This is a genomic window from Chitinophaga sp. (assembly GCF_039596135.1).
Classification (GTDB): Bacteria; Bacteroidota; Bacteroidia; order Chitinophagales; family Chitinophagaceae; genus Chitinophaga.
On sequence record NZ_JBCNKH010000009.1, the window covers coordinates 115,344 to 165,851 of the forward strand.

Genomic DNA, 50,508 nt, shown 5'->3' on the forward strand with positions numbered 1-50,508 from the left:
TTATGCATATGCCAACTGGGCGTTTGCACCGAGAGTAAATGGGACTGTTTCCCGTGTGTGGAATACAACCCGGACCAAACAGGAGTTTGCAAATGGGTCTAAGCGGGATACCAGTGGCATTCATAGTAATAACTTCACGGGCAATGTGACCCTGTCATGGACACTCTTTGACGGGTTGAAAATGTTTGCCACCCGGCAAAAGCTGGAAGCCATGCGGGATCTGGGAGATGCAGCCATGAAAGATCAGCTGATAACGACTGTAGCCAATGTAATAGCGAGTTATTATGCGGTGGTGCAGGGAAAACAGCAATTGCACAACCTGTCAGAACAATTGTCTATTGCAGATGAAAGAGTGAAATTGTCTGATGCAAAATTCCAGACGGGGTTAGGGCCTAAGACAGACTGGTTACAATCAAAGGTTGATTATAATGCGCTGAAGGCCTCTTACCTGCGGCAGCAAACGGTGATCGATCAGGGGAAAGTAATTTTGAACCAGTACATGGCCATAGAAGGTGGGAATACGCAGTACGATGTGCAGGACAGCATACCATTAAACACTGATCTTGCTTATGGCAAGCTGAGAGATGAAATGTTGCAGCGCAATACCAGTCTGATGGTGGCTAAACAAAACCTGAGTGTATCGGAGCTGGCATTGAAAGAAAGTAGAGGCGATTATTTTCCTGTCATTAATTTCAATTCAGCTTACAATTTTACAAGGGTAAATTCGAATGCGGCTACGAACTCGTTCAGTCCTATCTTCAACCAGAATGGGGTGTTTAATTATGGTTTCTCTGCCACGATTCCCATCTTCAATGGGTTGAGTGTACGCAGGCAGGTAAAGAATGCTCAGCTGAATGTAAGCTATCAGCAGCTTTCGCTGGAAAATACCCGTACGAAGGTAGATATGGCTTTAAGCAATGCATTTAAAGATTATGAATATTATAAAACAGCGGTGGAGCTGGAAGAGGAGAATTTAGGGTTGGCGCGGGAGAATGCGATGGTAGCGTTGGAAAGGTTCAAGCAAGGGGTGTCTACAACCATTGAAGTGAAAGAGGCGCAGCAAAGCCTGGAAGATGCGTATAACAGGTTAATTAGTGCAAGGTATAATATCAAGCTGGCAGAAACAGAATTACTCCGGCTTAATGGTGATCTGATAAAGTAATGCTGGCCGCAGGCCCCGACCCAAACAAAAAGAGCTTTCGCCGAAGGTGAAAGCTCTTTTTGTTTGTATTAATTATTTATTCCTGTTCGTCTTCTTTCTTCGCCGGTGGCAACGTCCCCGCTGCCTTATCCTTCTGATACTGTGCAAAACTACTCTTAATATACACCATCAGATCATACTCCGTCGCATCCTGCATAAACTGGTACCCCGGCCTATACCTCATCATAAAACTATCCAACTCCGCCCCATTCAAATGCGTCATCTTCTCCACCAGTTCCGGACTATACCTGTTATCTATATACTTTTCCTTCTCCCAATACACCAACTGCTCCTTAAAGTGTTCATTCCGCTTTCGCTGCTTACTGGGCACCAGGTACGTCAGCGCTGTAATCGGGTGCGAGGGTAATGTCTTCAACACATCCATCGCTCCCGGCTTTTTATATCCAAAATACTTCGCATATTCCTGCCTGGTGGCCGCCGAATCCTTCACATAGTTTCGTCCGCGTACATCCACCCTATCTATCATAATCACCCTCTTAGTCATATAAACATTAATGAACATAGAAGAAGAAGGCACTGCTACAAATTTCTTTTCATACGTTAACATGGAAAACTCCAGGGTATCACCCGGCATGGCGTCAATTTCAAACCGTCCGCTCTCACTTCCTAATGCACCGTTCCGTGTTTTTTTGTTAATGATACTTACATTTGGAATTCCCTGTCTATTATCAATATCTGTAATCAGACCCGACACTCTGACCTGCGCACTTACGTGCTGCAGACAGAAAAACAGGCCAAAAAATAGTGCTCCAAGCCAAACGGGAAGCGTTTTAATTCGTCTAGGCATCGCTCAAAAATAAATTTCCCCTCGCAAATGAAACGTTAAAAATAGAGATTAATGTTCAAAAATCGGGGTTAATGGCTGTTAAACATACCATTAATTTATAAATAATTACTTTTAACCCTCATATATTCCAAACTCTATGCCTCAGAAGATCATTTTTGCAACACAGCGCTACCAGTACCTTAAAGACCGTATACTGGCGCTGGCGCCTCACTGGGAGGAAGGTAAACTGGAAATCCGTGACTTTCCGGACGGGGAGCATTATCACCGTATCCGAAGCCAGGTACACGGCAAAGAGGTCATAGTGCTGGGAGGTACCATTGACGATAAGGAAACCCTGGAACTGTTCGATATTGCCCATGGCTGTATCCAATTGGATGCCCTCGCCCTGAACCTTGTCATCCCCTTCTTTGGCTATTCCACCATGGAAAGAGCCGTTAAATCCGGCGAGATCGTTAAAGCCAAAACCCGGGCATTACTCTTTTCTGCCCTGCCCGCTACTAATAGTGGGAACAAAGTAGTGCTTATGGACCTGCATGTGGATGGTATCACTTACTACTTTGAGAGTGGTGTAAGACCCGTACACCTATATGGAAAAGACCTTGTCAAAGAAGCAGCGATGGAATTAGGTGGCGGTGAACCCTTCGTATTGGCCAGTACCGATGCAGGCAGAGCAAAGTGGGTAGAATCACTTGCCAATGATCTGAATGTGGAAGCAGCCTTTGTATTTAAAAAACGTATCTCTGGCGAAACCACACAAATCACCGGTATTAATGCAGAAGTAGAAAATAAAAATGTAATCATCTATGATGATATGATTCGCACCGGCGGCTCGCTCATACATGCAGCACAATCCTACCTGGATGCTGGTGCAAAATCCATTTCCGTGATCACCACTCATGGAATATTTGCCGGTGGCGGATTTGAGAAGATTAAGAAAAGCGGTATCATTAAAAAAATAATCTGTGCAGATACACACCCCAATGCATTGAACATACAGGATGATCTGCTCACTGTAAAGTCAGTAGATAAGATTATTGCCGACTACTTCAAACAACACGAATAACCTGCTACTGCACAATTCCTGCGCCTGCCGTTGGCAAGGTGTTTGATATACAGCGTTCTGGACCCGAATGAGCTGTAAAGTAGTGCTGCGCAGGAATAATTATTTAAAGGGTGCTTCACCGCGGGTGAGGGGCACAGTAATGCTATACACAGGTGTTGTATTCTCACACCTATAAGCCAACAATGTAGATGCATTTTACAGGCATCTTCAAGAAATAATCCTCAACTGGTTCATTGTACCGGTGATTTCGATTGTATTATAATTGAGCAGAAGGAATTAAGTATTGTAGACAGGAAATAACGGAAACCTGTTTCGAAAAAATTTTAAACCAAATCTTGTAATATAACAATGAGAAGCCATGTACTAACCTGGTTATGGCTGTGCTTTGCTATTTACTGTACTATAGGACCCAACAGAGCAAGCGCAAACGTTAACCGGCCATACCCGACGTATACTGCTGCAACAGCAGTACAGCAACAAAAAGACACTACTGTGAAGCCTTCCGCTTCACCTGTTGTGATCACACCTAATAATCAGGCGAAAGACAGCACCAAAACGGACACTACCAAACCCGCTGCTGCTGTGATCACACCTAACAGTCAGGCGAAAGACAGTACCCGCAAGGATACCACCAAACCGGCCACTGCTGCCGGTGACAGCTCAAAGAAAAAATCTTCTGATACATCTGCATTGATCCTGCCTTCAGATAGTAATACACTGAAGAAAGAAACCGGTCAGTTCACATTGCGTGGTGTGGTAAAACAGCCGGGAGGCCAGCCTATTCCCGGTGCGGGCATCATAAACCTGAGCACAAAACAAGGTGTTGCAGCCAAAGAAGATGGTACCTTTTCTATCAAGGCTTCTCTGAAAGATACCATCAAAATCTCGGCACCTACATTTGGTGATCAGTCCATACCCCTTACCAGCAGGGATTCGCTGCCAGTAACACTCACGGCAACCTCAACCAGTAAAAAACAATTGCAGGAAGTTGTAGTCACTGCACTCGGTATTCAGCGTAATACAAGAGCAGTTGGTTATGCAATAGAAGATGTAGGTGGTAGCGCTGTGCAGGAAGCAAAAGAAGTGAACTTCGTGAATGCACTGCAAGGTAAAGTACCCGGTCTGCAAATCTCCTCCAATACAGGTTCCATGGGTGGTTCCAACAAAATCACTATTCGTGGTGTGAAATCCATTTTAGGTGATAACAACGCATTCATTGTAGTGGACGGAACTCCATTCGTAAATAACAACAACAACCAGGCAGGACAGCTGAATGGTGGTGGTGGTTATGACTATGGTTCCTCTCTGCAGGACGTAAACCCGGAAGATATCGACAACATCTCAATACTGAAAGGTGCCGCTGCCACTGCATTGTACGGTAGCCGTGGGGCAAATGGTGTGATGCTCATCACTACCAAAAAACGTCCTGATGTGGGCGGTGGTATTGGTGTAACTTATAGTCTCAATGCACAGGCAGACCAGGTATCTATACTACCTCATTATCAAAATGAATATGGTGGTGGTAGTGGTGGAAAGTTTGATAAACTCTATTACAATGAACATCCCGAAGCTTTCTTAAGTGAGGCCAGTGCTACATATGACGATGGTGACGGATTAGGAAGATATGACCTGATGCCTATCTATAAAGCAGATGAATCATGGGGTCCAAAACTGGAAGGACAGCTCGTGCGCCCCTATTATTCATTCGATAAAGACAAAGGCAATCCTTACTTCGGTCAGACTACGCCATGGGTAGCACAGCCTAATAACGTGAAGGATTTCTACAGAACGGGGTATACCATCACCAACAATATTGCTATGGCCGGCAATAATGATAAAGGTTATTTCCGCCTTTCTTATGGTAATATGAACCAGGTGTTCGTACTGCCAAATGCAAGTATGAACAGGAACAATGTATCGTTCAACGGGGGGTATGAAATTGCGAAAGGACTGAAAGCTGTAGCTTCTGTAAACTATACTGCGTTTGCTGCGAAAGGCAGACCGGGTACAGGTTTCACAGGCCCTAACCCAACCTTGCAGTTCACTATGTATGGTCAGCGCCAGCTGAACATCGATATGGAAAAGAGATATAAATATGCAGATGGTTCACAGATCACCTGGAACCGTACTTCATGGGATAATCCTTCTCCTGCCTCCAGCAATGGTCCATATTGGAACCGCTATATGGATTATGAGACAGATAGCCGCAACCGCATCTTTGGTAATGCAGGGCTCGATTACGAAGCTACAAAATGGTTAACCATCAGTGGCCGTGTGTTCATGGACAACTACAATGCATTGCAGGAAGAACGCACTGCCAAAGATTATTTCATTGGTGGTTATATCAAGCGTTTGCCAACAGCGAGAGAAATGAACTACCAGTTGACTGCAAATATGAAGTTCGATCTTGGAAAGAACTTCAAACTGAATGGCCTGGTAGGTGGTAACATTATGCATCGTAAATGGACGGTAACAGGTGGTGCTACCAATGGTGGCCTGATATTGCCACTGGTGTACAACCTGAACAACTCTGTGACTACTGCTACTCCATATGATGAATTCTATGAGAAACAAATCAACTCAGGATTTGCAACCGCATCACTCTCTTATAAGAACTTCCTGTTCCTGGATCTGACAGGTCGTGCGGATTGGAGCTCTGCACTGCTGAGTGAAAACAATCCATATGTGTATCCATCGGCATCAGCTTCCTTTGTATTCTCCGATCTGCTGAAGCAGTGGAAATGGCTGACCTTCGGTAAATTACGTGCGAGTGCGTCTGCTGTAGGTAGCGATACTGATCCATACCAGATATACGATACCTACCAGTTCGTAGCCGGATTCGGCAGCAATCCAATCACACAGGCTTATCCTACCAAATACAACATGGACCTGAAACCTGAGCGTACACAGGAATATGAAACAGGTATCGCCCTGAAGTTCCTCGACGATCGCGTGGGCGTGGATTTCACTTACTACCAGAGAACGACCAAAAACCAGATCATGCCGCTGACAGTATCTCCGGCTACCGGTTACACCACTACGTATGTAAATGGTGGTAGTGTGCAGAACAAAGGTATTGAAGCATCGCTGTCACTGAACCCGATCCGCCTGAAGAATGGTTTCCGCTGGGACATTGTAGCGAATATTGCACGCAATAAGAACAAAGTGTTGAATATGGATATCGACCAGTACAATACTTCACTGACACAGCTCACAATCGGTACCGACCGTCGTACCACAAGAGTATCAGTAGTAGGCCTGGTGGGTCAGCCACTGGGTACACTGATGGGTACTGACTATGTGTACAATGACAAAGGAGAGCGTATAGTTGGCGATGATGGCAACTACCTGATCTCTGATATCAAACCTATCGGGTACGCCTATCCTGATTACACAGGTGGTGTGAACAATACCTTCTCTTACAAAGGCATCTACCTCTCTGCGCTGATCGACTTTCAGCATGGTGGTAACTTCTTCTCTTATACAAACATGTATGGCAAGATCTCTGGTCTGCTGGATATAACCGCTGCAAACAATGTACGTGAAACAGGTATCATCGCAAAAGGTGTGAAGGAAGACGGCACACCCAACGATGTAGTGCTGGATGCAAATACATACTTCGTAAACAACGAAAACAAAACGCTGAGTAAAGCGAACCTGTACGACGCGAGTTATATCTACCTGCGAGAAGTGAAACTAGGATACAATATTCCTGAATCATGGTATAAACGTATCCATGCGCAGAGTGCAAGACTGTCTTTGTATGGCCGTAACTTATGGCTGATGCATACCAATGCACCAAACGTAGACCCGTCTAATATTCTCAACTCCAATTCCAACATTGTGGGTATAGAAGGTGGTGCATTACCATCTATCCGCTCCTTTGGTGTTAACCTCAATGTTTCATTCTAAAAAGTGACGCAAAATGCTTAACCGTATCATAAAATATAGTTGCCTGTTTGCTTTCGTGGCACTGATCATGACCGGATGTAAAAAGCTGGACAGCATCAATCACGATCCAACCAAACCAACGACGACAGAACCACCTTATCTGCTCACTGGTGCAGAAAAAAGTGTAATGGACATATTGTACAGTACATTACAGAATGGCTACATCGGTATGCACTACGCACAGTTCTGGTCTGGCAATACAAGAGTGGCAGACAGCCAGTATTCACTCGATGAAACCAACAACGGTACACTGTGGACTACACTCTATGCAGCCCTGCACAACCTGGAGCTGATCCGCTCGCTGAACACGGCCAAAGGGAACAATCCTGCAGCGCAGAATCAGAATGCGATTGCAGGTATTCTGAAAGTATGGATCACCCAGATCCTGACAGATACTTATGTGAATGTACCATATACACAGGCGTTGAATGTGACACAATATGTAACACCCGTCTATGACGACGCCAAAACCATTTATGCGCAGCTCTCAGATACACTGACAGCGAATATCAATGCACTGGATGCATCTCAGCCTACCTTCGACGAAGCAGATGTGATCTTTGGTGGCGATGTTGCCAAATGGCAGACATTGGGCCATTCACTGATGCTGCGCCTCGCTATCCGTATGGCAGATGCAGACAATGCAAAATCAAAGAGCCTGATAGAAGCCAACTACCAGGGTGCGATGACCAGCAACAGTGACAATGCAGAATTTGCCTACCTGGGCGCTGATCCAAACAGGTATCCAATGGATGAAACCAACAGGGCAATTACTGACTTTTACGTATCAACTACACTGGTTGATTACATGAGGAGTATCAATGACCCAAGACTGAGCATCTATGCAAGACCGGTAGCCGGGTTGACACACGATACCATTTATGGTATGCCTTATGGTATGAGCACCACTGAACCCAGCCGCCCTACATCAGCCTCTTATCCCGGTACAAAGATTTATGGGGCAGATATGAAGGCCATACTGATGACTTATTCAGAAGTAGCCTTTACGCTGGCAGAAGCAGCGGCCAGGGGGTATTCTGTAGGGAATGATGCAGGCACTTATTATGAGGCAGGCGTTCGTGCTTCTATGGAGTACTGGGGTGTGACTGACGGTGTGGATGAATACCTGGCACAGGTACCTTACTCAAGTGGTGACTGGAAGAATGTAATTGGTACCCAGAAATGGCTGTCGCTGTACCCCCAGGGGTTCCAGGCATGGTTTGAAAGAATCCGCCTGAACTTTGCAAAACCTGGTGGTGCAGCATTATTTATTGCACCGGTATCCGGATCACTGGATCAAAATGTAACCCTGGTACCTTACAGGCTTACCTATCCTATTGTAGAGTCCAATTCCAACAGTACGAACTACGCGGCTGCCGGTAGTGCGATTGGTGGAGATAACAAGGGGACTAAGAACTGGTGGATCACTTACTAATACAACTATCACTCATAAAACCCTGCCGGCCTGCTCTTAAGCGGGCCGGCTTTTTTTATTATTTTTACTGTTCAACCTATTATGTGAATTAATATATGCGCACAAAAATTTGCCTGCTGGCACTATGCCTGCTTATGGGCGGTCTACAACTTTCCGCACAGGAACTTACCCAGGGTTATAGCCATTGGTATACATACTTTGGCACTGCACAAATAAGCCAGAAATGGGCGATTGCATACGATTTTCAGGCCAGGATACGGGATGGGATCAGTAGCAGGGGGCAGATACTGAACAGGGCCGGTTTACAGTATACGCCCGGGAAGAATGCCAGTTATTTGCTGGGGTATGCTTTTATTACCACCTACAGCGATGGGGCGGATCAGTATTTTCCTGAGCACCGCATTTATCAGCAGTTCATTTACAAGAATAATACAAGGGCTTTCAATATGACGCATCGCGTGCGGTTTGAGGAACGCTGGGTAGGGCAGAAGACGGCGGTGGCAAAGGATGTGCAATACTGGAAATACGGGCATCGTTTACGCTATTTCAACCGTACACAGTTCCCTATCAGGAAGGCGGAGAAAACCACCCCATTCTATTTTGCCCTGCAGAATGAGTTTTTCATGAATGTATTCAACAGTGAGATCAATGATAAGTTTGTAGATCAGAATCGTTTTTTAATAGCCCAGGGGTATGCATTGAAACCGAATCTGAAAGTGGAAGCTGGCTACATGAATCATTTTGTACAGCCTGCAAGTGGAAATAACTCCATGACCCACATTCTACACCTTGCCGTATTCCACAATTTCGCCTTATAACCGTTTGTCGTTTTTGAAGTGCGCTTCCGCGCAAAAAAATCGGGCAGTCCAGAGGACTGCCCGATTTTTTTGCTATTAACTAATATTATTTTTCGCTAGCCTTTCAAACTCCCGCTGTTCCAACTCCGTCTTAAACGCACTCGTCGGTACCAAAAAGAAATCCTTCTTCCCCTTATATAAAAAGAAAAAATTCTTTGCCTTCACCACCTGTGTAAACACATGCCATGACAACTCCTTCTCCACATCACTATTCTTCGTCGTAATCACAATCCCTTCCTCAGAATAATTCAACCGGATATCATCCTGAAAAGTCGCCGCATTATTATAAATTGACACCGGCAGCATATACCAAAACACTAACCCGATCACCACAGACATACCAAGAATCCCCAACAGGGCGCCAACCGTCACCAGCTGATAAGCAAACCCACACAAGGTAAACACCAGCAGTATAAAAAGCGTGTTTTTGAAAACTTTGATTTCTCCTCGCTGCAGGAAATGATAGCGCAATGCATTCAATACCTCCTCCTTATTGTAACTAAACTCCAAATGCATTATGGCAAGGCAGACATTTTGTTATTTAACAACTGGAATGGAAATTTGGCTCTCCATATCATCCCTGGTGCTCACAGGCGCATATTTTTTATGACTGGCCACAGGGGCCTTCTTAGGCGTACCATCTGTCAGATCATCTTCGCTCAGACCAGGGAAATTATTCTTAATAAACTGAAAGTACTGTTGTAACGTTTTCGCATCTACTTTAAACGGAAATGCAGGTTCTTCGGCTATCGCCTTCATATCGTTTGTATTGATACGGGAACCATTCTGCAGGTACCATTTATATAAATCCACTATGCCTTTCTTCAGATCCTCCTCATACATCTTATCACCATCCTGATCCTTTGGTAACATCCATACGTACTCCTCCACGCGGGTAGCACGTGCAGTTTTTGTTACGGTGGTAGCTTTATCAGAATTATCGCAGTTAGCAGATTTACATTTTTCCTTTTCCTTTTCCCCCTTTTCGCCCTCCTTATCTTTCTTCCTTTCCTCGTTCCAGGTATTGTCCGGTTTCCTCTTTCCGCTAATGGCGCTTGCTGATGATACTGTGGCACAACCGACCAACAGCAGGAACAGCAGCTTTTTCATAGTGTAAAATATTTGTAAGTCTAAAAATACAAAATCCCGGTCAAAAAATGGAAACTGTTTTTACCTGAGGTTGCTTATTTCATCTTCCAGCAGGGGAAAAATCCCGCTAAAAAAACAAAAGCAATGGATAAACCATTGCTTTCGAGAGTCATTTTACATTGCATGAAGATTCACGCCTGTAGGAATTAATTGGTTTTTCATAGGACAGTAACCATAATAAAATTAATACAATAACAAATATAATAAATATATACAGTAATGGTAATATCTCCATAAATATTTGAAATACTTCAATTTATTAGATCAATCTTAAAAAAACGTATAAAAAAATAATGGATTTATGGTAAATCCAAAATGAGGCTTTTTACGAATATAATTGAAATGCCAACTGAGAGGGAATCCTCACTACAACTGCGATCATATACAAATCGCCGGACAATTTACCAGAGAGATATGTGTAGCGCGAACTAACAGACAAAAAACCTATATTGGGAGTGATAATTATGCCTTTGAACGACAAGGGGTTACCTGAAAATTTATGTGGAAGAAGATCTTAAAATAGGTAAAAACAGACCTTAGAGAAAATAGTAAGGGCACCTGGAAAGGCGCCCTCAATTTGTTACTATCCTATGAAAACCCTATTTGAATACAAATGTAAGGTCATGTTATTTTTCTTTAAAATTTTCCGGGCACAATAACAAATCATTAACAAAGGCCCTGTACGCTAAGTCCTGAGAATGAGGCCGGTAGATGGTTTTCAGGCACTGCCTGACAGCAGGATATTTACATTTGTAAATCCAGTGCAAAGGGCCTCTGCCATTGAGTTTCAGCCCAAACTGGCATAGCCATCCTGTTAACTGACTCAACTTTTTTGTAATTTGCTCGTATCTATCGCTCAAAAAATATTTTTTTATTTTATATGATAAAAAATAACTTTTTAGCTGCTTAATCCGTTACACCTATGTGAATGGCCCAAAGATTGCAGACTGTAAAATTGGAGAGGGGTCAAAACCACGCAGGTTTGAATAGAAAATAGCTCCCATGCATATTTCTCTAAGACTGTGACTTATTACCAAAAAATTTATACTTTTGCGACAACCGGAACAATGCTATTTTGATGCACAATAAAATATACAATTCTTTCATCGACAGGAAGGCAAAAGGAATCAAATCCTTTGCAGTACTGATTGATCCGGATAAGGTAACTCCAGCAGGAGCAGCTGACCTGGCCGCTAAATGTACAGCGGCAAAGGTTGACTATATCTTTCTTGGAGGGAGCCTTGTGATTACCTCTCATCTAGACGAGTGTGTACAGCAGTTGAAATCCAACTGTGATATACCAGTAGTTTTGTTTCCCGGAAGCCCTTCCCAGGTTTCCCGCTATGCAGATGCACTGTTATATTTATCCTTAATCTCAGGCCGTAATCCGGAATTACTCATTGGTCAGCACGTCATCTCTGCACCCGCAGTGAAAAAGAGCGGACTCGAAGTGATCTCGACAGGTTACATGGTCATAGATGGAGGAGCACCTACAACCGTATCCTACATCAGTAACACGACTCCCATTCCTGCAGACAAAGACGACATTGCCATGTGTACCGCCATCGCCGGCGAAATGCTGGGCCTCAAAGTAGTCTATATGGACGCCGGCAGCGGCGCGCGGGAACCCATTACTGAAAGTATGATTGCCCGTGTGGCCAGCCAGGTGAGCGCCCCTATCATTGTGGGCGGTGGTATCCGGGATGCCGAAAAAGCCTATCTGAACTGTAAGGCTGGCGCCGACATCATCGTAGTCGGAAATGCTATTGAGAAAGACGCTTCTTTAATCAAGGAAATTGCAGATGCTGTACACGCAGCACCTGTATTAAGATAATAGTTCCTACAACTAAAAAAATTAAAGTCCCCTCCGGAGAGGGGACTTTTTGTTGTATTTCTAAGTTTTAAACCTGTACGTTGCTTAGAGACTCATCATCTCCTTAAACTTCACTGCCTGCCTTCTGCTCACCTCTATCTTTTCTCCCCCACGCATTTCCAGCAGTAAACCGCCATTGAAGTAAGTATCTATTTTTTCTATCATCCGCAGATTCACAATGTGCTTCCGGTTGGCACGGAAAAAAGTTCTTTCGTCCAAACGCTCTTCCAACGCATTCAATGACTTCAGGATCAATGGTTTGTTGGTTTCAAAATACACCCGTGCATAGTTGCCCACACTTTCAAAAAGGCGAATTTCCTGCAGCTTCACAAACCAGCAGCGATCCCCGTCTTTTACAAATACCTGGTCGTTTTCAGAGAGAATAGTTCTGATCGCACCTACTTCGGCCTGTCTTTCCTTTTCTTCCTGCTGATGCAGTTTGTGTATGGCATCGGCCAGCCTTTTGGGCTCTACCGGCTTCAGCAGGTAGTCCAGGGCGTTATACTCAAATGCTTTCAGCGCATGCTCGTCGTATGCTGTGGTGAATATTACCTGGGGAGCTTTCTCGAGCTCAGCCAGTAAGTCAAAACCTGTTTTGTCAGGCATCTGGATATCCAGGAACAGGAGGTCCGGATGCAGGGTTTCAATCTTGTCCAGGCCATCTTTTGCATTTACCGCTTCTCCTACCACCACAATTTCAGGATGGTCTGCCAGCAGCTTTTTGAGCTCACTCCTGGCTAATCTTTCATCGTCAATAATTAAAGCTTTTTTCATGAGCAGTTGCTTGTTTTGATCGCTGCGCGTTACTATAAATCTAAGAATTTTATTCAATTTGCTGCCAGATCCACTTTTCAGCCTTCGGCAGAACGTGTACAACTTTTTTTCCGCCCCGGCGGGGCCTTGTCTCACACCTCCTACACCAACGGCATCACTACCTTCACCTCTACCATCTCGCCGTCTTTATTATAAATATTGAAAGACGCCCTGCTGCCAAACAGCATACTCAACCTTTGTCTCGTACTCTGTATCCCAAATCCAAATCCCGGACCTGATGCAGACAGTTGTCCCGTATTCTCAATCGTTATCTCATGCTGCATATTGTTTACATGAGATGCTATCAGCACCGTTCCACCCGTGATAATCCTGGATATCCCATGCTTGATTGCATTTTCCACCAGCGTTTGCAACATCATTGGTGGAATGGGCAATTCCAGCGTTTCAGGATCAATATCATACTCCACTTTCAACCTTTCTTCGAACCGGATGGTCTCCAGCGCCAGGTAATCTTTCACGATGCTCAGCTCATTTTCCAGGCTCACCGTCTCCGCTTTTTCCACCTGCATGGAGCTCCGGAGTATGTTTGACAACTCAGTGATGGCAGTTCTTGCCCTTTGCGGGTTTTCATCTACCAGTGCCCTGATACTGTTCAGCGCGTTAAAGATAAAATGTGGATTCAGCTGTGACTTGATCGTTTTCAATTCCAGCTCCTTCACCGTACTTTCCAGCTTCAACTTATCTACCTGTGTATTCCTGCTTCGGTCTATATAGTGCCACACAAAATAAATGAGCCACCAGATAGCCGTGATCAGGAAGATAGGTAAGAGGAAATTGACCGTTTTCAGGTCGGTAAATGCCCGCTGCTGGCCCAGATCACGAAATAAATTGCCCACAGCAATATTACCAACATATATAATGACCCCGGCACCTACCGTCAATCCAAAGAATAACAGCATCTGGCTCTCAAAGCTGTACTGGAACCAGTTAATACGCTGCAGAATGCTCCGGAGTAAATGGGTGGCCACCAGGCCAAAAAATATAATGAGCAGCAGGTTGATAGTGTAGGACCTGTCTATACTTCCCTGGTAAGAATAGGCGAAGAATATATTTACGACAAAATAAGCAGCCCATCCAGCTATCTGACACCACCAATATTTTGATATTCGTTTAAACATCTATTTGAAATTAATAAACAACTGCTACATTTCAAAAATAGCTCAGCTGATACCTTCTCTTTCAAAAATACCATTAGCCAGTGGTATACAGCAACAGGTGCAGATGTACGGAATTCTACAAGGCCAAATGGTTGTATGTGCTGATTATTGGCAAATGAATTGCTAAGTGCATACACACATTATTTATCGTACTTTTGTGTATTAAAATCCTGCATCCAACAGATATGAACATTACGCCGGGCCCATTGTTGGGCAACATCCAAACCCCTGCTGATTTGCGGAAGCTAAGTAAAGAACAGCTGCATGAGGTTAGTGAAGAACTCCGCCAGTTCATTATTGACGTGGTAAGTGTGCATGGTGGCCACTTTGCGGCCAGCCTGGGAGTAGTAGAACTTTCAGTAGCCCTGCACTATGTATTCAATACCCCCTATGATCAGCTGGTATGGGATGTAGGTCACCAGGCATATGGACACAAAATCCTTACCGGCAGAAGGGATGTGTTCCATACCAACCGCAAGTACCACGGTATCAGTGGTTTCCCCAAAAGAGATGAAAGCCCCTACGACACCTTTGGCGTAGGTCACTCCTCTACCTCCCTCTCCGCAGCCCTGGGTATGGCCATCGCCTCCAAATTCAAAGGAGAAACCGACCGCCAGCATATTGCTGTGATCGGCGATGGTGCTATGACTGCTGGTATGGCCTTCGAAGCCCTCAACCACGCAGGCGTAGCCAATGCAAATGTGCTCTTTATCCTCAACGATAACTGCATGTCCATCGACCCGAACGTGGGCGCACTCAAAGAATACCTGACCGACATTACCACTTCGCCTACCTACAACAAGTTTCGCGACGATGTATGGAACCTGTTGGGTAAACTCCCTGTAGGCAAGCGCTTTACCCGCGATATGGCATCCAAACTGGAAGCTGGTATCAAAGGCGTGGTATCCGGCTCCAGCAACCTCTTTGAATCTTTGAAACTCCGTTACTTCGGTCCTATAGACGGGCATAATATCATCAAACTGGTAGATACCCTGCAGGACCTGAAAGATATTCCCGGCCCTAAACTGCTCCATATCGTTACCACCAAAGGGAAAGGATATGCCCTGGCAGAAAAGGACCAGACTACCTGGCACGCGCCAGGCCTGTTCGACAAAATCACAGGTGAAATCTTCAAAAAAGTACCCGATAAGCCACAACCTCCTAAATACCAGGATGTGTTTGGGCATACCATTATAGAACTCGCAGAGCAGAATAATACCATCATGGGTATTACACCTGCCATGCCTTCCGGCTCCTCCCTCAAATACATGATGGAACAAATGCCGGACCGCGCCTTCGACGTGGGCATCTGTGAGCAACATGCCGTTACCCTCTCTGCCGGTCTGGCTACACAGGGTATGCGGGTGTTCTGTACTATCTACTCTTCCTTCTTCCAGCGTGCGTACGATCAGGCACTGCATGACGTAGCCATCCAGAAACTCCCTGTAGTATTCTGCCTGGACCGCGCCGGGCTGGTAGGTGAAGATGGCCCTACTCACCACGGTGCTTACGACATCGCTTACATGCGTTGCGTTCCAAACGTGGTGATCAGCTCACCCATGAATGAAGAGGAACTGCGCAACCTTATGTACACCTCCCAGCTGCCAACCCAACAACAGCCTTTCGTGATCCGCTATCCGAGAGGGCAGGGTGTAATGCCTGAGTGGCGTCAGCCTTTCAAAGAAATTAAAGTAGGTACCGGTCGCAAACTGCGGAACGGTAAAGATATCGCCATCCTCTCCCTGGGGCATGTAGGTAACTTTGTGACTGAAGCCTGCAAAAACCTGCTGGCAGATGATTTGCAACCTGCTCATTACGATATGCGCTTTGTGAAGCCACTCGATGAAGAAATGCTGCATGAAATATTCAGCCAGTTCGATAAAGTAATTACTGTGGAAGACCATGCGATCAACGGTGGTTTTGGTAGTGCTGTACTGGAATTCATGGTAGACCACGGGTATACTGCAAAAGTAAAACGCCTGGGTATACCTGATCGTATCATTGAGCATGGCAAGCCTGAAGAGCTGCACCGTGAGTGTGGATTTGATGCAGCAGGCATCGCTGCTACAGTAAGAGAAATGCTCAAAGACAAGGTGACTGTAACGTCTATATGATTATCATCTCCTCCTGAATAAAAAAGCGCTTTGGTCTGTGACCAAGGCGTTTTTTTTATTTTTGTCTATATGCATTTACAACTTCAGATCACTGCTATCATAAAGGAAACGGCCGATACCTTTACATACAGGTTTCAGCCTGTGAATGGAGAACCGGTAGTCTATGAGGCTGGTCAGTTCCTGACCTTTCTTATCGAATTGCATGGTGTAGAATATCGTCGTTCTTACTCTTTCAGCTCTGCACCCGGTATAGACCCTGCCCCTGCTGTTACTATCCGTCGTAAGGAGAATGGAGAGATCTCCCGCCACATCCATGATCACTGGAAAGTGGGAGACATCATCACCACCCTGCAACCCTCCGGCAGGTTTACGCTGGATGAAATTCCCGGAAGCCCTTTCGATGTCTTTTTATTTGGCGCCGGCAGTGGTATCACCCCGCTTTTTTCCCTGCTCAAATACATCCTGCATTATCACACCCAGGCACATATCAAACTGGTCTATAGCAGTCCGACACAGGAGCAAACGATCTTTCACCAACAACTGCAGTCCCTGCAGGAGCAATATGCTGAACAACTCCACATCATTTACCTCTTCAGTGCCGAAGGTATCGTTCGCCGGCTCAGCAACGGTTTGCTGGAACCATTGGTAAAAGAGCAATTAAAATACAATTCCTCGCTCGCACAATTCTTCGTGTGCGGGCCACCTGAATACATGCGTATGGCGCTGCTTACACTCACCTTCATGGGTTATAGCAAACAGCAGCTGCACAAGGAAAACTTTATAGTGGATACAGCGCCCCAGCTGGCACGCATTGGTACACCAACAGACAGTACCCTCAAAACAGTACTGATCAAAAAAGGCGGTGAAAGCTATGAGCTAAAACTACCGGGCAACAAGAATATATTGTCCGAAGCTTTAGCTCAGGGCATTACACTGCCATACAGCTGCAAGGGAGGGGTTTGTGGTTCCTGCACAGCCCGTTGTACCCAGGGAACAATATGGATGGCATTGAATGAAGTGCTCACTGAAAAAGAGATGGCACAGGGCTACCTGCTTACCTGCACGGGTTATGCAGTTAGTGAGACAGTCATCATAGAAATATAATTCTATTTTTTACCAGCAAGGTTATGAAAAAGCGGAGAATGCATTGAATTCTTCCTGCAACTCATTATATAGCTTTCTGAATGTTTGCATGCGATCTTCCATTGTGGCGCAGTCATCCACGGGGCGGTCGTCGTGTAGTACAGCGAGCTGACCATTGTTGGAGATCTTTTTAGCGCATTGCTTTAAGTCGTGGAACATCTCATCCGATACCTCTAACTGACGGATGAACTGATTTTGAAAATGCTCAATCTGGGCCAGAGAGTCTTCGTCTGATTTCTTGCTGGATAGCAATTCCAGACGATTTTGCATTGACCGGACGGTATCTCTGACACTATTTACTTCTACCTTCCAGTCCTGAATCTGTTCGAGCTCTGATGTTTGTGCTGAAACTTCCATATGTATTGATTTTGCTGTGAAAAAAATAGCTGATCAATCATGATTGCCTTGCGTAAACAAGTCCTGTTTATAACACATTTCTAAGGTACAAACCTTTTTATCAATAGAAAAAGGCAATTTGTTTTTTAACAAATTGCCTTTCTGCTACCCCTGTTTGGGAGCGGATTCATATCATTTCGGCAGAGCCGAAATGATGTGAATCCGCAGGTAATTTATACTAAGCTTGCATCCAGCGTAATTTCCGTATTCAACAACTTCGAAATAGGACAATTCGTTCTCGCCTCTTCTGCCAGTTCTGCAAACTTCGCTGCATCCAAACCCGGTACGGTTGCTTTCAACTCCAGGTGACTACCCGTTACTGCACCATTCTCCAGCGTTACTGTCGCCTTCGTATCCAGGTTCCCAGGTGTGAAACCCGCACCTGAAATAAGGAAGCTCAATTTCATTGTAAAACAGCCCGCATGCGCAGCTGCAATCAGTTCTTCAGGGTTAGTACCGTTGCCATCTTCAAAACGGCTCTTGTATGAATAAGGGGTGCCGTTCAGTACAGCAGACTGTGTAGTAACTGTTCCTTTCCCATCCTTGCCTGTACCTTGCCAGTTAGCAGAAGCATTTCTCTTCATGATTCAGTGTTTTGTGTAGATTAAATAATGTATTTGAAGGGATCTCTAAATTACTACTTCTTTTGTTCTTCCCAACCCCGCACTCACGTAGATTTTTCTCTACATACGCAGAATAAAAAAAAGCCGCCCCGATTGGGACGGCTACTCACTATTTCTGGCAATCTATCCTTAAAAAGTTATTGCTCCAAAGATCACAAATGCACCCTGCACGCTTCGATTTGTATTATTGCCTGTTCCGATCTAATGTTCCTTTATACCAGTCCGGATTGCCAGAAATCTTCCACTATTCCTGATTAGCCTTGTTTTACCAATTGCACACCCGCCAGCAGTTTCACTTCTTCACCTAACAGCAGACCACCATTGTCGGTAGTACCGTTGAAAGTAATGCCATACTCTTTTCTCGCGATTTTACCTTTTACTTCAAAGCCAGCCTTTGTTTGTCCATATGGATCCTTTACAATACCGCTGAATTCTACAGCCAGTTCTACTGGTTTGGTCACACCACGCATAGTCAGGTCACCAGTTACTTTATAATTCTCGTCGTCTACTTTCTTTACACCGGTAGATACGAAAGTCAGTTTAGGATATTGCGCTGCATGGAAGAAATCTTCTGCCTGCAGGTGCTGGTCACGTTGCTCATTCTTGGTAGTGATGCCAGCTATATCAGCCTCGAAAGAGATCTTAGCATCGCTGAAATCGTCGTTGCTGCTTTCTACAGTAGCATCGTATTTAGTAAAATAACCAGTTACGTTAGTGATCATCAGGTGCTTAATCTTGAATTCTACATCACTATGAGATTGATCAATTTTCCAGATTGCCATAAAATAAGAGTTTTAGTTTTTTTGAATGTTTTTTAATATCTAAAGGATTAATTGCCTTGTTCGTTGTTTGATGATGTAAAATTAATCGTTGCAACAACTATTCGAAATGGATAAAAAGAGGAAAGTGGTGGACTTTTTTACTCCAACCAACTAACTAATTGATTATCAAATGGCAAGTTTCCCGGTATCTTTGAATTCAGAAGGGGTCTGACCGGTATATTTCTTAAAAAAGCGGCTAAAGTAATGCGGGTCTTCAAAACCTAACTTATATGCAATCTCTTTTGCTGACAGGTCGGTATTATATAAATAACGCTGCGCTTCCAGGATCACCCGGTTGCGGATATGTTCTCCGGCGGTAATACCTGACTGCTGCTTGCTGATCTCATTCAGCAATACAGGTTTCACATGCATCAATCCTGCATAGTCAGATACCGTTTTCAGGGTGGTATATTTCTCTTCGATGAGGTTCTTGAATTGTAAAAACAGGGAGCTGTTGTGCGAAGCATGCTGATCGGGAGTAGCTATCATACTGCTGCCTTTGATACGGGAGGCCAGTACCAGGAAGTACCGCAGCAGCCCATGCAAAGCTGTATCAAAACCTGGCTCCTGGTCCTTCACTTCTTTTCTCATGAGCTGAACCAGCATCTCAAAATCCCTTTCCTGCTCGGGTTGCAGGGTGATCACCGTGCTGAACTGATTATTGAAAAAGAGGGAGGAATTGATACCCATCAGCGAAGCTGCCTGGTCTTTCAGACACATAAATGCATCCTGGAAAGCGATCATATAGCCTTCTATCTTTTCGCTGAAGGTCATCGTATGTACCTGGCCGGGGGCCAGGAAATAAAGGGTATTCTTATTTACTTCGTACGTTACTGCATCAATGGTAGGCTCAATATGCCCCTCCTTGATCCAATAGATTGTATAGAAGTCGTGGCGATGGGGTTTCCCGTTAGTGGCAAAAAAGCTCTCTTTCAGCTCACAGATGCTGGAAGCAACAAAGTTGCTGTCTGCCTGCGCATAAGCCGGTAGAGAAACGATTTCGATATGTTCTTTTTTGTCACTCATTCCAGTTCCAGTACACCCGCTACGTCCAGTTCGCGGTCTTCAGGTTCTATAAAATCGATGATAAAATTATTCCGGCCTTCACCCACCATAATGGTCATATATTTCATCTGCACCAGTTCCAGCATCCCCAGGAAGAGGAAAATAGCGTGCACCCTGTCCTGGCAATGATCGAAGATCTTTTCGAATGCCAGCGTTTTCTCCCTTTGAGCCAGTTCTATCATGTACTGGCGGGAGCCTTCCATGGTGTAGTCATATTTATATACGACGTGCTGGGGCTTGTTGTCCCGTTGTTTTACCCGCTGCATCACCTTTTCGAAAGTCTGGGTGAGTTTGAAGAGGGTAAGGGTCTGGATCTCAGTGCCCTCGCTGGTTATTTCACCGATAGTAGACAACTCCCGGGCAATATTCCCTCTTTTGATCATCAGCATCCTGTCTGCCTCTTTTTCGGCCAGCTCGGCAGCTGCCTGTTTGAAGCGTTTGTATTCCAGGATTTTATCAATCAACTCCTGGCGCGGGTCTATTTCCACTCCCTGCTCATCCAGCTCTTTACGGGGCAGCAGCATCTTGGCCTTAATACGCATCAGGGTAGATACGAAAAGGATGAATTCGCTGGCCAGCTCGATGTTGAGCGATTCCAGGTGGTGAATATAATCCAGGAAATCGTTGGTAATAGTGGTGATGGGTATATTGTAGATATCCAGTTCGTCCCGCTCAATAAAGAAGAGCAGCAGGTCAAAAGGCCCCTCGAACTGGGGGAGTTTTATCTTGTATGAGTTGTCGGCCATAATATTATTGATCCCTTCGCCGGGTAAATTCCGGGTGAAGGGATCATTCAAAAATAGGAAAAAATTCCCGCTTAAAACTTTGCCGAGAAACCGACGCCGATCACCTCTTTGACCTGCAGCCGGGGTCCCAATACACCTGTTTTGGGATTCACAAAGGACTTCACGTCATCATCATAGATCAGGTCTACTGATATCACGGCAGAAATATGTTTGTTCACTGCCAGGTTGAGTGAGTTCGTCATATAAAGGTCCACATTCTGTGGATTGTTCCGATAATTGGAGTAAAGGTCTAACCTGCCTTTATATACGATACCTTTTGCCAGTGTCTGTACGGTATTGATAGTCAGGTAAGCACCAAACTCAGATTTTACATGCTTGCCGGTATCTACGCCAAATGCGGCCTGGGATGCCAGGTAATTGTCCATCACGAATACATAACGACCCGTAATAGGAGAGAAGAACACAGAAAACTGGTCATTGGGCTTATAGTCAATACCCGGAGAAAGGATCAGGTAAGCTGGTGAGAAAAACCTGGATGACAGGGTTTTGGAGGTATCTGTATACAGGTAACCATCAGAAAACTGTGTACGAAGATCAACCAGACCTGACACGTAAAAGTGCTTACCAATGTCATAACCATATTTGGATGTAATGGAGATCAGGTCATCGCTCTTACGGCCACCAAGACTGGTAGTATTTACATAACCGTAGGCAAGGTTCAGCACATTGTCCCAGCTATGTTTACCTTTTTTGTAAAAGGCAAAGGCATTCAGCGTAGAAGCAACAGAGAAAGAAAATTTATCGCCACCCGCGGCCCAGTTGGACAATGTTCCCTGGTTTACGTTCAGGTTAAAAGTGCCTCCTTTTTTCCACACTTTATTTGTAGTGTCAGTTGCATCTTTTTTAATTTTTCCGCTGGCTTCTTCGCGGGAGGTTTTCATCCAGTCTTCCTGTGCATGCAGGATACCAACTGTACATACCAGTAAAATGACCGTCAAAAAGGATCTTCTCATTACAAATTGTGGTTTAAATGCGGGGGTCAGCAGACAGTGAGACCTGTACAGCAGCTTACGAACCGCCTTGAATTAAATTGTTCTCAGGCCGCAAAAATAAAAAACTCTATAACATGCTACAAGGGGGCGCCAATGGCAGCCCCTTGCTTCTACTTATATGAGTAATTATCTTTTTTTCAGTTCATCCCTGATTTCCATCAGCAACTTCTCCTGTGCAGTAGGCGCTGGTGGCGCAGCCGGAGCTTCTTCTTTCTTCTTAGTGAGGGCATTGATCCCTTTCACCAGCAGGAAGATGCAGAAAGCGATAACAAGGAATTCAATGACTGCCTGGATAAAGAGGCCATAAGATAATATGGGGGCACCGGCTTCCTTTGCCTTGGCAAGCGATTCAAAGCTCGTCCCCTTACTGTCGTTCAGTAACCAGTATTTTTCTTTGAAATCTACTTTACCCGTCAGGATACCCAGGATCGGCATAAAGATGTTATCAACCAGTGCAGATACAATTTTTCCGAAGGCAGCACCGATGATCACACCGACTGCGAGGTCAACTACATTTCCTTTGCTGATAAAATCTCTAAATTCTTTAAAGAATCCCATATAACAACTTTTTTTGGTGACGCGAACAAATTTGCAGGTCCAAGATAATACATTAATCATTTAGCGCAGGGTACTTCATCTTCAGCGACAACAGCGTATCCCTTAACGTTTTCGCCACTACGTATTCCTTATACCAGTTATCATCGGCAGGTACAATGATCCAGGGTACTTCATCACAACATTCAAATACATCTTCATAGGCTTTCCTGTACTTCTTCCAGAGCTTTGCTTCTACCAGGTCTCCCTTATTGTATTTCCACATCTTTTTAGGATTGGAAGTCCGCTCCTGCAGCCGTATAGCCTGCTCCTCGGGAGATACATGCAGGTAAAATTTCAGGATGGTCGTATTGCCATGCACTGTCAGCAATCTTTCAAAATCATTGATGGCACTCATACGCTTTTGGATGGTTTTATCATCTACCCATTTATGCACCCGCTGCACTAACACATCTTCATAATGGGAACGATTAAATACCATAATCATACCTTTGGATGGAACCTGCTGATGTACACGCCATAGAAAATCATGATCCAGTTCTGCCTGGGTAGGTACTTTAAATGCCTTTACATCTACACCTTCAGGGTTCATAGTACTCATTACGGAGCGGATAGCACCATCCTTGCCACTGGCATCCATTCCCTGTAGTACAACGAGGATGGCATGTTTATGTTCAGCAAAGAGCAGGTTTTGTAACTCATCCAGCTCTGTTCTAATTTGGGTTGTCAGTTCTTTGATCTTGTCTTTTTCCAGTTTTTTGGGAGCTGTGGTACTGATATCAGCCAGTTTAATCTTACTCATTCTCGTAGCATTTCTACCTAGTGTAACAAAAAATAAACCGAAGTGTTCTCAAATTGCGATCTTTGTAGTGCCATTCTAAAAATAAAAAACCGTGAGCCAACGAACAATTAACTGGGGGATTTTCCTCCTCCTTTCCCTCACCTGGGGCAGCTCTTTCATTCTTATGAAACTAGGTATGGAGCAGCTTTCGCCCTGGCAGGTAGCCAGCCTCCGTATGCTATGCGCAGGCATTTCATTATCACCATTCTTTTTCCGTTTTATCCACAAGATCCCCCTGAAGAAACTGCCCCTGATTTTCCTTTCAGGATTATTAGGCAATTTCTTCCCCGCCTTCCTCTTCTGCATTGCCGAAATGCAGGTAGACAGCGGCCTGGCCGGTATCCTGAACGGATTTACCCCACTCATGACGTTAGTGACAGGGGCGCTGCTGTTTAACAATGCGATCATCAAGCGCCAGCTGCTGGGTATCAGTGCTGGTTTTATCGGGGTCGTATTGTTATTTGCCTCTCAGGGCATCAGCACCAGTTATTGGTACTACGGCCTGTGGATACTCGTAGCCACCGTGTGTTATGGTACAAATATCAACCTTGTACGCAGGCACCTGAAAGATTATTCATCCGTACAGGTGAGTGCGATCTCGCTGGGGTTCTGTGCCATACTGGCTTTGCCGGTATTGATGTACACGCATTTCTTTGCATTGCTGAGTGGTCCTGCCATTCCGTGGACTTCTATTGGTGCAGCAGCAACACTGGGTATACTGGGTAGTGGAATTGCAACAGTATTATTTTATGTGCTGATCAGCAAAACAGGCGCGATGTTCGCCAGCATGGTGACATATGTATTGCCCATTGTGGCGCTGGGCTGGGGTTTCCTGGCAGGAGAGCATATCACTCTTTTACAGGTTCTCAGTCTTGGTATCATCTTAGGCGGTGTATACCTTGTAAACAGGAAATAATTAAAAGAGCCTCCTGTGTATAACAGGAGGCTCTTTTTAATATGTACTGACAATCTACTTAGATCGCCATAATTTCTTTCTCTTTCTGCGCGCAGTGCTTATCAACCAGTTCAATAAATTTATTGGTCAACGACTGAACGTCAGCTTCTGCATCTTTAGCAGTATCCTCGCTCAGACCATCTTTCTGCAATTTTTTTATGCCTTCGATCGCATCACGACGAATATTCCTGATCGCCACTTTAGCATGTTCACCTTCGCCGGCAGCTCTCTTTACAAATTCCTTTCTTCGTTCTTCAGTCAGCGGTGGCAGGAACAGTCTGATGATCTGGCCATCGTTCTGTGGGTTGATACCGATGTTGGAAGCAATGATAGCTCTTTCAATCGGCTGGAGCATATTCCTTTCCCAGGGTTGAACAGTCAGGGTACGCGCGTCGGCCACATTGATATTGGCAACCTGGGCGAGCGGGGTAGGGGCACCATAGTACTCTACAGAGATACCGTCCAAAATGGTTGGAGATGCTTTACCGGCCCGGATCCTGGTCAATTCCAGCTCAAGGTGAGCGATCGCCTTTTCCATGGATTCGCTGGCATCGTCCATGATTAAGTTTAGATCATCTTGCATAGCAAACAAATAATTAAGTGCGTGCAAACCTACAGGAATTATCTGAGATTTTGAAGCCGGGATATGATAGAAATAGAATATAAGGGAAACGGGATGGACAATTGTAGGTTCGTACAGGAAAGTGAGACCTGTAAAAAAAACAGGTTTATTTATCCTGTAAAATTCCTTTGGGATTGACCCTGATAGCGGACTTCGGCATGACCTCCACCACTGGTTTGGTATCATTAACAGTAGCAATGGTCACCTTGTGCAGCATGTTTTCTTTTCTCTTCTTTATCTGATAAAGTACACCAGTGAGAATCAAAGCGGAACCAATCATACTACCCAGTAACCAGGCAGTACCAATATGCTGGAAATAAAATGCAAAAGCAATATAAGCGGCATTGACTACCACACATACCAGGGTAGTCTGGCGATGGTTGAGGTTCAGTGCCAGCAGGTAATGATGCAGGTGGTTACGGTCTGCCGCAAAGGGAGAACGGCCATGTAACATTCTCACTGCAAATACCCTCATGGTATCGAACAGTGGCAGAATCAGGATAGCAATTGCCACCGCAGGCACAGATTCTACAGGCAGCTTGCCTGCAGGGTTGCCCGCCACTTCGATGAACTTAATAGTCAGGATAGCATTCACCAGGCCTACCAGCAGTGAACCGGTATCGCCCATGAAAATCCTGGCCGGAGAAATATTGTAAATCAGGAAAGCAGCTAAGCCACCTGCCATGGAAAAACCCAATACGGCATATACCAGCTGGCCGGTATAAAGAAAATAGGTAGCCAACACGCCGGATACCATCATACCTATACTACCGGCGAGGCCATCCACACCATCAATCAGGTTGAAAGCATTGATAACCACCAGGAATGTAAAGTAGGTCAACAGCAGGCTAAAATGTGGGGGCAGGGTGTTGAAACCCAGGAAACCATACATACTGCTGATCTGTAAATTGCTGAGATAAATTACTGCAAAAGAAGCCATTAGCTGGCCAATGAGTTTCTTTAAGGGGGTCAGTCCTACAATGTCATCCTTCATTCCCACCATAAAAATCACGAAAAATGCAGCCACCATATATTGAAATGGGGAGTCCGCCAACGCAGGTACACAAACCGCCGTAGCAACAATGAATCCTGAGAAAAACGCAATTCCTCCTAAAGTTGGAATCCGTGCCTTATGAGATTTCCTTTCGTCCGGTTCGTCATATAAATGCTTCAGTTCTGCGACCCGGATTAACACGGGGATAGCAAAGTAGGTAATAACGAAACTTAGGACAGTAGCAATTAAAACATTCTCCATTTGGGAGGGACTTGGTCTGTGTGCAAAGATATTAATTTCAATCAAATGTGTATCACCTTATCTGAAAATATACCAGATTACCGGGATCAATAAGTCAGATTACCGGGATCATTAAGTTAAAATGAGGGAATTAGGCAAGATTATGTGCAATTGTATTTAAATTCTATTATTTTCGCCTGATCAAAAAATTTGCAAGTATTATGCCACAGTTGAAAGATATAGCTACACAAATCAGAAGGGATATCGTTCGCATGGTGCATGGCTGCCAGAGTGGCCATCCAGGCGGTTCATTAGGTTGTGCTGATTTCTTCACAGCCCTGTATTTTAAGGTGATGCAGCACAAGCCGCAGCCTTTTGACATGGACGGAGGTGATCAGGATCTGTTCTTTTTATCAAATGGCCATATCTCGCCGGTATTTTACAGTGCATTGGCCCGTTCGGGTTACTTTGAAGTGTCAGAACTGGCTACATTCCGCCAGTTGAATTCCCGCGTACAGGGGCACCCTACTACCCACGAAGGTCTGCCAGGTGTGCGTATGGCTTCCGGCTCCCTGGGTCAGGGCTTGAGTGTAGCGATTGGAGCTGCGCTGACTAAGAAACTGAATAACGACGACCGCATTGTATTCTCCCTCCATGGCGATGGTGAATTGGAAGAAGGTCAAAACTGGGAAGCAATCATGTTTGCTCCTCATCATAAAGTAGATAACCTGATCGCAACTGTGGATTGGAATGGACAGCAGATCGATGGTACAGTTGAATCTGTGGCTGGTCTGGGTGACCTGGAAGCTAAGTTTGCGGCTTTTGGATGGACTGTGTTGCATATGAACGGGAATGATATGGATGAGGTGGTTGCTACACTGGAGAAAGCAGTGGGTATGACTGGCCAGGGTAAGCCGATTGTGATCCTGATGAAGACGATCATGGGTGCTGGTGTTGACTTTATGGAAGGGCATCATGAATGGCATGGTATTGCGCCGAATGATGAGCAGTTGAAGAGTGCGCTGGGGCAATTGCCAGAGACTTTGGGAGATTATTAATAATTATTAATAAGCAAACAAAAACGGCAAATCACTTCGTGATTTGCCGTTTTTGTTTGGGGGAGTAGCTTTTTTTACGGCTGATGCCATAAAAAGCTAAAAAAAATTATGTGGCTTTTAAAGCTACGTGTTGTCGGCCTGCTCTGCGGGCCGGATACCAGCTGGCAGCCAATCCGATTACTATTATAGTAATACTCACCAGTACAAAATCTGCCAGGTGCATGCTCACCGGGTAAGCAGGTACTAAAAACGACTGCCCCTCCAATTTTATCAATCCATACTTATCCTGCAATACACAAAATACAATACTGATCGTAAAACCTATCAGGGTACCGATCCCCGCAATAATCAACCCCTCTGTGAGAAAGATACGGGTAATAAGGCTGTTTCTCGCACCCATGGCTTTCAGAATGGTGATATCCTTCTGCTTTTCCATGACCAGCATGTACAGTGACCCAATCATATTGAAAGCAGCTATCACCATAATAAATGACATGATTACATATACGGCCCACTTCTCTGTTTGCATAATCGCATATAGTGCCTGGTTCTGTTCATATCTTGTCTGAATCTCGTAGCCTTTTCCTAACAGTTGTTGCAGGCTTGCCTTCAGATCATTATCATTCACGCCCGGCCTGGCACCTATCTCCAGTGCCGACATCTCATCTGGCGCCATGCCCAATACCCCTCTCATAAAAGCGATATGGGTGATCACATACTTGCTGTTGAAATCCTGCTGAATGGCAAATGAACCGGAAGGATAGAGGATACCACTCCCCAATGCCTCTTCGGGAGTGGTTACACTGGTGATATTGCGGCGGGGCAGGTACACGGTCAGGGGCACCAGGCTTTTCTCTACATCCACACCCAGCGCCATTTCCAGCTCCAGGCCCAATACGGCCCTGTAAGCAAGATCGTCGCCGGTGTCAAAATGACCACGCACAATGCTTTTATCTACTGCGGCTACTTTATTATAATTACTATCTACCCCTTTCAGGATAGCGATCGTCTGATCACCATCTCCATACCGCAACACGGCTTTTTCCTCAATCACCTCCGTCATATGCGCCACACCCTTTACCCCTGCTATCTGCTTTAGTTGTGCAGGTGTCAGGTGCAAAGATTTCCCGGTTACCGGGCTCACCTTTACAGATGGATAAAAAGAGGAATACAATGACTTGACCAGCCCTTCAAAGCCGTTGAATACACTGAGAATTATAATCAGGGCCGCTACACCAACTGCTATAGCCGATACGCTCACCCATGCAATAATATTGATGGCATTAGTACTCTTTTTGGCCCTGAAATACCGGGATGCGAACTGCCAGATCATACTTTTAGCTGAAATTCCTATTTGTTTTCCCTCCCGGCATCATCATCGTTAATTTTCTTGAACAGTTCCTCCATCTTGAACACGTAATCCAGCGTGTCGTCAAGGAACAGGGTAATCTCTGGTATACGGCGCAACTGCTTACCCACACGATTTCCCAGCTCTCTCTTGATCACACCCATCTGTTCTTTGATCCTGTTGATCATCTCGTGGTTGTCCTTAATCTGGAACATGCTTAGGTATACCCTGGCTTCCAGCAGGTCTGGGGTGACGCGCACGGCGGAGATAGAGATCATACCTCCTTCTATCACATTGAATCCAATGCGCTGAAATATATCACTCAGTTCTTTTTGTAACAGTTGTCCAATTTGTTTCTGTCTCTTGCTTTCCTGCATATTATACGAATTGTTAATATTGAGATCTATGGAACAGTGGGGGAACATCACTATTAATATTGTAGTAACTTGCAGCCCTGTTTCGATACTCTCTGGCAAAGATACGGAAACACGCATGCGCGATACGATATAAAATAAAGTAAAGATGAAGACATTTTTTAGGTTGCTGGATTTATCACGGCCCTATCACCACTATGTTCCGGAATACATTGTTTATATTATCCTCTATTCTATACTGGGATTGATGAACTTTGGCCTGCTCATTCCACTGATGAGTGCATTGTTCGACACCGGCAACCAGGCTGTAGTGACTCACATGCCGGAATTTTCCATGAGCTTCGGTTACCTGAAAGACGTATTTTATTATTACCTCAACCAGCAGCTGGCATCAGGTGGTGGTAAATTCGGGGTATTGATATATATCTGTATCGTTCTGTTCGTTACCATCATTCTCAAAAACCTCTTTGGCTACCTGAGCCAGAAGGTGCTGACCCGTATGCGGGTGAATATGGTAAGGAAAATGCGCGAAAAGCTGTTTGACCAGTTTAGCACGCAATCTCTCCGCTTCTTTCATGATGAGCGGAAAGGTGACCTGCTCTCTACCATTAGCTCTGATGTGGTAGAAGTAGAAAACTCTGTAGTCACCTCTTTGCAAACCCTGTTCAGAGATCCGCTGGTGATTATCTCTACTTTTATTGCCCTGTTCGTGATCTCAAAAGAGATGACCCTGTTCACACTGGTATTCTTCCCGGTATCTGGTTGGCTCATCAGCAGCGTATCCAAGAAGCTGAAAAGGCAATCCAACAAAGGGCAGAGCCTGTTAGGTAAGATCGTGAATACCACCGAAGAAACCCTGTCTGGCATCCGCATCATCAAGGCTTTCAACGGTGAAAAGTTCATTCGTGATAAGTTTGATAAAGACAATACCGCTTTTGCCCAAACAGTAAAAGCGATCCAGAACCAACGTGAAATGGCCTCCCCGGTTTCCGAAATTCTCGGCGTATTGGTAGTGGTGGTGATCATGATGTATGGCGGTTACCTGATTCTGAACCACAAAAGCAACCTGCAACCGGAAATGTTCATTGGCTACCTGGCCCTGTATTTCCAGATCCTGGCCCCTGCCAAGAATATTGGTTCTGCCATTACGTCTATGCCTAAAGGTCTGGCTGCCGGCGAGCGGGTGCTGCGCATCATCGACCTGGACAATGCCATCAAAGATAAACCAGATGCAAAGCCATTGAGTGGATTCCATGATGCCATCGTATATAACAATATCACCTTCAGGTATAATGAAACACCTGTTATCAAAAATGTAACCCTGACCATTCCAAAAGGTAAGATGGTGGCCCTGGTAGGCAAGAGCGGTGCTGGTAAAACCACCATGGCCGACCTGCTGCCCCGCTTCTACGATGTGCAGGGGGGTAAAATTACGGTGGATGGCAAGGACATCCGCGATGTAAAAATGCACGACCTGCGCGCCCTCATGGGTATGGTATCGCAGGAGGCGATCCTCTTCAACGACTCTATCTTTAATAATATCGCCTTTGGGCAGGAAAATGCAGATAAGGAAGAAGTGATCAGGGCGGCGAAGATTGCCAATGCCCACGAGTTTATCATAAAACAGGATGAGGGCTATGACACTGTGATCGGGGATAGGGGGATGAAACTGAGTGGTGGTCAGCGGCAGCGTCTCACCATCGCCAGGGCAATTTTCAAGAATCCACCGATCCTGATCCTGGATGAGGCTACCTCTGCACTGGATACAGAATCAGAAAAACTGGTGCAGGATGCGCTGGACAAGCTGATGGAAAACCGTACGACGATTGTGATCGCGCATAGGTTATCCACCATTCAGCATGCGGACATCATCGTGGTCATGGACCAGGGAGAGATTAAGGAGCAGGGTACGCATGACGAGCTGATTGCTGTGAATGGCATCTACAAGAAGCTGGTAGAAATGCAGGAATTCAAATAAGTAAGGGCAATTTGGCCCACCGCGATAATATTGCAAACAAAAAGCCCGGATGGTACATCCGGGCTTTCTTTTTATCTTATAGAAGAGAAACTTACTTGCTCTTAGCCAATTTAGCTTCGATACTCAGGGTAGCGTGAGGAACCGCACGCAGCCTTGCCTTATCGATCAGTTTACCTGTCATACGGCAAATACCATAAGTTTTGTTCTCGATACGCACCAGGGCTTTCTCCAGGTGGTCGATGAACTGGATCTGGCGGCTAGCCATCTGGTTCAGCTGTTCTCTTTCCTGGGAACCGGAACCATCTTCCATGCTCATGTATTTGTTTTCAGTATCGTCGGTACCAGCTTCATCCTTGCGGGTGATCAGGCCTTGCAGGTATACCAGTTCTTTCTTAGCTGCTTCCAGCTTTTTCATGATCAGGTCTTTGAATTCCTGCAGGTCTGCATCGCTGTAACGATAGATAGGTCCGGAAGGTTGTTCAGGTTGGTCCAGTACGGACTTAGTGAACTCTGGCTGGTAGGTAACCAATGTATTGGCCTTAGAACCGGCTTTCTTATCAGCTTTTTCCACGCGCTCAACAGGTTTTTCGGCTTTTGCAGGCACTTTTTCTGTTTTTGCAGGTGCTTTTTCAGCTGTTTTTTTGCCGGTATCTTTTGCTACCGCTTTTTCCTTCTCGTCTTTTTCTTTATTATTCTTTACTGGCATTATTACTTCTTTTTCTTCTGGCTTGGAAATTAGTTTTTCTTTTTCAGCAGGAGCGACTGGCGCAACTACTTTCTGCTTTGTATCAGGCACTTTCTTAGCTGCCGGCTTCACGGGGGCCACAGCTTTTTTAACGGGCGGCTTAGCTGCGGGTACAGCCTTAGCAGGTGCTGGTTTCGCTACAGATTTGCTGGAAGGGGATGCTTTTGTAACTGTTTTATTACTGGCAACAGCCTTTTGGGTAGCAACCGGTTTTGCTGGCTTAGCAGCGGGTTTAGCAGCGGCTTTCGACGTTACGGTCTTCGCAGTAGATTTTTCAGCCTGTACCGCTGCCTTTTTTGCAGTGGGTACCTGGGCCGCTTTCTTTGCGGGCGTAGCCTGCTTTACCGTAGCTTTTGTAGCCGGTGCAGCCTTCTGGGTCTTACTAATAGCAACTTTTTTGCCTGTTGCCATGGGGATTAGCTTTTTTTGTTAACTAATACATTAAACGTCAAATCATTAACTTCAATTTCAACTCCATCCTGTAATTCCGGCACTAATTCCACACTGTCTGCCAAAATTTCCGTGCAAATATAGTCATTATAGTTAATAATCGCGGACTTGAGGCTTTCTGCAACCGCCATTTTTACCTGTATCCTGTCAGTCAGTTCGAAATCATTATCCTTCCTGATTTTTTGAATACGATTCACCAATTCACGTGCATTACCTTCATCCAGCAACTCAGGAGTAATAGTAATATCCAGCGCTACCGTTAAGGCGCCTTTATTAGCTACAGTCCATCCCGGAATGTCTTCTGAAATAATCTCAACGTCAGATAACACTATAGATAGTTGCTCATTGTCGATCAGCAAGTTAAACTGTCCATCCCGTTCTAATGCGGTTATATCTGCATCTGTGAAAGCTGTGATAGCTGCTGCCACTGCTTTCATTTTTGCCCCCATTTTACTCCCCAGGGATTTGAAGTTTGGCTTGATCTTTTTCTTGATGAAACCGGCGGTTTCCGTAAGATAATCAATACCTTTCACATTGACTTCACTTTTTATGAGGTGAGCCACTTTTTCCACCTGATCCTTCAGATGTCCATCCTGAACCGGGATCAATATTTTTTGTAACGGCTGACGTACTTTAATATTTACCTTTTTGCGGAGAGACAATACCAGGGAACTGATATCCTGTGCCAGCTGCATTCTTTCTTCCAGTTCAGCGTCGATCGCTGCAGTGACCACAGCCGGGAAGTCCACATGATGCACAGATGCCCTGTCACTGCGTTTACTTACCTGGTTCAGGTTGTTGAATAACCAGTCTGCAAAGAACGGAGATACGGGCGCCATCAGTTTGGACAGGGTTTCGAGACATTCAAAGAGGGTCTGGTAAGCAGAGATCTTGTCATGTTCGTATTCTCCCTTCCAGAAACGGCGACGACAAAGACGTACATACCAGTTACTCAGGTGTTCATCTACAAAGGTTTGTATCGCCCTGCCTGCCTGGGTAGGCTCGTATTCGTCAAAAAATCCTGTAACGTCTTTTACCAGCGTGTTCAGCAGGGAAATGATCCAACGGTCTATCTCAGGACGCTGCTCCAGCGGAATGTATGCTTCACTGAACGAGAAGTTGTCCAGGTTCGCATACATGGCAAAGAAATTATAAGTATTGTACAGGGTGCCGAACAACTTGCGTTGTACTTCACGGATGCCTTCAATATCAAATTTCATGCTATCCCATGGAGAGGCATTTGTAATAAGATACCAACGGGTCGCATCTGCCCCAAAAGACTCGAGTGTTTCAAAGGGATTGACCACATTGCCGAGCCTTTTACTCATTTTGTTGCCATTTTTATCCAGGACGAGTCCGTTGGACACCACGGTCTTGTAAGCCACACTGTCAAACAGCATGCTACCGAGCGCATGCAGGGTATAAAACCATCCACGGGTCTGATCCACCCCTTCAGCGATGAAGTCGGCCGGGAAGTTTTGCTCAAAAGTTTCTTTATTCTCAAATGGGAAATGCCACTGTGCGTAAGGCATTGCACCACTATCGAACCATACGTCAATCAAATCTGGCTCGCGGCGCATTGACTTACCGGAAGCACTTACCAATATAATATTATCTACAAATGGTTTGTGCAGATCAGAAGTCAGGTGCTCAATATAAGCAGCAGCATCTTTCTGATCAGCAGGCACCTGCATGATACCAGCCGCCAGCGATTTTGACAGTTCTTCACGAAGCTCTGCCACGGAGCCGATACAGATTTCTTCTGCATTGTCTTCTGTACGCCAAACCGGCAGTGGAGTACCCCAGTAGCGGCTACGGCTCAGGTTCCAATCCACCATATTTTCCAGCCAGTTGCCAAAACGACCGGTACCGGTAGAAGCCGGTTTCCAGTTAATAGTTTTATTCAGCTCTACCATCCTGTCTTTCAGGGCAGTAGTACGAATGAACCAGGCATCCAGCGGATAATATAATACAGGCTTATCTGTACGCCAGCAATGGGGATAAGTATGTTCATACTTCTCTACTTTGAAGGCGCGGTTTTCTTTTTTCAGTTTTACAGCGATGTCTACATCTACATCCTTGTAATCAGGATCGCTCTTATAATTCTTTACGTAACGGCCGGCAAATTCACCCACAGTATCCAGGAATTTTCCCTGACGGTCTACCAGTGTAAGAATACCGATGCCATACTTTTTACCTACACGGTTATCGTCTGCACCAAAGGCAGGTGCAGTATGTACGATACCAGTACCATCTTCGGTTGTTACAAAGTCGCCAATGATTACACGGAAAGGGTCTCCTTCTTCTGGCTGTACATAAGGCAACAGCTGCTCGTAGCGGATTTCTTCCAGCTGGCTCCCTTTGAAAACAGCCAGGGTCTGCCATGGAATCACTTTGTCGCCTTCTTTATATGCAGCAAAATCGCCGTCTTCACCTTCTTTCTTAAAATATTTACCAGTCAGGGCAGTCGCCATTACCACAAACTGTGGCAAACCGGTGTATGGGTTGAAAGTGCGGATCAGCCCATATTCGATGTTCGCTCCTACAGTAAGACCGAGGTTGGAAGGCAGGGTCCATGGGGTGGTGGTCCATGCCATGAAGAACACTTCAGCAGCAGGATCTGCCTTGCGGGCAATGTCGAAGAGAAAAGCGGACCTGTCTGATTCGATAGCCTTAAAAGTGGCTACGACAGTGGTATCTTTTACATCTTTGTAAGTACCTGGCTGGTTCAGCTCGTGAGAGCTCAGACCAGTACCTGCAGCAGGAGAGTAGGGCTGAATGCTCACGCTCTTGTACAGCAGTCCTTTTTTATATAAGGTTTGCAGGCACCACCAGAGACTTTCAATATAGTTATTCTCGAAGGTGACGTATGGTTTCTGGAGATCAACCCAATAACCCATCTGGCGGGTCAGGTCATCCCATTTATCTTTATATTTTAATACCTCAGTACGACAGGTCTTATTATATTCTTCAATAGAAATAGTCTTTCCAATATCTTCTTTGGTAATACCGAGCGTTTTTTCCACACCCAGTTCCACAGGCAGGCCATGTGTATCCCAACCGCCTTTGCGCTTTACCTGAAATCCGCGCATAGTCTTATAACGGCATACAAGGTCCTTGAGGGTACGGCTAATGACGTGGTGAATACCCGGTAAGCCGTTAGCACTTGGCGGACCTTCATAAAAAACGAAGGGGGTCGCGCCTTCCCGCAGGGAAACACTCTGCTCGAAAGCCTGCTCCTGTTCCCAACGAGCCAATACATCTTTCGCTATCTGCGGTAAATTCAGCTGATTATATTCCTGATATTTGCTGCTCATAAAACAATTATGCGCCCTTTGACGTTAATAAGTGAGTTGATTAAAATTCTGCAAAGTTACGGATTTTAGCCGGCTCTTATAAGGAAATCGGGACTAAAAACAAAGAAGTAAACCATTTGATTTTAATTGCTGAAAAATTTTTGTACTTTTACAGTGCATTGGTTCGCCACTGAATCTTGGCATTGTTTTGGTAACTAACGTCGGAAGAAAAACATAAGTTGAAAGACTTAACCCAAAAGAATTGAAAAACCATATCTGATCAATTATGAAAAAGTTAGTTTTTATATTTTTTGTGGCACTTGTAACTTCCGGCACAACTTTTGCACAAAAAAATTCAGCAAAAAAATCAAAAAAGGTAGTTGCTAAAACAGAAATGGCCGCTCCGGCAGTTGTAAAAGATTCTTTTCAACAGACCTTTGCAGGAACGGACGCCAAATGGAGTAAGAACTACGGAGGCAATTGGGTAGCGAACTTTACCAAAGATGATGTGAAGACAGCTGCAGAGTTTGATAAAGATGGTAAATGGATAGCAACCCGTAGCAATTATACAGAAGCTAATCTGCCAGAAGCAGTAGCGACAGGTGTAAAAGCGAAGTATCCGGCCGCCACCATCAAAGATGGTTGGAAAATAGAAAGAGCGGATGTTGCTTCATATTATAAGGTAACTATTCAGGACAACGGTACAGAAAAAGCAGTGTTGATTAATGAGGCTGGTACCATTGCAGAATAATACTTTCATTAATTAGTATTTCATAGGTATAGGGATAAATAGGACAGACCCTGCTCTTTTGGGCGGGGTTTTCTTTTTGTATTCAGTACCTGAATATATTCGCCGGCCGCAGGCCATTTCAATTGCGCGCGAAAAAAAACGCTTTTGCCTATGGCAAAAGCGTTTTTTTTCGCTGGTGGGCAATTTGGCTTGAGAAAAAATTCCTCTATAAAAACAAAAACCGTCTCGTGTAATACGAGACGGCTTTATGTAATTACGGTAGAAGACTTACCTGACAAAAAACGCACTTTCAAAAGGTCAAATATGGTGTTTGAGGTGCAAAATAATGGCTTTACTCAAATCTTTTGCCCGGTAAGCCTTCCCCATGGTCAAATCTGATAAGGAAGCTTATAAGGATGATCAGGATAGATATCTGCCGATCGTGATACAAAGATGCACCAATCTTCCACACTTCCTTTTTCAATTCGGGAAAACTAATGATCGAAAAAGGAAAACTTCCGTCCTAAATAAAAAAGCCCCCTGTTTGACAGGAGGCTTTTCGATATAATAATTTGATTATTAACGCAATAACAATTCACATGGCTTCAACCCCGTATGCTTCTTAAACGCAGTGGAAAAATGTGAAATACAGGAATACCCCATCAGAATCGCTACTTCACTCACACTCATTCCCTTTTCGTACAGCAACCCCTTCGCCTTCTCCATTCTTTCCTTCTGGAAATAATCATATATAGTAGTACCATACATCGCCTTGAACCCTTTCTTCAGGTAACACTCATTCATCGCTACCTTACGGGCCAGATCACGAATGGTAATAGGTGCATCCAGCTGCTCCAGCAAAATATCCTTTGCCTTTTCGATCTTTCCACGGTCTTCCATGTGGGTGAGGAAGCGACAACCAAACCTGTCGTCTGTATCGTTCTGCACAAACTGGTCAGAGCTGAATAACAACAACTCCAACGCCTTGCTCTGCAAAAAGATATTCTTCAGCGCACCATCATAGTTATGATGTACCATCTGCTCCAATACCTCTTTTGATTTGGTACTGGGTGCTATTGTCTTGACAAAAGGCTTACGTGACTGCATGTCAAACAGGGTGCTGCTTGTAGAACCCTTCTGCAGGGTCTGTATGAACGCCGGCTGAAAACGCACCGTGATCATATCTATAGAAGGCTGCTTTGAATTGCAGTTCTCCTTTTTATGTGCGCAAACCTGGTCTGTACATCCTGGATTTTGACAATACTTATTCCCGGCTACACAATAGCGTAGCTCCACAGCAGCAGATTGCCCCCTTTTTGCCGGCTGATACACCACCATCGCTACATCTTCTACTGGCAAAGGACGGTCATATGTAAACCGCTGCAATGTGAAATCGAGACAGTCCGGTACTGCCACGCTATCGGATACAGCCAACTCGAGCTGGTCGCTCATGGCCGGCTGACGGATAGCCAATGTTAATATGTCCTGCAACTCTTTCAATGTCCTTATCTATTGTTAAAACCTCGACAAAAATAGTCAATCATATTTTAACAGAAACGATTTTGACAGTAGGGTGACCGAAACACCTGGTTTCCCAAAGGAAACCTAAGGTGTATATTGTCTGTAACAGGGCTCAACCATAGCGTTCTCATAGAGGTATCCCGTAGATAAGCCGTAGATAACCCGTAGGTAAGCCGTAGATATCCCATATCTATAGAGATACGGAATATCTACGGCTTACCTACGTATTATATTCAGGTTACATAACTAAACATGCACTACTTTTACTATAGAATGGGTACTGGTATGAAATTCGTTCCCTCATCCCTAATGGAAAAAAGATCCTTTATACGCCGATTCCTGAGAAAAGCCCTGATCATCCTGGCCAGCTTTATTCTCTTAGTCATGGTCACAGCGTGGTACCTTGCCCACCGCTGGGACAACCAGATACGCGTACAGCTGAAAAGCTATGTTCTCGACATGTCTGACAGCCTGTATAATCTTCAGTACGACAAATTGCACCTGAACCTCATCACCGGCAGCCTGAGTATTGAAAAAGTAAGCCTGGTCAGGGATACTGCTGTCTATACCCGCTTACAGCAGGCACACAAAGCCCCCCGGTTCCTGTATACTTTCAGTGCTGACGAGATCAACCTGAAATACTTTAAAGTATGGCGCTACTTCCATAAAAAACAGCTGAGTGCCAGCTCTTTAGTATTGCGTAACCCCAATATCATCCTGGAACTCAATACCCAAAACATTGATACGACCAAGCCCCGGAATGCCTACCAGAACATTTCGAAAAAAATCTCTTCGATCCACCTGGGTACCCTGCTCCTTGATAATACCAACCTGAAATACACCTACATCAAAAAAGATAGTAGCCTGATCTATACACAGCTCCACGAACTGAGTGTACAGGTCAGGGATTTCCTCATCGACTCTGTTGCCCTGCAGGATCCCACCCGCTACCTCTATGCCCGTAACTATATTTTAGACTTAAAGAATTACCGGTACCGGACCCCGGACAGCCTTTACTGGCTACATGTGAGAGATGTGCACTACAGTGCGGAAGACAGAAGCATCAAAATCGGGCAGTTCCAGGTAGAACCCCGCTACAACAGGGAGGAATTTGACCGCAAATCCATTTATCAGCGCGACCGGTTCGACGTACACCTGAACAATATTGACATCACTAACCTGGAACCCAGATTACTCCTTGAAAACCAGGTCTTTCAGGCCGGGAAGGTGGTCATCAGCAGTGGCGACCTGGATATCTACCATAATCGTAACCTGCCCATGTCTCCGGGCAACAAACTGGGTAAATTCCCTAATCAGCTACTGCTAAAAGTGGCGTTACCTATTAATATAGATACCATCATCGGCAAGAAAACGGATATTCTCTACACGGAAATCAATCCGAAATCGCAGGAAGCCGGCAAACTTAGTTTCCAGCAGGTTCATGGCATATTTCGCAATATCACCAATATAGATACCGCCATTGCCCGCAAATCTATGCTCACTGCCGAGCTGGATGCCGTACTCATGAAAAGCGGCAAACTGAAAGCCCACTTTGGCTTTAGCCTGAAAAATAACAATGGGGGCTTTTCTGTGACCGGGCAATTAAAAGACATGGATGGGAGGGAACTGAACCCGGTGATAAAACCACTGGCTATGGTGGAAGTAAAATCCTGTAAAATTAATGACCTCAGTTTCAGCATGAACGGCAATGAACGGGGAGCCAGGGGCGAGGTGAAGTTCCTCTATTCCGACCTGAGGGTCAATATCCTGGAAAAAAAGGAAGGCTCCCACGAATTCAAAAAGAAAGGACTGATGAGTTTTATAGCTAACCTAATGGTAATCAGGAATGAGAACCCGGGTAAGGAAAAAACAATAATTGCCCATCCTGCCTATACCAGGGACCCAAATAAATCGTTCTTTAACCTGGTATGGAAGACGCTTTTTACGGGGATCAAGGAAACGGCACTCGGAGAAAACTCACCTATATAATAATTAAAATGTGAATAAATCGAGGTGGAAAAATAACCCATTGATACATCATTTTATTTGCACATTAAACATTGAAATAAGGCTCATTTTTCGTATTTTTGCACAATTCACGAGAATTCAACTCTAAACTACATTTTCACCCAAATATGAGCGAAGAATTAGCGCAAGTAACTACTCCAGCCCAGGGCGGCTATGATGCGGATAGCATTCAGGTACTGGAAGGTCTGGAAGCGGTGCGTAAACGCCCTGCAATGTACATTGGTGACATTGGCGTAAAAGGTCTTCACCACCTTGTATATGAAGTGGTGGATAACTCAATCGACGAAGCACTGGCAGGTTATTGTAAAAATATAGAAGTCACTATCTGTGAGGACAACTCGATCAAGGTAGTGGATGATGGTCGTGGTATCCCGACGGGGATGAATACCAAAGAAGGCCGTTCAGCGCTGGAAGTGGTAATGACCGTACTGCACGCAGGTGGTAAATTTGACAAAAACACATATAAAGTATCCGGTGGTCTGCACGGTGTGGGTGTGAGTTGCGTAAACGCACTGAGCACCCGGCTGCATGTAACTGTAAAACGCGAGGGTAAACTGTTTGAACAGGAATACTCCCGCGGTATACCTCAGTATGCGGTACGTGAAATCGGCGAGTCTGAGGAGACAGGTACAACCGTACATTTCAAACCAGATGGCGACATCTTCAAGGATACTACCTATAACAGGGAGATCCTGGCTGGCCGTCTGCGCGAACTGGCTTACCTGAACAGGAAGATCCGCATCGTTCTCACCGACGACCGTGAGAAAGACGACAAAGGCAACTCTGTGAGCGAAACCTTCTATAGTGAAGGCGGTATTATCGAGTTCGTATCCATGCTGGATCGCAATGGCCGTCGTAACCCACTGTTGCCTGATCCTATCTTTGTAGAAACAGTCGATGCTGCCAGCAATGTTGCGGTGGAAGTAGCAGTGATCTATAATGATTCCTTCTCTGAGAATATCTTCTCTTACGTTAATAACATCAACACCATTGAAGGTGGTACACACGTAGCCGGTTTCCGCCGCGCCATTACCCGTGTTTTCAAAAGCTATGGCGATAAGAACAAAATGTTCGAAAAGACCAAAGTTGAGGTAACCGGTGATGACTTCCGCGAAGGGCTGAGCGCTATCGTGAGTGTAAAGGTGCCTGAGCCACAGTTCGAAGGTCAGACCAAAACCAAGTTGGGTAACTCCGACGTGATGGGTGTGGTAGACAGTTCTGTAGCTGCCGTACTGGATGCTTACCTGGAAGAACACCCACGTGAAGCAAAAACCATCATCAGCAAGGTGGTACTCGCCGCCCAGGCCCGCGAAGCTGCGCGTAAAGCAAGGCAGATGGTACAGCGTAAGAGCGTATTGAGCGGTAGTGGTCTTCCTGGTAAACTGGCTGACTGCTCTGAGAATGATCCTGAAAAATGTGAACTGTACCTGGTGGAGGGTGATTCTGCGGGTGGTACGGCAAAACAAGGTCGTAACCGTAGCTTCCAGGCCATCCTGCCACTGCGTGGTAAGATCCTGAACGTAGAGAAAGCGATGGAACACAAGATCTACGAAAACGAAGAAATCAAGAATATCTTCACCGCCCTTGGGGTAACCATCGGTACAGAAGAAGATGATAAAGCACTGAACCTGGCTAAACTCCGTTATCATAAGCTGATTATCATGACGGATGCCGACGTGGATGGTAGCCACATTGCGACGCTGATACTCACGTTCATATTCCGCTATATGAAGGCAATGGTAGAACAGGGGTATGTGTACATTGCACAGCCGCCACTGTACCTGGTCAAGAGAAACAAGGAGCAGATCTATGCATGGACGGAAGATGACCGTAAAGCAGCGATCCAGCAGCTGGCAAATGGTAAGGAAGATAGCGTATCTATCCAGCGTTATAAAGGTTTGGGTGAGATGAATGCCGAGCAGCTGTGGGAAACTACCATGAATCCTGAAAATCGTACCCTGAAGCAGGTAACAATCGAAAGTGCTGCCGAAGCGGATCGCGTGTTCAGTATGCTCATGGGCGATGAAGTACCTCCACGTAGAGAATTCATCGAATCTCATGCAAAGTATGCGAAGATTGACGCCTAAGTTAAAATTCTAATATATGCTAAAAAGACTGGTCTGGGCCAGTCTTTTTTACTTTATACCGGTTTTGGCATAATCAAACGCAGGAAATTACCACGAAACGTTAATTTTATACCATTTTCCGGAAAATGTGGACAATTTTATTTCTCTCTCATTTACAGGCACTTCGATCTTATTGTGAACATACCTGTTAAAAAACTTATAAATCTTTTATTTAATTCATCGGTTTTCTGTGTATTTTGCAGTCCTATTTATCTCTATACCTATTGAAATTTTACTATCCTATGAAACCTAGTTCCCTCCTGGGACTTCTGTGCCTGGTGCTATCCTTTTGCGCATGTCAGAAGGACAAAGCAGTGCCGACTTCGGGATCCTTAACATTCGCGTTTGAAAGCACTGCTTTTTCAGCAAATACAGCGAGTGGTTATGTGGTGGATACGACTGTGATTGGCAAGAAAGTCCTGACCATTGAAGGTATGACCAGTAACCTTAGTAAGCACATTGCAATCACCGTTGTATTCCCTGATACGCTTGCAGTGGGAACATATACAGAGGTGAACGGCGCCACCATATTATGGTCACCGTCTTTGTCATCAGAGGTTACATCTTATCTTAGTACTACAGCGACAATTAAAATTACAAGCATAAATAGTAAGTATGCCGAAGGCACATTTGCCGGCATTTTAAACAATGGCGAGAAAGAAGAGCCATTAACGGACGGAATATTTAAAGTCAACATTTATTGATCATCGTTTTTTTTTGAAATCTTTTTCCATCGTGTCCCGCTTATTAAAGCGGGACTTTTTGTTTCTGGTTAATATCTAACCATAGATTGTTAATTACCATAAAAGGACACGAATCCCCACAGATTACATTTGGAGTAAGTCATGAATTTTAAATCAGGAACAATAAACAGTAAAGGCCATTTGCGCAGATGGCCTTAAGGGAGTTTTATTTCATCTTAAAAACCAATTTCTAATCTCCGTTGTGTATGAAAACAGTTTCATATTACCTGTCAGTTTTACTGGCGGGCTTGCTAATTAGTACCCTTACCTTTGCGCAGAGCAGGGTTATTCAAGGGACAGTGACCGATGAAAACAAACATCCGCTAAGCTTTGTATCAGTGAACATTAAAGGGACCAACAAAGGAGCTGTCACTGACAAAAACGGGGTCTTCTCGCTGGAAGTCGCCCCCAATGCCTCTCTTATTGTAAGGGCCGTAGGGTTCCTCACGAAAGAAGTGGGCATAGGCAGCAGCAATACACTCGCCATCACCCTGGCCGAAAGCGCCAGCGACCTCAACGAAGTCGTGGTGACCGCACTGGGTGTAAAGAAGGAAAAACGTAATCTCACCTTCAGCTCACAGGAGGTAAAAAGCGATGAAATTCTGCGTGCCAGGGAACCGAATATCGTGAACACACTCACGGGCAAGGTATCAGGCGTGCAAATAACCAACTCATCCGGAATGCCGGGTAGTTCTGCCCGTATCGTGATCCGTGGCATTACCTCCCTAACGGGTGAAAACCAGGCATTGATCGTTATGGATGGGGTTCCTATTAACAACGATGAAACAGATAATCCCAACGATGGTGGCCCGGGTTCTAACAGGCTTTCTGATATTGATCCGGGGATCATTGAGAGTATAAATGTGCTGAAGGGGGCCGCTGCTACCGCATTATATGGTTCTGCCGGCGCAAGGGGCGTGGTCCTGATTACCACCAAAAGGGGCGGTGAAAACCGTAAACCAACGGTGACACTTACCTCCGGTCTTTCATTTGAAAATGCTTACTTCCCCGATCGCCAGACAGCCTATGCGCAAGGTACTAATGGCATTTATTACGACGGAGAAACTGCTGCTACCAAAACCAGTATGTCATGGGGTCCCCGTATGGACACGCTGAAGGTAAATGGTGTGAAGGTTCCTGCTCACAATCAATTTAAAGAGTTTTTCCGCACGGGCGTAACTACCAACAACACTGTTGCAGTAGAAGGAGGAAATGCCAGTTCGAGTTACTATATGTCATATTCCTACTTTAATCAGCAGGGAACTATACCAGAAACAGATTATACCAGGCATAGCCTGTTTGCCAAGTATACCACTAAGATTTATGATAAACTGACAGCAACATTCCAGATTACTTATAGCTCAGTCAAAAACCATCGTATGCCAGAAGGGTATGGCCTTGAGAACCCGCTTTGGACAGTATATGCTGCCCCGGTTTCTTACAATTTAAAACCTTACCTGAATGATGATGGTACCCAGCGACTGTATCGCTATAGCCGAAACAACCCTTACTGGGTGCTTGACAATGTGCTGAATACCACCACCGTCAACAGGTACCTGCCTGTTCTCACATTTGTATATGCACCTACTGACTGGCTTTCCGTTACTGAGCGTATGGGTGCAGATATGTATGGCGATCAGCTGCAGTACCATGTAAATATGAATGATATTACTTACACTACTGGTCTGATACAGTCCAAGCATAGCACCTTCCGTCAATTTAACCATGACTTCATCGTACAACTAAAAAAACAATTCACACCTAAGATAAATACCAGCCTGCTGCTGGGGAACAACGTTTACTCCAACTATTCTGATTATATGCAGGCTATTGGAAAAGGACTGGCAAAAGCCGGTTACTACAACATGGCCAGTGCATCTTCGGTGACTTACACCGAATCGCAGGCAATGGTGAGAAAAGTAGGTTTTTATGCACAGGCAGAACTGGATTATAACAGGATGTTAATTTTTAACCTGAATGGCAGGTACGATGGTAGTTCTGTTCTCTCTGCCAGCAACAGGTACTACCCTTACGGTTCCGCTGCCGGCGCATTTATATTTTCAGAAATCTTACCTGAAAAAGTTAAAAAGACGATCAATTTTGGTAAAGTCAGGGCTTCTTATGCCATCGTGGGTAATGATAACGTAGGTGCTTATACGACAACTACGCCTTACTACCAGGCGACTATTTATGGAGATGTAAGCAGTAACCTGACATTTCCTTACAACGGACAAAATGGTTTCCTGATTAGCAGCGGACTTGGTAACGCCAACTTAAAAAATGAATTGCAGAAAGAACTGGAATTGGGATTGGAAATGAAATTCCTCGATAACAGGCTGGGCTTTGAAACATCCTGGTTTGACCGTAAAATGACGGACGGATTGGTAGGAGGTATTGCGCTGCCTAACTCTACCGGGTACGCAACGACCACGATCAACTCTGCAAGAATGGAAACGAAAGGCCTGGAGGTATTGCTCAATGTTACCCCTGTGAGAACGAAAGATTTTAGCTGGGATGTAACAATGACTTACACCAAAATGAATTCAAAGGTGCAGGAAATTGGGGCAGGACTCGACCAGACAAGTATTGGCAGTACCTGGGCAGTAGTTGGACAACCATGGGGAGTACTGAAAGGAACCAAATATGCGAGAACTGCCGACGGTCAGCTGCGCATCAATGCATCGGGTCTGCCTTATTCAGACGATAACAGTAATATTCTCGGAAACACCACGCCAGACTGGCTGGGCAGTATCACCAACCAGTTTCATTTTAAACAATTTGGTCTCAGTTTCTATTTTGATACCAGACAGGGCGGCCAACTTCAAAACTCAGACGATGGATATAACCTGTACTATGGTGTATCCAAAATTACTGAAAGCCGTGCTGACAGGGTCGTAAAAGGTATCAGTGACGAAACCGGCCAGGCAAATACTGTTTCCGTATCTGCTCAAAAATATTACCAGCAGGTAAGCGGTATCACTGAAGCAGTGATACAGGATGCATCTTATATCAAACTCCGTAATGTAAGCTTGTCATATAACCTGGGTCAAAAAGAGCTGAGAAGATTACCTTTTAAAAATGCCAGCATTGTGCTGACCGGCCGTAACTTATGGATCCACAAATCATCTTCTTTCACCGGTGCTGACCCTGAAGCCAACTCATGGGGTAACGGTAATGGCAGTGTGGGTCTTTATTCTTTCACCGCGCCAACTTCCCGCTCTTATGACTGCACCATCAAACTTACTTTTTAAAATATTGAACATGAAGAAAACATTCATCATATTGACCATTTTCACGGGATCATTGCTGGCTGGATGTAAGAAATATCTGGATGTAAATGATAACCCCAATCTTCCCGGATCGGTCTCTGAATCATTGCTATTAGGCCCACTGGAAGCCGGTGCGTCTGAGTATATTGCAAATGGTAACGCATCGGTACTAGTGAATCAATGGATGCAAAATTGCGTTCCGAATCAGCCTATGCCCAATACTGCCAATTACCTGGTTACCACCACGACATTCGATGACTACTGGAATTCCTTCTATGTAATAGAGTTGAACAACCTGCATATTTTAAATGTGCAGGCATTAACTAACGGGAATAAGATGTATGCAGGAGTAGCAAAAGTATTAACTGCATATACGCTTGGTAATGCCACGGACCTGTGGGGAAGTATTCCCTATTCAGAATCTTTTACTGGTACAGATATCAGCACACCTAAATTTGATTCACAGGAGGATATTTATACAGCCATTCAGTCATTGCTGGATAGCGCAATTACAGAACTGGCCAGTGGCGAAGGATCTACTCCCGGAACGGATGATTATTTCTATAGCGGGGATATGAGTAAGTGGACTAAAATGGCTTATACTCTTAAGGCCAGGTACTATATGCACCTCACTAAAGCTTCCGGACATACGTCTACCGCGCAGGCATCTCTCGCCCTGGAAGCGCTGAACAATGGTATGAGCAGCAATGATGACGACTGTTATTTCCCTTACACAGGAACTGAAACGTCATCCAGCCCATGGTACCTTCATTTCTTTAATACGACTACGCTTGTATTGGCTTCACACTATGTAGATTCGTTAGTGTCACGTGCAGACCCACGTCTGCCTTTGCTTGTAAGTAAGGCATCTAATACAGGACTTTATACAGGCAATGAAATTGGATCCGGAGCAGGAAACCTAAATGACTATTCAGTGCCAGGTAGCTTTTACGGCGGCATCGCATCCAACGGATATGTATTGAATGCAGCAGAAGCCGACTTTATGAAAGCAGAGGCTACTTACATCGTGTCAGGATATACAGCTGCACAGCCTTTTTACCGGGCCGCCATTGTAAACAACCTGGTAAAGCTGGGAGTGGATACCACTAGTACAGCGGCCCAAACCTATCTATCTAAAAGAGGAACATTGACAGCGGCCAATGCGATGCAACTGATTATTGAAGAGAAGAATATCGCGAATAATTTCTCTACTGAGAACTGGGTAGATTGGCGGCGGACCGGGTATCCGGCAATATCGCTGATTGCGAACGATAATATCACCAGTTTGCCTCGCAGGTTCTTATATCCGAATAGTGAGATTTCTACGAATGGGGCGAATGTGCCTTCGGCGAAACTGACAGATCGTGTATGGTGGGATGGGGAATAATATCATTAAGGGAGCCAACCCCATTGTGGGGTTGGCTATCTTACTTACTGAATAGCGAAAACCGCTTTTACATCAGCTGTCACTTTAATAGAGCGATAGTCAATATTCGTATCAGCAACAGCGTTATCTTCTGATTTATATGCACTGATCATGGCATTTGCAAACAGAGGGTGAATTACATTGACATCGTTTTCATATACCTGCATAACTCCGCCCATTTTCTCGCCAATTCCTTCCAGCATTATATTTGCTTTGGTTTTTGCTGCCTGCAATGCTTTTATCCTTACCTGCTGGCGATATTCATCCATTTTGCTGGATGTTACTTCACTGATATATACGTTGGTAATTCCAGCATCTTCCACGCCATCCAGCAGGGTGTTTAACTTAACCAGGTTATTCAGTTTCAGCCTGAATTCTTTAGAAGCATAGAAATCTGCATCTTTCTTTTTCTTTCTCCACCACTGGTCGCCTGATACCCTGGCAATGGTCAGGTTCTCAGCAGGGATGCCCGCCTTTTGTACCGCCTTTGTCAACTGCTCTTCCAGTGTAGAAATGTCCACTTTATTATTCTTGTCTTTCTGATATTCCTGGATGGTAATGTTCAGGTAAATGATATCCGGGGTGATCTCCATTTCGGCGGTACCACTTACAGTAATTGACTTTGTTTTCTTATCATTCGTGTCCTGTGCAAATCCGGTGACCGCCATTCCTACAACCAGCAGTGTTAATAATACCTTCTTCATAGTTTTCCGATTTTTTCTTTCATGATGCAGGGGAAATATCAAATTCCACAAATCCGGAAAAACTTTTCGCTATATTTAAGTATCCACTTTTATATATGTCAACGTCCACGGGGTTATTTATGGTACTGTTATGCCTGCCGTTTTTTGCCAATGCGCAGGTACAGACCCCCTATATCTTAAATGGCAGTGCCACCCAACGCACCTGTAACTGTTATGTACTGACACAGGATGTGAATACAAGCAGCGGCACTGTGTGGAACAAGAACCAGATTGATCTCCACAATTCCTTTGACTATTATTTTGATGTGAACCTGGGGTGCAGGGACAGCGATGGTGCGGACGGGATTGGGTTTATTCTGCAAACCAGGGGAACGAACCTGGGAGCTACCGGGTCTGGCATTGGCTTTCAGGGCATCAGCCCTTCGCTGGGAATTATTATTGATACCTGGCAGAATGCAATTGACAACGATCCCTACTACGATCACGTGGCAATACAGATGAATGGGGTGACGGATCATAATCTAGCTAATAACCTGGCTGGCCCGGTGACAGCCCTGGATGGGAATGATAATATTGAAGATTGTAACTGGCACATCTTCAGGGTGAAGTGGGATGCGGTAGCCATGCAAATGACGGTGAGTATGGATGGGGTGCTGCGGTTATCCCTGAATAAAGATATTGTGCACGATATATTCAATAATAGTCCGCTGGTGTATTGGGGCTTTGCAGGATCTACGGGTGGCGCCTACAATGTACAGCAGTTTTGTGCAGCACTCAGACCTGAACTGGCTTTTAGCGATGATCAGCGGTTTTGTATTGGCGATCCGATTTTGTTTAGTGACTCATCTAAGTCCTTTGGAACGATTACAAGGTGGCTGTGGGATTTTGGCGATGGCACTATGGCAAGTGTATCGCAGCCGGGAGAGCATCATTATGCAAAGCCGGGGGTGTACGACGTGACATTGGTGATTGAAGACAACAGCGGGTGTATTTCGGATACCATGCACCAGCAGGTGACGATTGGCACTTATCCGGTTGCGGAAATGTCTGCAGATCCTTTGTGTTTAGGACGACCATTGACGATTAAAGATGCAACCACGCTGGAAGTAGGGACGCTGACTTCGTGGAACTGGGAGTTGAACGGACATATGGATAGCGGGAAAAACATAGTAGCTGATTTTACTTCGCCGGGTACGTACCCGGTGCATTTGTCGGTGTTGACAAAAGAGGGGTGTGATGATGATACGATACAGATGGTGTCAGTGTATAATACTCCTGAGATCAGTGCCAGTGGGAGTGATGCATGTATAGGGGATGCCATTGATTTTTCAGGCACAAATCTTACACCGGCCATTTCAATAGCAGGTTGGCAGTGGACGTTTGGGAATGGGGATAACGCGACCCTACAGGATATTAGTTATGTGTATAAGGCAGGTGGCGCGTATACAGCCGAAGTATATGCGGTGAGTGCGGATGGGTGTTTGTCTGATTCTTTCCGGATACCTGTTAAGGTAGTAGATATTGCGCTGGAGGCGGGGCGCGATACATTGATTGCAAAAGGGCAGCCTTTGCAGCTGCATGCAGTAGCGACAGGAGATAACCTGGGTTATAGCTGGGCGCCGGCTACGGGGTTGAATAATAGTTTTATTGCTGATCCGGTGGCGGTGTTATTCCAGGATGTGCAATACGTATTGACGGTGACCTCGCCGGAAGGCTGTGTGCAGGTAGATAGTTTAGCTGTGAAAGCGTATACGGGTCCGGAGTTTTATGTGCCCAGTGCCTTTTCGCCAAATCATGATGGGCAGAATGATTTGTTCAGAGCAATAGCGCCGGGTGTACCTCAGCTGGATTTTTTATGCGTGTGGGATAGGTGGGGGAAGGAGGTGTTCAGAACAAGCTCACTGACAGGTGCCTGGGATGGGACTTTTAAGGGGCAGGATTCGCCTGTTGGGACGTATGTGTACCAGATAACAGGGACGGATTATATGGGGCATAAATTCAGCCGAAAAGGGACTGTAACGCTTATCCGATAAAAGGCAACTTCCAAACACTTTTGCCGTCGGCAAAAGTGTTTGGAAGTTGAGAGGCGGGCCTGCGGACGGCTTAAAAAGTCTATTTGATTACGAGCGGGCGTCTTCCATGTTTTTGAGGAAATTGTAGAGATCATTCATGTTAGTAATTTTAGTTGCTACTAACATAAAGTTCGTACCTAACTGC

General features: G+C 45.1%; 40 protein-coding genes (1 of these 40 cut by a window edge). 19 read left to right on the plus strand and 21 right to left on the minus strand.

All coding sequences use genetic code 11. The features are described 5' to 3' along the window. On the plus strand, nt 1-1,162 hold the 3' portion of the coding sequence (locus ABDW16_RS08980; RefSeq protein WP_343669155.1) for a TolC family protein. The gene continues 152 nt to the left of window position 1, outside the view; the window shows 1,162 of its 1,314 coding nt (coding positions 153-1,314); the start codon falls outside the window, past its left edge; the stop codon is at nt 1,160-1,162. Between the two features lie 76 nt (nt 1,163-1,238). Here the strand turns inward: ABDW16_RS08980 and ABDW16_RS08985 are convergent, their stop codons facing one another. Beyond that, nucleotides 1,239-2,009, minus strand: a complete 771-nt coding sequence (locus tag ABDW16_RS08985; protein ID WP_343669156.1) for a carboxypeptidase-like regulatory domain-containing protein — start codon at nt 2,007-2,009, stop codon at nt 1,239-1,241. A 136-nt stretch (nt 2,010-2,145) separates the two neighbouring features. On the opposite strand from ABDW16_RS08985, the gene prs reads away from it, so the two are divergent. From prs to ABDW16_RS09005, 4 genes are all read left to right on the plus strand, one after another. Further along, a complete protein-coding gene (gene prs, locus ABDW16_RS08990; protein ID WP_343669157.1) occupies nt 2,146-3,072 on the plus strand; it encodes a ribose-phosphate diphosphokinase in 927 nt (308 codons plus the stop codon). A gap of 348 nt (nt 3,073-3,420) precedes the next feature. Continuing rightward, on the plus strand, nt 3,421-6,984 hold the full coding sequence (locus ABDW16_RS08995) for a SusC/RagA family TonB-linked outer membrane protein (protein WP_343669158.1): 3,564 nt from the start codon (nt 3,421-3,423) through the stop codon (nt 6,982-6,984). A 13-nt stretch (nt 6,985-6,997) separates the two neighbouring features. Further along, nucleotides 6,998-8,458, plus strand: coding sequence for a SusD/RagB family nutrient-binding outer membrane lipoprotein (locus ABDW16_RS09000; protein ID WP_343669159.1), 1,461 nt, complete (start codon nt 6,998-7,000; stop codon nt 8,456-8,458). A 95-nt stretch (nt 8,459-8,553) separates the two neighbouring features. Beyond that, on the plus strand, nt 8,554-9,276 hold the full coding sequence (locus ABDW16_RS09005) for a DUF2490 domain-containing protein (RefSeq protein WP_343669160.1): 723 nt from the start codon (nt 8,554-8,556) through the stop codon (nt 9,274-9,276). Between the two features lie 75 nt (nt 9,277-9,351). Here ABDW16_RS09005 and ABDW16_RS09010 read toward each other — a convergent pair whose 3' ends face one another. Next, nucleotides 9,352-9,831 (minus strand): YcxB family protein, encoded by a 480-nt coding sequence (locus ABDW16_RS09010; protein ID WP_343669162.1) that lies wholly within the window; start codon nt 9,829-9,831, stop codon nt 9,352-9,354. Nucleotides 9,832-9,852: 21 nt separating this feature from the next. Then, complete coding sequence (locus tag ABDW16_RS09015) at nt 9,853-10,425, minus strand: hypothetical protein (RefSeq protein WP_343669164.1); 573 nt, start codon at nt 10,423-10,425, stop codon at nt 9,853-9,855. A gap of 1,117 nt (nt 10,426-11,542) precedes the next feature. On the opposite strand from ABDW16_RS09015, the gene ABDW16_RS09020 reads away from it, so the two are divergent. After that, nucleotides 11,543-12,298 (plus strand): geranylgeranylglyceryl/heptaprenylglyceryl phosphate synthase, encoded by a 756-nt coding sequence (locus tag ABDW16_RS09020; protein ID WP_343669166.1) that lies wholly within the window; start codon nt 11,543-11,545, stop codon nt 12,296-12,298. Between the two features lie 84 nt (nt 12,299-12,382). Here ABDW16_RS09020 and ABDW16_RS09025 read toward each other — a convergent pair whose 3' ends face one another. Continuing rightward, nucleotides 12,383-13,111: a LytTR family transcriptional regulator DNA-binding domain-containing protein gene (locus tag ABDW16_RS09025; protein ID WP_072358358.1), complete on the minus strand. Its 729-nt coding sequence runs from the start codon at nt 13,109-13,111 to the stop codon at nt 12,383-12,385. 140 nt (nt 13,112-13,251) lie between these two features. Then, entirely contained in the window at nt 13,252-14,289 is a 1,038-nt protein-coding gene (locus ABDW16_RS09030) for a histidine kinase (RefSeq protein WP_343669167.1), read from the minus strand. 224 nt (nt 14,290-14,513) lie between these two features. On the opposite strand from ABDW16_RS09030, the gene dxs reads away from it, so the two are divergent. Both dxs and ABDW16_RS09040 read left to right on the plus strand, forming a co-directional pair. Then, nucleotides 14,514-16,442: a 1-deoxy-D-xylulose-5-phosphate synthase gene (gene dxs / locus ABDW16_RS09035; RefSeq protein ID WP_343669169.1), complete on the plus strand. Its 1,929-nt coding sequence runs from the start codon at nt 14,514-14,516 to the stop codon at nt 16,440-16,442. Nucleotides 16,443-16,511: 69 nt separating this feature from the next. Continuing rightward, nucleotides 16,512-17,546 carry an iron-sulfur cluster-binding domain-containing protein gene (locus ABDW16_RS09040; RefSeq protein ID WP_343669171.1) on the plus strand — a complete coding sequence of 345 codons (1,035 nt, stop codon included), beginning with the start codon at nt 16,512-16,514 and terminating at the stop codon, nt 17,544-17,546. Between the two features lie 21 nt (nt 17,547-17,567). Here the strand turns inward: ABDW16_RS09040 and ABDW16_RS09045 are convergent, their stop codons facing one another. The 8 genes from ABDW16_RS09045 to ABDW16_RS09080 all read right to left on the minus strand — a co-directional run bounded on the left by ABDW16_RS09045 (nt 17,568) and on the right by ABDW16_RS09080 (nt 23,645). Then, nucleotides 17,568-17,942, minus strand: a complete 375-nt coding sequence (locus tag ABDW16_RS09045) for a hypothetical protein (protein WP_343669172.1) — start codon at nt 17,940-17,942, stop codon at nt 17,568-17,570. Nucleotides 17,943-18,154: 212 nt separating this feature from the next. Continuing rightward, nucleotides 18,155-18,565 (minus strand): OsmC family protein, encoded by a 411-nt coding sequence (locus tag ABDW16_RS09050; RefSeq protein ID WP_343669173.1) that lies wholly within the window; start codon nt 18,563-18,565, stop codon nt 18,155-18,157. A 293-nt stretch (nt 18,566-18,858) separates the two neighbouring features. Further along, complete coding sequence (locus ABDW16_RS09055) at nt 18,859-19,386, minus strand: YceI family protein (RefSeq protein WP_343669174.1); 528 nt, start codon at nt 19,384-19,386, stop codon at nt 18,859-18,861. Between the two features lie 165 nt (nt 19,387-19,551). After that, on the minus strand, nt 19,552-20,451 hold the full coding sequence (locus tag ABDW16_RS09060; RefSeq protein WP_343669175.1) for a helix-turn-helix domain-containing protein: 900 nt from the start codon (nt 20,449-20,451) through the stop codon (nt 19,552-19,554). Beyond that, entirely contained in the window at nt 20,448-21,287 is an 840-nt protein-coding gene (locus tag ABDW16_RS09065) for a segregation/condensation protein A (RefSeq protein ID WP_343669177.1), read from the minus strand. Before ABDW16_RS09065 ends, ABDW16_RS09060 begins: the two co-directional genes overlap by 4 nt. Nucleotides 21,288-21,307: 20 nt before the next feature. Then, nucleotides 21,308-22,249: a DUF3078 domain-containing protein gene (locus ABDW16_RS09070; RefSeq protein ID WP_343669178.1), complete on the minus strand. Its 942-nt coding sequence runs from the start codon at nt 22,247-22,249 to the stop codon at nt 21,308-21,310. Between the two features lie 165 nt (nt 22,250-22,414). After that, nucleotides 22,415-22,846 (minus strand): large conductance mechanosensitive channel protein MscL, encoded by a 432-nt coding sequence (mscL, locus tag ABDW16_RS09075; protein ID WP_343669180.1) that lies wholly within the window; start codon nt 22,844-22,846, stop codon nt 22,415-22,417. 52 nt (nt 22,847-22,898) lie between these two features. After that, on the minus strand, nt 22,899-23,645 hold the full coding sequence (locus ABDW16_RS09080) for a PPK2 family polyphosphate kinase (protein ID WP_343669182.1): 747 nt from the start codon (nt 23,643-23,645) through the stop codon (nt 22,899-22,901). A 91-nt stretch (nt 23,646-23,736) separates the two neighbouring features. On the opposite strand from ABDW16_RS09080, the gene ABDW16_RS09085 reads away from it, so the two are divergent. After that, a complete protein-coding gene (locus tag ABDW16_RS09085; RefSeq protein WP_343669183.1) occupies nt 23,737-24,600 on the plus strand; it encodes a DMT family transporter in 864 nt (287 codons plus the stop codon). 58 nt (nt 24,601-24,658) lie between these two features. On the opposite strand, the gene frr is transcribed toward ABDW16_RS09085, so the two are convergent. Both frr and ABDW16_RS09095 read right to left on the minus strand, forming a co-directional pair. Continuing rightward, nucleotides 24,659-25,222: a ribosome recycling factor gene (gene frr, locus ABDW16_RS09090; RefSeq protein ID WP_343669185.1), complete on the minus strand. Its 564-nt coding sequence runs from the start codon at nt 25,220-25,222 to the stop codon at nt 24,659-24,661. A 145-nt stretch (nt 25,223-25,367) separates the two neighbouring features. Next, nucleotides 25,368-26,516 (minus strand): MraY family glycosyltransferase, encoded by a 1,149-nt coding sequence (locus ABDW16_RS09095; protein ID WP_343669187.1) that lies wholly within the window; start codon nt 26,514-26,516, stop codon nt 25,368-25,370. Between the two features lie 200 nt (nt 26,517-26,716). Here ABDW16_RS09095 and ABDW16_RS09100 point away from each other — a divergent pair, with 200 nt between their 5' ends. Then, complete coding sequence (locus ABDW16_RS09100; RefSeq protein ID WP_343669188.1) at nt 26,717-27,553, plus strand: transketolase; 837 nt, start codon at nt 26,717-26,719, stop codon at nt 27,551-27,553. Nucleotides 27,554-27,659: 106 nt separating this feature from the next. On the opposite strand, the gene ABDW16_RS09105 is transcribed toward ABDW16_RS09100, so the two are convergent. Both ABDW16_RS09105 and rbfA read right to left on the minus strand, forming a co-directional pair. Then, entirely contained in the window at nt 27,660-28,886 is a 1,227-nt protein-coding gene (locus tag ABDW16_RS09105; protein WP_343669189.1) for an FtsX-like permease family protein, read from the minus strand. 17 nt (nt 28,887-28,903) lie between these two features. Further along, nucleotides 28,904-29,395, minus strand: coding sequence for a 30S ribosome-binding factor RbfA (gene rbfA, locus ABDW16_RS09110; RefSeq protein WP_343669190.1), 492 nt, complete (start codon nt 29,393-29,395; stop codon nt 28,904-28,906). Between the two features lie 28 nt (nt 29,396-29,423). Here rbfA and ABDW16_RS09115 point away from each other — a divergent pair, with 28 nt between their 5' ends. Next, nucleotides 29,424-31,253: an ABC transporter ATP-binding protein gene (locus ABDW16_RS09115; RefSeq protein ID WP_343669191.1), complete on the plus strand. Its 1,830-nt coding sequence runs from the start codon at nt 29,424-29,426 to the stop codon at nt 31,251-31,253. A 91-nt stretch (nt 31,254-31,344) separates the two neighbouring features. On the opposite strand, the gene ABDW16_RS09120 is transcribed toward ABDW16_RS09115, so the two are convergent. Beyond that, nucleotides 31,345-32,409, minus strand: a complete 1,065-nt coding sequence (locus tag ABDW16_RS09120; RefSeq protein WP_343669192.1) for a TraR/DksA C4-type zinc finger protein — start codon at nt 32,407-32,409, stop codon at nt 31,345-31,347. A 5-nt stretch (nt 32,410-32,414) separates the two neighbouring features. Continuing rightward, on the minus strand, nt 32,415-35,765 hold the full coding sequence (gene ileS, locus ABDW16_RS09125; protein ID WP_343669194.1) for an isoleucine--tRNA ligase: 3,351 nt from the start codon (nt 35,763-35,765) through the stop codon (nt 32,415-32,417). 265 nt (nt 35,766-36,030) lie between these two features. Between ileS and ABDW16_RS09130 the strand changes: the two genes are divergently transcribed. After that, entirely contained in the window at nt 36,031-36,495 is a 465-nt protein-coding gene (locus tag ABDW16_RS09130) for a PepSY-like domain-containing protein (RefSeq protein WP_343669195.1), read from the plus strand. A 150-nt stretch (nt 36,496-36,645) separates the two neighbouring features. Further along, nucleotides 36,646-36,873, plus strand: coding sequence for a hypothetical protein (locus ABDW16_RS09135; RefSeq protein ID WP_343669197.1), 228 nt, complete (start codon nt 36,646-36,648; stop codon nt 36,871-36,873). 180 nt (nt 36,874-37,053) lie between these two features. Here ABDW16_RS09135 and ABDW16_RS09140 read toward each other — a convergent pair whose 3' ends face one another. After that, complete coding sequence (locus tag ABDW16_RS09140) at nt 37,054-37,974, minus strand: AraC family transcriptional regulator (RefSeq protein ID WP_343669198.1); 921 nt, start codon at nt 37,972-37,974, stop codon at nt 37,054-37,056. 330 nt (nt 37,975-38,304) lie between these two features. Between ABDW16_RS09140 and ABDW16_RS09145 the strand changes: the two genes are divergently transcribed. From ABDW16_RS09145 to ABDW16_RS09165, 5 genes are all read left to right on the plus strand, one after another. After that, the gene (locus ABDW16_RS09145) at nt 38,305-39,984 is read left to right on the plus strand and encodes a hypothetical protein (RefSeq protein WP_343669199.1); all 1,680 of its coding nucleotides are present in this window, start codon (nt 38,305-38,307) and stop codon (nt 39,982-39,984) included. Nucleotides 39,985-40,130: 146 nt separating this feature from the next. Then, nucleotides 40,131-42,110 (plus strand): DNA topoisomerase (ATP-hydrolyzing) subunit B, encoded by a 1,980-nt coding sequence (gene gyrB / locus ABDW16_RS09150; protein ID WP_343669201.1) that lies wholly within the window; start codon nt 40,131-40,133, stop codon nt 42,108-42,110. Between the two features lie 281 nt (nt 42,111-42,391). Continuing rightward, the gene (locus ABDW16_RS09155; protein ID WP_343669202.1) at nt 42,392-42,853 is read left to right on the plus strand and encodes a hypothetical protein; all 462 of its coding nucleotides are present in this window, start codon (nt 42,392-42,394) and stop codon (nt 42,851-42,853) included. A gap of 245 nt (nt 42,854-43,098) precedes the next feature. Then, on the plus strand, nt 43,099-46,143 hold the full coding sequence (locus ABDW16_RS09160; protein WP_343669204.1) for a SusC/RagA family TonB-linked outer membrane protein: 3,045 nt from the start codon (nt 43,099-43,101) through the stop codon (nt 46,141-46,143). Between the two features lie 10 nt (nt 46,144-46,153). Beyond that, complete coding sequence (locus ABDW16_RS09165) at nt 46,154-47,548, plus strand: SusD/RagB family nutrient-binding outer membrane lipoprotein (RefSeq protein ID WP_343669205.1); 1,395 nt, start codon at nt 46,154-46,156, stop codon at nt 47,546-47,548. Between the two features lie 44 nt (nt 47,549-47,592). Here ABDW16_RS09165 and ABDW16_RS09170 read toward each other — a convergent pair whose 3' ends face one another. Beyond that, a complete protein-coding gene (locus ABDW16_RS09170) occupies nt 47,593-48,291 on the minus strand; it encodes an SIMPL domain-containing protein (RefSeq protein WP_343669206.1) in 699 nt (232 codons plus the stop codon). A gap of 95 nt (nt 48,292-48,386) precedes the next feature. Between ABDW16_RS09170 and ABDW16_RS09175 the strand changes: the two genes are divergently transcribed. Continuing rightward, nucleotides 48,387-50,324 carry a PKD domain-containing protein gene (locus tag ABDW16_RS09175; RefSeq protein WP_343669208.1) on the plus strand — a complete coding sequence of 646 codons (1,938 nt, stop codon included), beginning with the start codon at nt 48,387-48,389 and terminating at the stop codon, nt 50,322-50,324. The last annotated feature ends 184 nt before the right edge of the window (nt 50,325-50,508 follow it).

Coding starts and splice junctions, on each gene's coding strand:
- ABDW16_RS08985 (WP_343669156.1), bottom strand. CDS start 2,009: ATGCCTAGACGAATTAAAACGCTTCCCGTTTGGCTTGGAGCACTATTT.
- prs (WP_343669157.1), top strand. CDS start 2,146: ATGCCTCAGAAGATCATTTTTGCAACACAGCGCTACCAGTACCTTAAA.
- ABDW16_RS08995 (WP_343669158.1), top strand. CDS start 3,421: ATGAGAAGCCATGTACTAACCTGGTTATGGCTGTGCTTTGCTATTTAC.
- ABDW16_RS09000 (WP_343669159.1), top strand. CDS start 6,998: ATGCTTAACCGTATCATAAAATATAGTTGCCTGTTTGCTTTCGTGGCA.
- ABDW16_RS09005 (WP_343669160.1), top strand. CDS start 8,554: ATGCGCACAAAAATTTGCCTGCTGGCACTATGCCTGCTTATGGGCGGT.
- ABDW16_RS09010 (WP_343669162.1), bottom strand. CDS start 9,831: ATGCATTTGGAGTTTAGTTACAATAAGGAGGAGGTATTGAATGCATTG.
- ABDW16_RS09015 (WP_343669164.1), bottom strand. CDS start 10,425: ATGAAAAAGCTGCTGTTCCTGCTGTTGGTCGGTTGTGCCACAGTATCA.
- ABDW16_RS09020 (WP_343669166.1), top strand. CDS start 11,543: ATGCACAATAAAATATACAATTCTTTCATCGACAGGAAGGCAAAAGGA.
- ABDW16_RS09025 (WP_072358358.1), bottom strand. CDS start 13,111: ATGAAAAAAGCTTTAATTATTGACGATGAAAGATTAGCCAGGAGTGAG.
- ABDW16_RS09030 (WP_343669167.1), bottom strand. CDS start 14,289: ATGTTTAAACGAATATCAAAATATTGGTGGTGTCAGATAGCTGGATGG.
- dxs (WP_343669169.1), top strand. CDS start 14,514: ATGAACATTACGCCGGGCCCATTGTTGGGCAACATCCAAACCCCTGCT.
- ABDW16_RS09040 (WP_343669171.1), top strand. CDS start 16,512: ATGCATTTACAACTTCAGATCACTGCTATCATAAAGGAAACGGCCGAT.
- ABDW16_RS09045 (WP_343669172.1), bottom strand. CDS start 17,942: ATGGAAGTTTCAGCACAAACATCAGAGCTCGAACAGATTCAGGACTGG.
- ABDW16_RS09050 (WP_343669173.1), bottom strand. CDS start 18,565: ATGAAGAGAAATGCTTCTGCTAACTGGCAAGGTACAGGCAAGGATGGG.
- ABDW16_RS09055 (WP_343669174.1), bottom strand. CDS start 19,386: ATGGCAATCTGGAAAATTGATCAATCTCATAGTGATGTAGAATTCAAG.
- ABDW16_RS09060 (WP_343669175.1), bottom strand. CDS start 20,451: ATGAGTGACAAAAAAGAACATATCGAAATCGTTTCTCTACCGGCTTAT.
- ABDW16_RS09070 (WP_343669178.1), bottom strand. CDS start 22,249: ATGAGAAGATCCTTTTTGACGGTCATTTTACTGGTATGTACAGTTGGT.
- mscL (WP_343669180.1), bottom strand. CDS start 22,846: ATGGGATTCTTTAAAGAATTTAGAGATTTTATCAGCAAAGGAAATGTA.
- ABDW16_RS09080 (WP_343669182.1), bottom strand. CDS start 23,645: ATGAGTAAGATTAAACTGGCTGATATCAGTACCACAGCTCCCAAAAAA.
- frr (WP_343669185.1), bottom strand. CDS start 25,222: ATGCAAGATGATCTAAACTTAATCATGGACGATGCCAGCGAATCCATG.
- ABDW16_RS09095 (WP_343669187.1), bottom strand. CDS start 26,516: ATGGAGAATGTTTTAATTGCTACTGTCCTAAGTTTCGTTATTACCTAC.
- ABDW16_RS09100 (WP_343669188.1), top strand. CDS start 26,717: ATGCCACAGTTGAAAGATATAGCTACACAAATCAGAAGGGATATCGTT.
- ABDW16_RS09105 (WP_343669189.1), bottom strand. CDS start 28,886: ATGATCTGGCAGTTCGCATCCCGGTATTTCAGGGCCAAAAAGAGTACT.
- rbfA (WP_343669190.1), bottom strand. CDS start 29,395: ATGCGTGTTTCCGTATCTTTGCCAGAGAGTATCGAAACAGGGCTGCAA.
- ABDW16_RS09115 (WP_343669191.1), top strand. CDS start 29,424: ATGAAGACATTTTTTAGGTTGCTGGATTTATCACGGCCCTATCACCAC.
- ABDW16_RS09120 (WP_343669192.1), bottom strand. CDS start 32,409: ATGGCAACAGGCAAAAAAGTTGCTATTAGTAAGACCCAGAAGGCTGCA.
- ileS (WP_343669194.1), bottom strand. CDS start 35,765: ATGAGCAGCAAATATCAGGAATATAATCAGCTGAATTTACCGCAGATA.
- ABDW16_RS09130 (WP_343669195.1), top strand. CDS start 36,031: ATGAAAAAGTTAGTTTTTATATTTTTTGTGGCACTTGTAACTTCCGGC.
- ABDW16_RS09135 (WP_343669197.1), top strand. CDS start 36,646: ATGGCAAAAGCGTTTTTTTTCGCTGGTGGGCAATTTGGCTTGAGAAAA.
- ABDW16_RS09145 (WP_343669199.1), top strand. CDS start 38,305: ATGGAAAAAAGATCCTTTATACGCCGATTCCTGAGAAAAGCCCTGATC.
- gyrB (WP_343669201.1), top strand. CDS start 40,131: ATGAGCGAAGAATTAGCGCAAGTAACTACTCCAGCCCAGGGCGGCTAT.
- ABDW16_RS09155 (WP_343669202.1), top strand. CDS start 42,392: ATGAAACCTAGTTCCCTCCTGGGACTTCTGTGCCTGGTGCTATCCTTT.
- ABDW16_RS09160 (WP_343669204.1), top strand. CDS start 43,099: ATGAAAACAGTTTCATATTACCTGTCAGTTTTACTGGCGGGCTTGCTA.
- ABDW16_RS09165 (WP_343669205.1), top strand. CDS start 46,154: ATGAAGAAAACATTCATCATATTGACCATTTTCACGGGATCATTGCTG.
- ABDW16_RS09170 (WP_343669206.1), bottom strand. CDS start 48,291: ATGAAGAAGGTATTATTAACACTGCTGGTTGTAGGAATGGCGGTCACC.
- ABDW16_RS09175 (WP_343669208.1), top strand. CDS start 48,387: ATGTCAACGTCCACGGGGTTATTTATGGTACTGTTATGCCTGCCGTTT.